42 protein-coding genes (2 of these 42 only partly in view) are annotated in these 57,671 nt (G+C 61.4%); 17 read left to right on the plus strand and 25 right to left on the minus strand.

What is annotated here, in order from left to right:
• Positions 1-2,105, minus strand: the 5' portion of a protein-coding gene (locus tag CRX69_RS13715; RefSeq protein ID WP_076385708.1) for a hybrid sensor histidine kinase/response regulator. Its footprint begins 217 nt before the window's first position; 2,105 of the gene's 2,322 nt are visible here — the first part of the coding sequence; the start codon lies at positions 2,103-2,105; the stop codon falls past the left edge of the window.
• A 163-nt stretch (positions 2,106-2,268) separates the two neighbouring features.
• On the opposite strand from CRX69_RS13715, the gene CRX69_RS13720 reads away from it, so the two are divergent.
• Together CRX69_RS13720 and CRX69_RS13725 are read left to right on the plus strand one after the other, a co-directional pair.
• Positions 2,269-3,159 (plus strand): ATP-binding protein, encoded by an 891-nt coding sequence (locus tag CRX69_RS13720; protein WP_047226377.1) that lies wholly within the window; start codon positions 2,269-2,271, stop codon positions 3,157-3,159.
• Positions 3,156-3,638, plus strand: coding sequence for a GAF domain-containing protein (locus tag CRX69_RS13725; protein WP_047226378.1), 483 nt, complete (start codon positions 3,156-3,158; stop codon positions 3,636-3,638). The genes CRX69_RS13720 and CRX69_RS13725 overlap by 4 nt, the downstream gene beginning before the upstream one ends.
• A gap of 69 nt (positions 3,639-3,707) precedes the next feature.
• Here CRX69_RS13725 and CRX69_RS13730 read toward each other — a convergent pair whose 3' ends face one another.
• The 7 genes from CRX69_RS13730 to CRX69_RS13760 all read right to left on the minus strand — a co-directional run bounded on the left by CRX69_RS13730 (position 3,708) and on the right by CRX69_RS13760 (position 13,862).
• A complete protein-coding gene (locus tag CRX69_RS13730; RefSeq protein ID WP_107322175.1) occupies positions 3,708-6,656 on the minus strand; it encodes an HD domain-containing phosphohydrolase in 2,949 nt (982 codons plus the stop codon).
• 117 nt (positions 6,657-6,773) lie between these two features.
• Positions 6,774-10,331: a transporter substrate-binding domain-containing protein gene (locus tag CRX69_RS13735; protein ID WP_107322176.1), complete on the minus strand. Its 3,558-nt coding sequence runs from the start codon at positions 10,329-10,331 to the stop codon at positions 6,774-6,776.
• Between the two features lie 74 nt (positions 10,332-10,405).
• Entirely contained in the window at positions 10,406-11,032 is a 627-nt protein-coding gene (locus tag CRX69_RS13740; protein ID WP_047226381.1) for a response regulator transcription factor, read from the minus strand.
• Between the two features lie 378 nt (positions 11,033-11,410).
• Positions 11,411-12,739, minus strand: a complete 1,329-nt coding sequence (locus CRX69_RS13745; protein ID WP_107322177.1) for a deoxyguanosinetriphosphate triphosphohydrolase — start codon at positions 12,737-12,739, stop codon at positions 11,411-11,413.
• 84 nt (positions 12,740-12,823) lie between these two features.
• Positions 12,824-13,159, minus strand: a complete 336-nt coding sequence (locus CRX69_RS13750; protein ID WP_047226383.1) for a hypothetical protein — start codon at positions 13,157-13,159, stop codon at positions 12,824-12,826.
• Positions 13,156-13,545 carry a phage holin family protein gene (locus tag CRX69_RS13755; protein ID WP_047226384.1) on the minus strand — a complete coding sequence of 130 codons (390 nt, stop codon included), beginning with the start codon at positions 13,543-13,545 and terminating at the stop codon, positions 13,156-13,158. The genes CRX69_RS13750 and CRX69_RS13755 overlap by 4 nt, the downstream gene beginning before the upstream one ends.
• Positions 13,546-13,547: 2 nt before the next feature.
• Positions 13,548-13,862: an ElaB/YgaM/YqjD family protein gene (locus CRX69_RS13760; RefSeq protein WP_047226385.1), complete on the minus strand. Its 315-nt coding sequence runs from the start codon at positions 13,860-13,862 to the stop codon at positions 13,548-13,550.
• A gap of 338 nt (positions 13,863-14,200) precedes the next feature.
• Between CRX69_RS13760 and CRX69_RS13765 the strand changes: the two genes are divergently transcribed.
• Positions 14,201-15,409 carry an ammonium transporter gene (locus CRX69_RS13765; protein WP_047226386.1) on the plus strand — a complete coding sequence of 403 codons (1,209 nt, stop codon included), beginning with the start codon at positions 14,201-14,203 and terminating at the stop codon, positions 15,407-15,409.
• Between the two features lie 2 nt (positions 15,410-15,411).
• Here the strand turns inward: CRX69_RS13765 and CRX69_RS13770 are convergent, their stop codons facing one another.
• Positions 15,412-17,124, minus strand: a complete 1,713-nt coding sequence (locus CRX69_RS13770) for a cation:proton antiporter (RefSeq protein WP_047226387.1) — start codon at positions 17,122-17,124, stop codon at positions 15,412-15,414.
• 191 nt (positions 17,125-17,315) lie between these two features.
• On the opposite strand from CRX69_RS13770, the gene CRX69_RS13775 reads away from it, so the two are divergent.
• The 3 genes from CRX69_RS13775 (at position 17,316) to CRX69_RS13785 (ending at position 18,929) form a co-directional block, all read left to right on the plus strand.
• The gene (locus CRX69_RS13775; protein WP_047226388.1) at positions 17,316-17,555 is read left to right on the plus strand and encodes a glutaredoxin family protein; all 240 of its coding nucleotides are present in this window, start codon (positions 17,316-17,318) and stop codon (positions 17,553-17,555) included.
• 92 nt (positions 17,556-17,647) lie between these two features.
• On the plus strand, positions 17,648-17,968 hold the full coding sequence (locus tag CRX69_RS13780; RefSeq protein ID WP_047226389.1) for a transcriptional regulator: 321 nt from the start codon (positions 17,648-17,650) through the stop codon (positions 17,966-17,968).
• A gap of 70 nt (positions 17,969-18,038) precedes the next feature.
• The gene (locus tag CRX69_RS13785) at positions 18,039-18,929 is read left to right on the plus strand and encodes a pseudouridine synthase (RefSeq protein WP_047226390.1); all 891 of its coding nucleotides are present in this window, start codon (positions 18,039-18,041) and stop codon (positions 18,927-18,929) included.
• Positions 18,930-19,007: 78 nt separating this feature from the next.
• On the opposite strand, the gene CRX69_RS13790 is transcribed toward CRX69_RS13785, so the two are convergent.
• Both CRX69_RS13790 and mobA read right to left on the minus strand, forming a co-directional pair.
• Entirely contained in the window at positions 19,008-19,229 is a 222-nt protein-coding gene (locus tag CRX69_RS13790; protein ID WP_047226391.1) for a YgdI/YgdR family lipoprotein, read from the minus strand.
• Between the two features lie 76 nt (positions 19,230-19,305).
• Complete coding sequence (gene mobA / locus CRX69_RS13795; protein ID WP_107322178.1) at positions 19,306-19,908, minus strand: molybdenum cofactor guanylyltransferase MobA; 603 nt, start codon at positions 19,906-19,908, stop codon at positions 19,306-19,308.
• A 78-nt stretch (positions 19,909-19,986) separates the two neighbouring features.
• On the opposite strand from mobA, the gene moaB reads away from it, so the two are divergent.
• Complete coding sequence (gene moaB / locus CRX69_RS13800) at positions 19,987-20,526, plus strand: molybdenum cofactor biosynthesis protein B (protein WP_047226393.1); 540 nt, start codon at positions 19,987-19,989, stop codon at positions 20,524-20,526.
• Positions 20,527-20,548: 22 nt separating this feature from the next.
• Positions 20,549-21,736, plus strand: a complete 1,188-nt coding sequence (locus tag CRX69_RS13805; RefSeq protein WP_177513941.1) for a molybdopterin molybdotransferase MoeA — start codon at positions 20,549-20,551, stop codon at positions 21,734-21,736.
• A gap of 61 nt (positions 21,737-21,797) precedes the next feature.
• Here the strand turns inward: CRX69_RS13805 and CRX69_RS27880 are convergent, their stop codons facing one another.
• A complete protein-coding gene (locus CRX69_RS27880) occupies positions 21,798-22,106 on the minus strand; it encodes a hypothetical protein (RefSeq protein WP_225248412.1) in 309 nt (102 codons plus the stop codon).
• A 343-nt stretch (positions 22,107-22,449) separates the two neighbouring features.
• On the opposite strand from CRX69_RS27880, the gene yegS reads away from it, so the two are divergent.
• Positions 22,450-23,367, plus strand: coding sequence for a lipid kinase YegS (yegS, locus tag CRX69_RS13815; protein ID WP_047226396.1), 918 nt, complete (start codon positions 22,450-22,452; stop codon positions 23,365-23,367).
• Here the strand turns inward: yegS and CRX69_RS13820 are convergent.
• From CRX69_RS13820 to CRX69_RS13830, 3 genes are all read right to left on the minus strand, one after another.
• Entirely contained in the window at positions 23,351-24,010 is a 660-nt protein-coding gene (locus CRX69_RS13820; RefSeq protein WP_047226397.1) for a response regulator, read from the minus strand. The genes yegS and CRX69_RS13820 overlap by 17 nt on opposite strands.
• Positions 24,007-24,900: a sensor histidine kinase gene (locus CRX69_RS13825; RefSeq protein WP_107322180.1), complete on the minus strand. Its 894-nt coding sequence runs from the start codon at positions 24,898-24,900 to the stop codon at positions 24,007-24,009. Before CRX69_RS13825 ends, CRX69_RS13820 begins: the two co-directional genes overlap by 4 nt.
• 233 nt (positions 24,901-25,133) lie before the next feature.
• Complete coding sequence (locus CRX69_RS13830) at positions 25,134-25,604, minus strand: hypothetical protein (protein WP_047226399.1); 471 nt, start codon at positions 25,602-25,604, stop codon at positions 25,134-25,136.
• Positions 25,605-26,084: 480 nt separating this feature from the next.
• Here CRX69_RS13830 and CRX69_RS13835 point away from each other — a divergent pair, with 480 nt between their 5' ends.
• Positions 26,085-27,008, plus strand: coding sequence for a chemotaxis protein CheV (locus tag CRX69_RS13835; protein ID WP_076385689.1), 924 nt, complete (start codon positions 26,085-26,087; stop codon positions 27,006-27,008).
• 71 nt (positions 27,009-27,079) lie between these two features.
• Positions 27,080-27,889 carry an MOSC domain-containing protein gene (locus CRX69_RS13840; protein WP_076385687.1) on the plus strand — a complete coding sequence of 270 codons (810 nt, stop codon included), beginning with the start codon at positions 27,080-27,082 and terminating at the stop codon, positions 27,887-27,889.
• Positions 27,890-28,015: 126 nt separating this feature from the next.
• On the opposite strand, the gene ppnP is transcribed toward CRX69_RS13840, so the two are convergent.
• The 6 genes from ppnP to CRX69_RS13870 form a co-directional block, all read right to left on the minus strand.
• The gene (ppnP, locus tag CRX69_RS13845; RefSeq protein WP_047226402.1) at positions 28,016-28,300 is read right to left on the minus strand and encodes a pyrimidine/purine nucleoside phosphorylase; all 285 of its coding nucleotides are present in this window, start codon (positions 28,298-28,300) and stop codon (positions 28,016-28,018) included.
• Between the two features lie 95 nt (positions 28,301-28,395).
• Positions 28,396-28,938, minus strand: coding sequence for a 3'-5' exonuclease (locus CRX69_RS13850; RefSeq protein ID WP_047226403.1), 543 nt, complete (start codon positions 28,936-28,938; stop codon positions 28,396-28,398).
• A 62-nt stretch (positions 28,939-29,000) separates the two neighbouring features.
• The gene (locus CRX69_RS13855) at positions 29,001-30,971 is read right to left on the minus strand and encodes an acetyl/propionyl/methylcrotonyl-CoA carboxylase subunit alpha (RefSeq protein ID WP_107322181.1); all 1,971 of its coding nucleotides are present in this window, start codon (positions 30,969-30,971) and stop codon (positions 29,001-29,003) included.
• Positions 30,972-31,052: 81 nt separating this feature from the next.
• A complete protein-coding gene (atuD, locus tag CRX69_RS13860; protein WP_107322182.1) occupies positions 31,053-32,210 on the minus strand; it encodes a citronellyl-CoA dehydrogenase in 1,158 nt (385 codons plus the stop codon).
• 44 nt (positions 32,211-32,254) lie between these two features.
• Positions 32,255-33,871 (minus strand): geranyl-CoA carboxylase subunit beta, encoded by a 1,617-nt coding sequence (gene atuC / locus CRX69_RS13865; RefSeq protein ID WP_076385681.1) that lies wholly within the window; start codon positions 33,869-33,871, stop codon positions 32,255-32,257.
• A 43-nt stretch (positions 33,872-33,914) separates the two neighbouring features.
• Positions 33,915-35,705, minus strand: a complete 1,791-nt coding sequence (locus tag CRX69_RS13870) for an acyclic terpene utilization AtuA family protein (RefSeq protein WP_107322183.1) — start codon at positions 35,703-35,705, stop codon at positions 33,915-33,917.
• A gap of 181 nt (positions 35,706-35,886) precedes the next feature.
• On the opposite strand from CRX69_RS13870, the gene CRX69_RS13875 reads away from it, so the two are divergent.
• The 3 genes from CRX69_RS13875 to CRX69_RS13885 all read left to right on the plus strand — a co-directional run bounded on the left by CRX69_RS13875 (position 35,887) and on the right by CRX69_RS13885 (position 38,500).
• Positions 35,887-36,510, plus strand: a complete 624-nt coding sequence (locus tag CRX69_RS13875) for a TetR/AcrR family transcriptional regulator (RefSeq protein ID WP_047226408.1) — start codon at positions 35,887-35,889, stop codon at positions 36,508-36,510.
• 123 nt (positions 36,511-36,633) lie between these two features.
• Positions 36,634-37,416 carry a substrate-binding periplasmic protein gene (locus CRX69_RS13880; RefSeq protein ID WP_171061399.1) on the plus strand — a complete coding sequence of 261 codons (783 nt, stop codon included), beginning with the start codon at positions 36,634-36,636 and terminating at the stop codon, positions 37,414-37,416.
• Between the two features lie 70 nt (positions 37,417-37,486).
• A complete protein-coding gene (locus CRX69_RS13885) occupies positions 37,487-38,500 on the plus strand; it encodes a GNAT family N-acetyltransferase (protein WP_107322185.1) in 1,014 nt (337 codons plus the stop codon).
• 136 nt (positions 38,501-38,636) lie between these two features.
• Here the strand turns inward: CRX69_RS13885 and CRX69_RS13890 are convergent, their stop codons facing one another.
• The gene (locus CRX69_RS13890) at positions 38,637-39,185 is read right to left on the minus strand and encodes an RNA polymerase factor sigma-70 (protein WP_025212663.1); all 549 of its coding nucleotides are present in this window, start codon (positions 39,183-39,185) and stop codon (positions 38,637-38,639) included.
• A 325-nt stretch (positions 39,186-39,510) separates the two neighbouring features.
• Here CRX69_RS13890 and CRX69_RS13895 point away from each other — a divergent pair, with 325 nt between their 5' ends.
• Both CRX69_RS13895 and CRX69_RS13900 read left to right on the plus strand, forming a co-directional pair.
• Positions 39,511-52,497: a non-ribosomal peptide synthetase gene (locus CRX69_RS13895; protein ID WP_107322186.1), complete on the plus strand. Its 12,987-nt coding sequence runs from the start codon at positions 39,511-39,513 to the stop codon at positions 52,495-52,497.
• 199 nt (positions 52,498-52,696) lie between these two features.
• On the plus strand, positions 52,697-53,503 hold the full coding sequence (locus tag CRX69_RS13900; protein ID WP_076385671.1) for an alpha/beta fold hydrolase: 807 nt from the start codon (positions 52,697-52,699) through the stop codon (positions 53,501-53,503).
• Between the two features lie 122 nt (positions 53,504-53,625).
• Here the strand turns inward: CRX69_RS13900 and dsbG are convergent, their stop codons facing one another.
• From dsbG to dsbD, 3 genes are read right to left on the minus strand one after another with little or no spacing between them, the layout of a single operon-like run.
• On the minus strand, positions 53,626-54,393 hold the full coding sequence (gene dsbG / locus CRX69_RS13905) for a thiol:disulfide interchange protein DsbG (RefSeq protein WP_076385669.1): 768 nt from the start codon (positions 54,391-54,393) through the stop codon (positions 53,626-53,628).
• A complete protein-coding gene (locus tag CRX69_RS13910; RefSeq protein WP_107322187.1) occupies positions 54,369-55,238 on the minus strand; it encodes a TlpA disulfide reductase family protein in 870 nt (289 codons plus the stop codon). Before CRX69_RS13910 ends, dsbG begins: the two co-directional genes overlap by 25 nt.
• Positions 55,238-56,965, minus strand: a complete 1,728-nt coding sequence (gene dsbD, locus CRX69_RS13915) for a protein-disulfide reductase DsbD (RefSeq protein ID WP_107322188.1) — start codon at positions 56,963-56,965, stop codon at positions 55,238-55,240. The genes CRX69_RS13910 and dsbD overlap by 1 nt, the downstream gene beginning before the upstream one ends.
• A gap of 175 nt (positions 56,966-57,140) precedes the next feature.
• Here dsbD and CRX69_RS13920 point away from each other — a divergent pair, with 175 nt between their 5' ends.
• Positions 57,141-57,671, plus strand: partial view of a response regulator gene (locus CRX69_RS13920; RefSeq protein WP_047227135.1) — the 5' portion only. 150 nt of this gene lie beyond the right edge of the window; the window shows 531 of its 681 coding nt (coding positions 1-531); its start codon is at positions 57,141-57,143; its stop codon lies off the right edge, out of view.

The raw sequence follows: 57,671 nt of genomic DNA on the forward strand, positions 1-57,671 counted from the left end.
TTGCAATCCATCAGGACCAAATTGAAATCCCTCTGTTCGAGCAGGTCCAGGGCTTCGGCGCCATGGGCCGCGACGATGACTTCGCAACCGAGCTTCACCAGCATGCCCTTGGCCACCAGTTGGTTGACCGGATTGTCTTCCACCAGCAACACCCGCCCGCGTTTGGACGGCGCCAGGGTTTCGATCTGAGCGTCATTGATGGTGGTGGCGTCGCTTTGCAAGGCGCGACGCAGGATCTGATAGAGGGCATGGCGCGCCAGGGGCCGGGCCTGCTGTAACAAGGGGGCGAGGGCGGCGGCTTCTTCGCTGGGCAGAAAACTGCCATATGCGGTGACCAGCAGGATGGGCGCGTCGAAGGTGGGACGCATAGTGAACAGGCATTCCGGGCAGTCGGTAATCAGGACATCAGGCTTGAGGCCCAGCAATCCGTCATCCACCGAACGTCTTTCATAGTCCAGCCCCCAGCCGGGCAATAGCATGTTGAGCAATTCGGCCAGGCCGCTGCTGCGGTCGGTGATGGCCACAATATTGCCGCGCAAGGGCTCGACGGGCGTCGCCGGGGTATGGCAGGGCAGGGGCAGGTCAGCGCAGAACTGGCTGCCGAAACCGGCCTCGGAGGTGATCGTCAACTGGCCTTGCATGGCTTCACAGAGGTTGTAGGTCAGCGCCAGGCCCAGCCCGGTGCCACCGAATTGGCGGGTAATGCCAACACCGGCCTGGGTGAACGGCTGGAGAATTCGTGCTTGGGCTTCCTGGGGGATGCCGATGCCGGTATCACAGATCTCGATTCGCACGCCGTCTTCATGTGGACTCAAACGTACGTCGACCCGGCCGAAGCGAGTGAATTTCAGCGCATTGGACAGCAGGTTGCTGACGATCTGGCGCACCCGGGTAGGGTCACCCAGGACCTGTGCTGGAAGCGCCGGGTCGATCAGGCAGGCCAGCTCGACGCTGGGAGCGGCGTTCTGGGAAAGCAGGTTGGCGGTGTCTTCGACCAGCGAGCCAAGGTCGAACGGGATGCGTTCGAGTTCCAGTTGACCGGCGTCGAATTTCGACAGATCAAGGATATCGTTGAGCAGTTCAACCAGCACCTTGCCCGAGTCATGGGCGATCGATAGCTGTTGCTGTTGTTCGGCCGTCAGGGGGCCATCCAGTGACAGCGCGATCATTCCCAACAGACCGTTGAGCGGCGTGCGGATCTCATGGCTCATGTTGGCCAGAAAGACGGAGCGGGCTTCGGCCATATCCAGGGCGGTGCGCCGGGCCACTTCCAACTCCTCGTTGGACTGGCTGAGGCGGGCATTGATGGCTTTGAGTTCGGCGGTACGGGCCGAGACAATGTTTTCCAACTGCGCCAGGTAATCGGTGAGGCGATTTTCGGCCGTGCGCCGTTGCTGAATCTCGGTGGCGATATTTTCGAACTGCTGGTTGGCCACCGAGACCAGTACACCGATCTCGTCCTGCTGGTGGCCGGAGGGGCATTCCAGACGACTCTGCTCGCCGCTACTGGGATCGCGGCTGCTCAGTTCGCGGATCACCCGAACCAGCGGCTTGGTCAGCATCACATAAAACAACGCCAGCAGCAGACCGGTCAGGATCAGGCTGCGGGCGAAACCATTGAGCAGCGTCACTTCGGCCCGGCGCAGGAACCGGCTGCCGAAAGCATAGGTGTCGACCTCCAGCCGCAGCACGCCCAGGGACTCGGCCGGCAGGTGGTCCAGATAGAGGCGGTCTTCGAACTGGCGCTGGGCACCGAAGAGAAAGTCGCTGATGAACCGGTAACTGCTCTGCAGTTCGGGGCGTTTGACGCTGGCCAGCACGGTGTTGTTGTTATCGATCAGTTGGGCACCGATGATGGCCGGTGAGCGCAACAGGCCCAAGGACAGCTCCTGGGCGAGTTCGGCATCGATGTTATAGGCGATACGCGATGCCGGGTTGTGGCTGATTTCCAGCAGCGACAGGATTTCACGGTTGATCGACGCGTCTTCGCTGGCATAATCGATGCCGATCTGCATCAGGCTGAGCAAAGTACCCAGCACGAAACCCACCAGAACGGTCAGCCGGGCCTGCTTGTAGGACAGCCGTTGGGTGAATCTGATGTCCATGGAATGATGAACCACTTACGTTTCCCTTCGCCGCTCAAGCATAGCTGATCATCTCTGAATACCGATGCAGCCGGTTTATGTTGTGTGGGATAGACCCGCCATTGGGTACGGCGTTTCGTCGCTGTAGCGCCATCATCACTGTGAACCTGTCCGAGGAGAAGACATGGACTCTCGATTGAATGCTTTTCTTGAGCGTGCCGATGCGGTGCTGGCTCGCATAGAGCCCTTGTTGCCTGCTCCACGGCCGGCTATCGATTGGACCCGAACGCTGGCGGCCCGTTGGCAGCGCGACGGGCGCAGTGGTTACCTGCTGCCGCTTGAAGTCAGCCTCGACATGCGCCTGTCGGACCTGATTGGCGTGGATCGTCAGGTTGAACAGCTGGGTCGCAACACCCGCCAGTTCATCGATGGCATGCCGGCCAACCATGCGTTGCTGTGGGGCTCGCGTGGCACTGGCAAGTCGTCTCTGGTGCGCGCGTTGCTGGCCGAACATGCCCAGCATGGCTTGCGGTTGATCGAGATCGAGCGCGATCACCTGGCCGATCTGCCGCGGGTGGTCGAACAAATCGCAAAGCTGCCGCAGCGCTTTGTGCTGTTCTGCGATGACCTGTCGTTCGAATCCGGGGAGGGCGATTACCGCGTTCTTAAAAGCGTGTTGGACGGGTCTCTGGAACAGGCGCCGGACAACGTGCTGTTGTACGCCACCTCCAACCGCCGTCACCTGGTGCCGGAAAAGGAAAGCGACAACGAGAACTGGAAGCGGGTCGATGGCGAGCTTCACCCCAGCGAGGCCGTGGAGGACAAGATCGCCCTGTCTGACCGTTTCGGGTTGTGGCTGTCGTTTTATCCGTTTACCCAGGAGCATTTCCTCAACGTGGTGGAGCACTGGATCGGCGAGCTGGCGGCCAAGGCCGGGCTGGCCTGGCAGCGTGATGAAGCGCTGGATGTGCAGGCAGTGCGTTGGGCCACCGGGCGCGGCAACCGCAACGGACGTTGCGCTTATCAGTTTGCCCGATATTGGGTGGGCCTCAAACTTCTGGAGAATAAGGCATGATCGATTTGAAAGGCACCGGCGAAGGTCTCGACGGCTATGGCTTGTTAGCGGCACAGCTTGAGTCCTTGCTGGCCGATGAGCGTGATTTCATCGCCAATGCCGCGCAGTTTTCGGCCTTTCTGTTCAGTCAGCTGGACGACTTGAACTGGGCCGGCTTTTACCTCAATCGCAACGAAGAACTGGTGCTGGGCCCATTCCAGGGGCAGATCGCCTGCGTGCGAATTCCCTTTGGCCGTGGTGTGTGCGGGACAGCGGCGGCGACCCGCCAGACTCAGCGTGTTGAAGACGTCCATGCCTTTGCCGGGCATATCGCCTGCGACAGCGCGTCGAACAGCGAACTGGTGGTGCCGCTGGTCAAGGGCGGGCGCCTGATCGGCGTGCTCGACCTGGACAGTCCGAAACTGGCACGTTTTACCGAGCATGACCGGGCCGGTATCGAGCAACTGGCCGATATCTTCCTGCGCCTGACAGACTGCTGACCCGCTTGCCGTAGCAGTTGGCCATAGCTCGGACCGCGTTCGGCTCGGCAGCGCCTACAACGGCGGCTTTCATGCCTTCAGTCCGGCCTTGTCCAACAGGCTGTCCGGGTCGACCTCATCGATCTGGCGCGGATCGAGAAACTGGTTGGCGTAGCTCAGGTAGATCTTTTCATCGATGAACAGCCCGAACAGCTCTGGATCGATGTGGGCGTCACGGCACATGGTGGCCATGATGCCCAGGGCTTCACTCAGTTTCTTGGCCTTCTTGTAAGGACGATCGGCAGCCGTCAGTGCTTCGAAAATGTCCGCAATCGCCATCATGCGTGCCGGCAGGCTCATCTCCTCGCGTTTGAGCCGCTTGGGATATCCCGTGCCGTCCATCTTCTCGTGATGCCCGCCAGCGATCTCCGCCACGTTGCCCAAATGGCTAGGAAAGGGTAACTGGCTGAGCATCAGGATTGTTTGCACCATGTGATGGTTGATGACGTAACGCTCTTCACGCGTCAGCGTGCCTCGTTTGATGCTGAGGTTATAAAGCTCGCCGCGGTTGTACTTCCAGGGCGGCACGTCGAGCTGGAACCCCCACGGGTTGTCTGTCGGGATCAGCTCGGCTTCGTGCCGCTCCAGCAGGTGCTCGGGCTTGTCCGCCAACAACCGTTCAGTGACTGGAAGCGCAGGCTTGGGCGTGCGTGCCTGGCGCCGGTTCTCTTCCCAGGAAACCCCCAGGCGGTCATCCAGGGTCCGGGTCCAGGGGCGTTGGGCGATATCTTGCAAACGTTGCAGGTCGGCGTCGGCCATGGCCTCGGAGCCGAGGTTGCAGCGGGCGACGAAGGCAAAGTCGTCATCGAGGCTGGCCAGTGTGGCGTCGCGTCGCTGGGCCAGGGATGACGGCTCGCCACCCGTTGCCAGGGCCTGCCAATAATCGACCCAGGCGTCGCGCTTGAGCACCTCGAAGCGCGTGCGAATCTCGTGGATCCGGTCGTTCAGGGTTTCCAGTTTGGTGGCTTTGTCGACCACGTATTCGGGTGTGGTGACCTTGCCGCAATCGTGCAGCCAGGCGGCGATGTGCAGCGCTTCCCACTCATCTTCCGTGGGACGGTAGGCCTGGAATGCCGACGCCTGGCTGGCAGCGGCGGCCTGGGCGAGCATCAGCGTCAGGGCTGGCACCCGCTGGCAATGACCGCCGGTGTAAGGACTCTTGGCATCGATCGCCCCAGCCAGCAGTTGAATGAACGAATCGAGCAGTTGTTTTTGCCGGGCTTGCAGGCGCTGGCCTTCAATGCTCACGGTGGCGGCGCCGGACACGGCCTGCAGGAAGGCAATGCGGTCTGGCTGCAGTTTTTCCAGGTCGGCTTCGGTGCCGCTGTCGGTTATCAGCAACACCAGAACCCCGACGGTTTCCTGGTGACGATTGCGCAGGCGGATGCCGATCAGGTGAACCCGTGGCGCATCCAGTGCCAGCAGGACACTCTTGAGGTCGCCGACCTGCTCGAAGCCCAACGAGGTGACGAGGTTGTCCGAGGCGTCCAGTTGCTGCAGCCATGGCGGGCTGTCCTGTGCCTTGAGCGCATGACCTTGCAAGCCGAAGGCAGCAAGGTCCCGAGGCCTTCCATCGATGACCAACCCATAGGGCCTGACCTGATCGTCATCGTTCTCGCGCAGGTAAATCAGGCCGGCCTGGGCCTGGCCGATTTTCACTGTTTCGAACAGCACCCGCTCCAGCAACGGGGCAAAGCGGGTTTCGGCGCGCAGACTGGCGGTGATTTCGAAGAAGCTTGCCAGGGTCTCTTTCATTCGCGCCATTGAGACGCCCAACTGATCGACCTCCAGCACGGGGGAGCGGCGGGACACCGGGTAGTTGAAATCGAAGCTGCGGATGGCGTCCGCCTCCTGCACCAGTGCGCGCAGGGGCTTGACCAGAATCCTGGAGGTCAACCAGCCCAGGGGCAGGCACAGGAGCAGAGTGGCGAGGGTAATCAGCGCGCCTTGCCAGCGCATGCGATAGGCATCGGCCAGCAACTCATCCTCAGGGACCAGCAACGCCAGTTCCAGGCCCTGCGGCCCGCCTTCCTGCATGTGGCTGCGCGAAACGATCCATTGGCGTCCACCAGCCTCCAGGCGTGGGGTGTCGGTGTTGTCGTCGAGTGCGGCGGCGATGGCCGGGCTGAGGTCGCGTGCCTTGATCAGGCGTGCCGACTGGATGTCGGTGATCAGCCGATGACTGTCGGGGTAGGCGACTGTATTGCCCTGGGGGTCGAGCAGCACAATTTCGGTGCCGGCGGTCACCCTGTGCTTGGCCAGGGTCTGGGACAGGGACGCCAGGGTCAGGTCGGCAGCGATGACCGCCTGTTCGCCACTGCGCCGGGCGAGGGTGGTGCCCAGGTTTTGGGTGGAGAAGAATACGTAGGGTTCGGTGGTGATTTGCTCGGCGCTTCCCAGCGCGCTGCGAAACCAGCCTCGGTTGCGTGGATCGTAGGATTCGTCGGCAATGTCCTGACGGCTGACGAGCGTCAGGCTCTGGTCGTAGAACAGCGACTGGGCACGAACCTGGCCGGGGGTAGCTGTCCTATCCACGGTCCAGACCTGGTAGGCCGCGTTGGCCGGTGCTTTCAGCGCGGTCTTCAGGGCTTCGGTACGCAAGGGACGGACCATCAGGAAGTCGCCATTGCTGTCGCCCAGGTACAGCGACGCCAGGTTCGGGTTGTCCCGCAGCGCCTGGCTGAAGGGGGCGAGCAGGGCCAGGCGCTGAGCGATCCTGGGTTCACGTGTCGCCGGGTAATCGGCTAGCAGGCCCAACAGGTGGCGGATGGGTTCATAGGTGTCATACAAATCCAGGCGTACGTCCTGCTCGATGCGGTTGAACAGTTTTTCACTGCTGGACAGGATGATTTGTGTGGTTTGGTGATAGTTGAAAATGCCTAGCACCACACCGGTCAGCAGCAGGAGCAACGTAAACATCACGCTGATGTGTACGTGCAAGGGGAACCGGCGTTGTTGCGGACGCGGTGCGCTGGGCATTGCAGTCACTCCAAGTGTTGATGGGCGTTCCCAACTCATTCCCTGCCGCGCCGGGGGAAACCAATCGAGAACGCCCCTGGTGCGCACTGCTGAGCGATCAGCATAGTAAACGCTGGATTATTTTGCCTTGGCGATCTCTGTTTCCAGGGCGCGCTCCAGTTCGGTCATGGCCTGGTCGAGCGCCTCGGTACATTCGCCAATGGGTTGCGCACCCTGTGCCTGGTGGCAGGCGTGTTCCAGCGCCTCACATCTTTGTATCAACGAGGTCGCCTGCACGATTCGGGCGACGCCTTTTATTTTGTGCGCGGCCTCGGTCAGTGCCTGTCGGTCCCCACTGCGGGCAATATCGAGCAACTCCCGGCGGTCCGAGCGATTGCTGCTGAGCAGTTCTTCCAACAGGCGCCGGATGGACAAGGGGTTGCCACCGGTCAAGGTCTGCAGGCTTTGCACATTGAAAGCCTTGGGCCGGCTGGTGGATCTGACTGTTTTCATCCATTGGCTCAGGGCGCTCAGGCTGATCGGTTTGAACAGGCAGTCGTCCATTCCGGCGTCCCGGCAGCGTTGTTTTTCCTCCGGTTGTGCGTTGGCGGTAAACCCCAGGATGGTGCAGCGCGGCAGTTCGCGTTCGCACTCATGGCGACGAATCGAACTGGCCAGTTCGTAGCCACTCATGATGGGCATGTTGCAATCGGCGATGACCAGGTCGAAATCCCCTTCATGCCAGGCTTTGAGTCCTTGTGCGCCATCATGGGCGACCTGATGGTGATGACCCAGGTACTCCAGTTGTTGCGACATCAACAAGCGATTGGCCGGATGGTCATCCACGACCAGAACGCTCAAGGCGGCCGTGGCCGTTTCAACGACAGGTTCCGGGGGCACGCAAACCGTGGTGGTCGGCAGGGTAGTCAGTTGCAGTGAAATCTGGACCCGGGTGCCGATGCCCGGCTCACTGCTCATGTGCAGACTGCCGCCCATCATCTGACACAGGTTGCGACTGATCACCAGGCCAAGTCCTGCGCCCGTTCGCGCCATCCGGCCGGTGTTGTCGACCTGGGAAAACGGCTCGAACAGACGTTGCAGGTCTGCCGCACTGATGCCGATGCCGCTGTCGCTGACCTCCAGTTGCATGTGCAGGGTGTCATCCGGGGCGGCCGGAGACAGTTGGACCTTGATTTGAACTTGACCCTGTTCGATAAATTTGAGGGCATTGCTGATCAGGTTCGAGAGCACCTGTTTGAATCGCAAGGGATCTATCAGGACGTCCGGGTTGCCTTCGGCCGGGTCGAACAGCAGCGACAATGCCAGGTTCTTCTGTCGAGCAACGCCTTCGAAAACCCGTATGACCGATTGCAGCAAGGCCCTGAGATTGACCCGCTCGGGCGCCAGGCTCAGGTGACCTGACTCGATCCGTGCAATGTCCAGGATGTCGCCGATCAGCTCGAGCATGCCGGAAGCCGATTCGTACGCCACTTCTATGGTCGAACGGTCCAGATGGCCCTTGTCGGCATGTTTCAAAGCCAGCTCCAGCATGCCGATCACCGCGTTCATGGGGGTGCGGATCTCATGGCTCATGGTCGCCAGGAACGTGCTTTTGGCGCGGTTCGCATTGTCGGCCCGCTCCTTGGCGGCGCGCAGTTCGTCGAACAACTGGCGTCGTTCGCTGATGTCGATCCAGCCGCCAATGATGCCCTGTACTTCGGCGTTTGAGTTGCGATAGGGGAGAATCCAATGGTAGATGGTCAGCTTGTCAGCCCCGATATGTAACGGGCGATCCAGGACCAGCGGAGTGCCTTCGGCCATGACCCGCTGATAGTCCGCCTGGTACTCCTGCGCTTCGAAAGCATTGCTCATGGACCCAGGCATGACGTTCTTGCCGATGACTTCTTCGCGTTTCACGTTGAACGTCTGCAAGTAACTGTCATTGCAACTTTGCAGGAAACCGTTGCGATCTCTGACGTAGATCGGGTGAGGGGTGCCGTTGAGCAGTGAGTGCATGAACTCAAGCTGGTCATTGAGGGCCAGCTCCGCCCGTTGACGTTGCCTGATCTGGCGCTGCATGTAGGCATTCCATGCCAGCGACAGCAGCAACAAGAGGCCGACGCCGGCGACGATCTGAAAAAACAGGCGGTTATAGGTGCGCCACACGTGTTCCGATGCCGACACGTAACCTCGCCAACGATTATTGATCACGCCCAGTTCGTCCGGGTCGATGCTGGTGAGGGCTTTGTCGAGAATGGAGTTCAGCTCCACGGCGTCTTTGGCAGTGGCCAACGAGAACATGGCCTGGCGGGTTCCTACGGTGCTGCTGATTTGCAAGGTGTCTCGCAACGAGTGCGACGAGATGAAGTAGTTGGCCATGACCAGAGAGTTCACGCTGCCATCGATCTGGCCCTTGGCGAGCATTTCAACGGCATGGAGAGGGTCGTCGGTTTCGATGATCTTGATGTCCGGATACTGGCTGCGTAGCCATTCAATGACCGGATTGCCTTGAGTGATGGCCAGGCTTCGGTCGCCGAACTGGTCGAGGGTGGCCGGGGTGTCGGCTTGCTTGCGGGTTAGCAGGACGAATGAGCTGTCGACGTAGGGGCGGCTGAACTTCAACTGTTGCTGCCGCGCGCTGCTCGGCAAAAGCGCTGCAATCATGTCGGCCTGACCGTTCAGGACCGCGGCAATCATTTCGCTGTCATTCTGAGTGCGTTGGATCTCCAGGCGGATGCCGGTGCGCAACCGGATCAGCTCCAGCAGGTCGGCACTGATGCCGCGAAAGTCACCATCGGAGTCGAAAAAAGTGAAGGGCGCCGCGGTTTCGTTGACCACGACTCGCACCACCGGGTGCCGTGCCAGCCAGCGTTGCTCCCGGGCGGTCAGTTGTATCTTGTGTTCCGTGAGATACAAGTCGCTGCCAGCGCTCCAGCGTTTGGAAATGGCCGCTTGCTCGGTGATGGAAATCTGGTTCAGCGTGGCATTGATGGCCTCCAGCAGCCGGGTATCGTGACTTCGAACCGCGAAACCGAATCCATAGGACTCATGCTTGCCGAAGCTGGCCATGCGGATGTTGCTCAGGTAACCCTTGCTGATCATGTAGTGGGTGGAAATGGTATCGCCGAGAAAGACATCCGCCTGGCCGAAAGCGACGGCGTTTATGGCGTTCTGGTAGGAGGGGTAGGTGCTGATGATTGCCTTGGGGTAAAGCTTTTCGATTTCCCGCAGCGGCAGGTAGTGATAAACCATGCTCAGCCGCAATCCCTGGAGATCTTCGGTCAGGGAACGGCTTTCATTCGTCCGGGTGACGAGAACGGGCTGGTCCACTGCATAAGGGGTCGATAGCACAATGCCGGGGGTGCGAGCTTCGAAACCATTGGCGGTGCCGAGCAGGTCGATTTTTCCATTCTTGAGGGCAGCAATGGCCTCGTCCCGGGAAGCGAAACGCAAAACCCGCATTGGCAGACCGATCGCCCTGGCGATGACGCCGGCGTAGTCGGCAGTCATGCCCTCGTAGTCTTGCCCGCTGGTGGACAGATCGAAGGGCGGATAATCAGGGGCAGACGTTCCCAGTACCAATTCCTGCCGGTCCTGTAACAGGCTACGGTGAGCGTCATCCAGCAGGACCTCGACATGAGCCGCCGTCGAACGACCCAAAAGCGTGTAGTGCTCGGGCGTGCCCGGCGTCGCCATGAGGACGTGCGCATATAACCCCGCGCTTAATAGCAGGAGGCATCTACTTATGCATTTGAGCATCCGGTCTTTTCTCACACCAGCGCGTTGCGCTTCGCCATTTCAATCAGTTCTACCAGGGACTTGACCTTGAGTTTTTGCATCAATCTTTTTTTGTAAGTGCTGACGGTCTTATTGCTGAGAAACATACCTTTGGCTATTTCCTTATTGGTACGGCCCTGAGCAAAAAGTTGCAGCACCATCAACTCTCGGTCATTGACACTTTTGAACAGATCCAGCTCTATGCTGCGAGGATCATCCTGGCGGACCGGGTTCAGTGCCTGGCTGGGGAAATAGTTATAACCGGACAAAACGGCCTTGATTGCGCTGACCAGTTCGCTGAGGTCTTCCTGTTTACAAACGTATCCCGAGGCACCGGATTGCATGCACCGGATACCGAAAAGCGTTGGGGACTGAGCGGTGAGCACCAATGTTTTAAGGGGCGTGGTCATGGCGTTGAACCGTGAGAGAATTTCCAGCCCGTCAAGCCTGGGGATGCTGATGTCCAGAATGACCAGGTCCGGCATGCATTCGCGCACCATTTGCATCGCATCCACACCGTTGTCAGTTTCCCCTACGACTTTATAGCCCTCATGCTCCAGGAGCATGCGAACGGCGAGGCGGATGACCGGGTGGTCGTCGACAATGAAAACGGAGTTCATGAATAAAGTCCCTACGAGCTTAATAAAGCGCGCACCTTAGCCCAGTTAATGCCGGGGTCGTATGAGGAGACAGGCATACATATTCAATTTCAGAAGTTTCCTACAAAAAAAGAGGCGGGGTACTACGATGTGATTGGGTTTTTAGTAGGTGAATGAACTAGGAAGGGGAATTATTGCCCGTTTTGAAGGGGAGATTTCTTTCAAGATGTTGTTTATACAAACAAATAGAGGAAGGGTTTTATTCAGTATTAAATGGCAGGCCATCGACTTTTCAGAAACGAGTACGACGCTTCATTGCCGTTTACCCCGCCCCGAGGGGCGGGCCTGCCAAACCTCCATGACTGTGCCTTCGCATCCAGGCTTGCCGCCGACGCCCTCTCATTGGCGAGTACGGCCCGTCATCTCCTGAGCCATTTCGCTGGCGTAGCTGTCAGTCATCCCGGCGATAAAATCGATCATCCGCAAGAATGCACCATGCAACGAACCGTTCGGATCGGGCGCGTTGTTACCCAGCAGGTCGAGAATTCGCCGATTCTTGAACGAAGGCGTGCGACCGCCATGTTGCTCCAGGGCGGCGCCGCAAAATCCGTTGAGCAGGATTTCCAGCGTGGTGTAGGCGCCGATCTCATGCAGGGTCTTGCGCTTGTCCTGGAAGATCTTCTTGCGCGCCATGTCCTTGGCATTCAATACGCAACGTTTGGCTGGGCCATGCATGTGTTCCACCAGGTCCCCTGGCAGCGTACCGGCCAGCAACGCTTGCTGCTGCTCGACGAAAGCCCTGGCTGCGGCGTTGGTCAGATGTTCGATGGCCTTGCCCCGCAGGATCGCCAGTTTGCGTCTTCGCGAGTCCAGTGGTCCAAGTTGACGGTAAGTGTCCGGGAGATCGTCGCCCACCAGGTCCAGAAGCAGCGACTCCACTTGCGGGTATTCCAGCAGCTCCATTTCCACGCCGTCTTCCAGGTCGATCAGCGCGTAGCAGATGTCATCGGCGGCTTCCATCAGGTAAACGAGCGGATGCCGTGCCCAGCGCTGGTCTTCGAGCTGAGGCAGGCCGAGCTTGTGGGCGATCTGTTCCAGCAACGGCAGTTCGCTCTGGTAGCAACCGAACTTGTGCTTCTTGTAGCCCAGGGAATCCGCGTGACGGGCGGTCCAGGGGTATTTGAGGTAAGTACCGAGGGTGGCATAGGTCAACCGCGTACCACCGTCGAACTGGTGATATTCAAGCTGGGTGAGCACCCGGAACCCCTGGGCGTTGCCTTCGAAATTGAGAAAGTCGTTGCGCTCGGCCTCGGTCATGGCGTCGAGCCAACCGCGGCCTGCGGCCTGCTGAAACCAACAGCGGATGGCGTCTTCACCGGAATGACCGAATGGCGGGTTGCCGATGTCATGGGCCAGGCAGGCCGATTGCACCACCATGCCCAGGTCACTTGGCTCGCACCACTCAGGCAGGGCGCTGCGGATGGTTTCTCCCACGCGCATGCCCAGGGAGCGTCCGACGCAACTGACTTCCAGCGAATGGGTCAGGCGTGTGTGGATGTGGTCGTTGCTGGAGACCGGATGCACCTGGGTCTTGCGTCCCAGGCGCCGGAACGCGCCGGAAAAAATGATGCGGTCATGGTCTTTGTGGAACGGGCTGCGGCCCAACTCTTCCGGGCTATGCAGCGTTTTTCCGAGGCGCTCGCGAGTCAGCAGGGTGTGCCAATCCAAGGCTGGTTGCTCCGTTTGATAAGGTCGATGTCCTAGCTTCGCGGTTCGCGGGGCACCTCGCAAGGCCTATAGGCTATTGCTGCGTCAGGGTTTGCGCACACTTTTGGCCAGCTTGATGAGCGGCAGCAGGGTCGTTGCCAGCCGGATCAGTCCCGTCAGGCTGCTGGTGCGGCCGCTACGGGTCCGTTTGCCGGTGAGAAAACCGAGCAAGGACACCGCCGCCACGCCCCAGAGCGGGGCGTGCTTGATGCCGAAGCCCTCGTGCCAACTCTGCGTGAAACCGCGCACCCGCTGCAGAGGTTGCAACAGTTGACGGGTTTCCTGGCGGATTTCCTGTCGGTGCATTTCCATGCGCAGACGTACCAGCGCCTTGCGCATTTCCTGGCGTGTCCGGGCTTGAGGAATATCAGGCAGGCTCATGGCAACAGGCGCTCCCGGTCGTTGGCCAATTCTTCCAAAGTGGCATGGAAAGGGGAGGACTCGTCATAGATCGCTGCCTTGAGTCGCAGGCCGCAGAACAGGGCGGCCAGCAGATAAAACAGGCACAAGCCAATAATCCCCGCCAGACGATAGGTATCCCATACCAGGATCAGTACCAGCGCCGACAGCCCCACCAGTAGCAACAACGCAAATACCAGCGCCAGCCCGGCGAACAACAACAGGCTGACTGTGCGTGCTTTCTGTTCCTGCAATTCGATGCCGAACAATTCGACATGACTGTGCAGCAAGCCAAGGAACGCGGCGCCCAGGCGGCGTGCTGTAGGTTGTGTGCCCGCTTCGGACGAGCCGGATTCGTCAATGCCCATCATTAGCGCCGTGTCGCCAGCAGGCCGATCAGAAAGCCCACGCCCGCGGCGATGCCGACGGATTGCCAAGGATTGGCCTGAACGTATTCCTCGGTGGCGATCACCGCCGCCTGGCCGCGCTCACGCACCGAGTCTTCGGTCAACTTCAGGGTCTCGCGGGCGCGCAGAAGGGTTTCATGGATCTGACTGCGCAGCTCATCGGCCTGGTCGCCAGCCAGTGTCGCGGTGTGATCCAACAGCCGTTCGGTGTCGCTGACCAGCGTCTGAAAATCTTCCATCAGGATTTCTTGAGCAGTCTTTGCCTGGGTTCTGGCCATGGGGGGAATCTCCGTAAGTGACGTCTGAAGCGTTCGAGTATGAGCCATACCGGAAGGTTCAGTGAAACTGACTGGTACAACTTTTGCTCAGGGTTTTGCCATGTACTGGTGCGTCCCCCTGCGCCTGTGCGCTGAAGCTGGGCGTCAGCCCGCAAAACCTTAACCCAGAAAAACAAAATCCGCGAAGCACTCCAAGCGCAACACCGCATTGTCGATTTTTTGTGCACTCATTCGGTTCATCGGTTTTTCGGTAGTCAGATGAGATGTCTCGACTTGGTGCGTCGTCTGGGCGGGCGAACCGGTTTGGTGCTTTTTTCAACTTTTCAGGTCTGCCAACCATGGAAAATATGCAAAGCGCTGTGGACACTCTGGTCCACAGCTCCAACACGCTGTTCATTTTGCTCGGTGCGGTCATGGTTCTGGCGATGCACGCCGGTTTCGCGTTCCTTGAAGTGGGAACTGTCCGACAGAAGAACCAGGTCAATGCACTGTCGAAAATTCTCAGTGATTTCGCCGTCTCCACCCTGGCCTATTTCTTCGTGGGCTACTGGGTTTCCTACGGCGTGACCTTCCTGCAACCTGCTGCGGCGCTCAACGTCGATCATGGTTACAGCCTGGTGAAGTTCTTCTTCCTGTTGACGTTCGCCGCCGCGATCCCGGCGATCATTTCCGGCGGTATTGCCGAGCGTGCCCGATTTGCCCCTCAGTTGTGTGCCACGGTGTTGATCGTCGCGTTTGTGTATCCATTCTTCGAAGGCGTGGTCTGGAATGGCAATTTCGGCCTGCAGGCCTGGTTGCAAGCCCAGTTCGGCGCTGGCTTCCATGATTTTGCCGGTTCGGTGGTCGTGCATGCCATGGGCGGATGGCTGGCGCTGGCGGCCGTGCTCTTGCTGGGGCCGCGTAACGGCCGTTACCGCGACGGTCGTCTGGTGGCGTTCGCGCCATCGAGTATTCCTTTCCTGGCCTTGGGTTCGTGGATCCTGATTGTCGGCTGGTTCGGCTTCAACGTGATGAGCGCCCAGACGCTGCCGGCGGTGAGCGGGTTGGTGGCGATCAATTCATTGATGGCCATGGTCGGCGGGACCGTGGCGGCGTTGGTCGTCGGACGCAATGACCCCGGCTTTCTGCACAACGGTCCGTTGGCCGGGCTGGTAGCGGTCTGTGCCGGTTCGGACCTGATGCACCCGATCGGCGCACTCGTGACCGGAGCTATCGCCGGTGCCTTGTTTGTCTGGTTTTTCACCGCGGCCCAGGGCAAGTGGAAGATCGATGATGTGCTCGGTGTCTGGCCGCTCCACGGGTTGTGTGGTGTCTGGGGCGGCATTGCTTGCGGGATCTTCGGCCAGAGCGCTCTGGGCGGCCTGGGCGGGGTCAGTTTGATCAGCCAACTGATCGGCACCACGCTGGGCGTTGTCGTTGCCCTGTGCGGCGGGTTCGCGGTCTATGGTGCGATCAAGGCTGTGGTGGGACTGCGGCTGACTCAGGAGCAGGAGTATTACGGCGCCGACCTTTCGATCCACAAGATCGGCGCGGTCAGTCAGGACTGATCCTAAGGCTCTTTGTCCTGATTCCCAGGATAAAAACCGTGTAGCAAGCGATAGCGGTCGTGGCGGACCTGATCCACATGCTGCTGGACCTGCTGGTTCGGCAGCCCGAGCATGATCAGGGCGTGGGAGGCCAGCATCAGGCTTGACTCCAGCAGCTCCGGGACCACTTCGCTGGCCCCGGCAGCCTGCAACTCCGCCAATTGGCTGTCATCGCGGGTACGCACCAGAATCGGCACCTGGGGATTGAGCCGGCGGGCTTCCTTGAGCACGCTGATGGCGATGTCGGTTTTGTCCACGGCGATCACCAGCAGCTTGGCGCGACTCAGTCCGACGGCGGCCAGCAGGTCGCCTCGGCGTGAATCCCCATAGTGCACGCAGCTTTCCCCGACGCTGGCTTCCTGAATGATGACTGGATCGTCGTCCAGGGCCACGAACGCCTGGTGTTCCCTGCGTAGAAACCTGCCGATTGACTGGCCGACGCGACCATACCCGCAAATGACTACATGACCCGACAAATCGGCGTTGAGTGCGCTTATCTGGTCCAGCTGTGCCTCTTCGTTGGGTTTGCGGTGCAGGCGGGCAGCAATGCGCGGCGCGGCACGCAACAGCAGTGGCGTCAGCAGCATCGAGCAGAAGGTCGCTGCCAGCAGCAGGCCGCTGATGTCGGCGGGCATGAGGCGGTTCTGCTGCATCAGTGCCATCAGGGCAAAACAGAATTCGCCGCCCTGGGCCAGGGCCAGGCCACTGCGCCAGGAGGTTTCGCCGTCGTCCCCTTGCCATTTCACCAGCACTGCGACCACGCAGCCTTTGATAAGCATCAATCCCAGGGTCAAGCCGAGGATCAGCAAGCCGTCCTCCACAAACAACTGCAGATCGATCAGCATGCCGATGCTGACGAAAAACAGCCCCAGCAGAATGTCGCGGAACGGCCGTATGTCTGCCTCGATCTGATGTCGGTAATGGCTTTCCCCCAACAACATGCCTGCCAGAAACGCCCCAAGCGCCGGTGACAGACCCAGCAGATGGGTCAGCCAAGCCGTCAGCAATACGATCACCAGGGCCAGCAGCACGAACAGCTCAGCGGACCGGGATTCGGCCACTTCATGGAACAGCCGCGGCAGCAGTAGACGACTGGCCAGCAGTAAACCGCCGAACAGCACCAGGGTCTTGCCCAGGGTCAGGGGCAACGCCCAGTACCATGGTTGCTCGCTGCTGCCGGCGAACACGGGGACGAGGGTCAACAGCAACACCGCGACGACATCCTGAAACAGCAGCACACCGATTGCGTTCTGGCCATGGCTGCTGAATATTTCCCCCAGGCTGGTCAGCTCCTTGCTGACAATAGCGGTGGAGGACAAGGCCAGCCCGGCGCCGAGCAGCATGGCCGCGACAGGCGGGGCGCCGAAGAGCAGCAGCAGACTGCCCAGCAGTATCCCTGAGCACAGCACCTGCAGGCTGCCAAGGCCGAACACGACCCTGCGCAGTTCGATCATCTTCGCCAGGGAGAACTCCAGCCCCAGCGAGAACAACAGGAAAACCACCCCGAGCTCGGCCAGGTCTGGCAGTTCCTCGCTGTCGTTCACCCAGTCCAGGGCGGTGGGGCCGACCGCCAGACCGACACACAGATAACCCAGTACCGGCGGCAGGCGCAGTCGCCTGAACAGGGCGATGACCACCAGGGACGAGGCAAGAATGATCAGCAGATTGGCAAACAAGGGGTACTCCGTTTCAAGGTTTGCGCCACACAGCGTAGAAGGAAAATAAGCGCCGGGCATTGCCGGAAAAGTATTGGCGCTCAATGATTTGCACAGCGTTTTACCGAAGCACTGTCAGATTTTCTACCCGGCTCGACGGTTTTGCAGGGTGGGCCTAGAATGACCGTCTCTCTTTAGTGGGTCTACCTGCCATGCCTCCTGAATGCCAGTTGTTCGGCACCCTGGGTTGTCATCTTTGTGAAGTTGCCGAAGGTGTATTGATGTCTTTCGTCGAGCATGGATTGTTGGTGGAGCTGGTGGATATCGCCGAGAGCGAGGTTTTGTCCGAACGTTATGGGCTGCGAATCCCGGTCCTGCGCCGGATCGATACGGGCGCGGAACTGGATTGGCCTTTTGACGATGCTGATCAGGTGGCTGCTTTCCTGAGTTGAAGCCTGCCATACGTCGCGTCCGGGCACTGCCATTGGCGAAAATCCCCTTCTTCGGTTACTGTATGCCCATACAGTTATCTGGAGTGCGTCCCTTGGTCAATGTCGAACAACTGAAAAACAGCGTGAACAGGATGTCCGTGGACGTTGTGCGCGAGGCGGTCCAGGAGTTGCGCCTGGACGGGCTGGTAACCGAAGGCAAGACGCCCTTCAACAAACTGCATTTCAACACCTGCTTCGCCGAGATCGAAGCACTGTTCCAGCGTGCCGGCTACCACAAGCAACTGGATGTGGTGGGTTACCAGGGCCTGTTGTATGCGTTGTACGATCCGGGTCGCTGGGAGGCGGTGGAAGTGCTGCGCTGGTTGAAGGAGTTCACTGAAGCGGCAGCAAAGACGACGTCGATCCCGGCGTGAAGCAATCATTGCTGGGCTGACATGGGCGGCTGGCGGATAATGCCGCCCTGCCAAAAGATTAGAGTTTTCAATGTCCCGGTCATCATTTTGCGCCGCTCACCATCAGGCCAGTACCTTGTATCTTCCGCCCGGCTCCTGGCAGACGGTGCTGGAGTGCCTGTGCGAGCATTTCAGCACCATCAGTCGCGAGCAGTGGCTGGACCGCATCACCCGGGGGCGGGTATTGGACGGCGAGGGCAGGGCCATTGCTGCCGACCTGCCGTACCGGGAAGGCCTGCGCATCCACTACTTTCGTGAGGTGCCTGACGAGAAGCCGATCCCGGTCGTGGAATCGATTCTGTATGCCGACGAACATCTGGTGGTAGCAGACAAGCCGCATTTTCTGCCTGTCACTCCAGCGGGCGAGTATGTCGAGCAGACCCTGTTGCGACGTCTGATCCGACGTCTGGACAATCCCCATCTGGTGCCCTTGCACCGTATCGACCGGCATACGGCGGGGCTGGTACTGTTTTCAGCCAACCCGCAGACCCGTTCGGCTTATCAGTCGCTGTTTCCAACGCGCAAAATCGAGAAACGCTACCAGGCCATAGCCCCTGCGTTACCTCAGATGACCTTTCCTCGGGTGCATAAGAGCCGAATGATCGATGGCGAGCCGTTCTTCCGGATGCAGGAAGGGCCGGGCGAGCCCAATACCGAAACGGCCATCGAAGTCCTGGAAAAGAACGGCGAGTTGTGGCGCTACGGTCTGTCTCCGGTCACGGGCAAGAAGCACCAGTTGCGAGTGCATATGAATGCCCTCGGGGCGGCTATCTGTAACGATCCGTTCTACCCGGACGTGCTGCGGGACGTGGAGGACGATTACGCCAACCCGCTCAAGCTGCTGGCCCAGGGGTTGAGTTTTATCGATCCTGTCACCGGCCAGGAACGTGTTTTTCAAAGCGATATCAGCTTGCAGTGGTAATCGGGCTGACTTTCGAACAGGCATCAAAAAGCCCGCAAGTATCGCGGGCTTTTCTGTAGCTGGCTGTGGCGTTGAGGGTTACAGGTCTTTAACGGTACGAACCTGATCCTTGTTCACGCGAGTCTCTTTACCGTCCAGTTGCTCGAATTCGTAGAAGCCGGTGTCTTCGTCGTACTCGGGGGTGTCGACGGCCTGGATTTCGCGACCGTCATTCAAGGTAATCACTGTTGGCGATGCGCACCCGGCGAGAGTGGCGAGGCCCAGTGCGAGCATGAAAGTGGCGAGGGTCCGTTGAGTCATGGTGTTTCTCCGAAATAGGATTCTTCAAGTTACTGACCTTCAGACGTATACAGCGCGCGCAAGTTCCTGGCTAGTGTCAATCTGACACACCTTTGTGGCCGCTGAGCAGTTCCGGCGTGTTCAGATTTGCCAGGCGAATATCGTTGGCAGGGCATTGCAGTGCAGTCGCATGCAACGCCCGCATGATGCGGCCCGGGCTGCGTTCGCCTTCGCTCCAGGCCTGTTCGAAAGCCGGGGCCAGCGCCACAGGAATGACGCACAGCAACGGTTCCCAATGTTCACCATGACGTACCATCAGTGGCTTGTCGGGATGCTGGCTCGCCTCGCTGAGCATGCTGTCGAGCAGGCTGGAGTCGATCTGCGGTACATCACACGGCAGCACCAGCAGAGAAGGGTATCGTGCCACCTTGAGGCCCGCCCGGATGCCTGCCAACGGGCCGGGGAAGCCCCCTTCATCGTCATGCACCAATTGATCGGCATACAGCGCATAGCGTTCCGGATTGCGGTTGCAGGAGATAATCAGGTCGTCGCTCAGTGCGCGTGTCCGTCGATGCAGATGGGCGATCAACGGTTCGCCCTGCCACTGCAACAGGCCTTTGTCCTGCCCGCCCATGCGTTGTCCGCGCCCCCCCGCCAGCAGCAGGATGGAGCATGATGGCGGGGAAGTATTCGAGGTCATGGTGTGTCTCCGCACGGGCGAAAAAATGAAGCGCTGTGATATAACACCGGGCTGTTTCCTCTACAACTGGACGAGCCTATGAAAGCCAAGGCTGATGTACCTTTCGTGCCGCTCAATATCGCGGTGCTGACAGTCAGTGATACCCGCACCCTTGAAACCGATACGTCGGGGCAGGTCTTTGTCGATCGGCTCACGGCGGCCGGTCACAACCTGGCGGCGCGGGTTCTGCTCAAAGATGATTTGTACAAGATCCGCGCGCAAGTCGCGAACTGGATCGCCGAGGACGTCGTGCAAGTGGTGCTGATTACTGGCGGCACCGGTTTCACGGGACGCGACAGCACTCCGGAAGCCGTCGCGTGCCTGCTGGACAAACAGGTCGACGGCTTCGGTGAACTGTTTCGCCAAATATCGGTGGCGGACATCGGCACTTCCACCGTCCAGTCTCGGGCGCTGGCAGGTCTGGCCAATGGCACGCTGGTTTGTTGCCTGCCTGGCTCAACCAACGCGGTGCGTACTGGCTGGGACGGGATACTGGCCGAGCAACTGGATGCGCGGCATCGTCCGTGTAACTTCGTGGCCCATCTGAAACAGGCAGCGCCTTGTGAATCCCGTGGGTAAACCGGGCAAGGCCGGTGCCTTGATGGCCGTGGAGGTGGCGTTGGAGCGTTTGCTCGAGATGGCGGCGGCTACGCCGATTGTCCAGCGTGAACGTTTGCCTTTGGCCGCGGCGCAAGGCCGGGTGCTTGCAGAAGATCTGGTATCGACCCTTGATTTGCCGCCATGGCCCAACAGCGCCATGGACGGCTACGCGTTGCGGCTGGCTGACTGCACAGGTGAGCCCCTGGTGGTCAGTCAGCGAATTTTCGCCGGCCAGGCCCCGGAGCCGCTGGCTGCAGGAACCTGTGCACGGATCTTCACCGGAGCGCCTGTCCCTGCCGGCGCTGACTGCGTCGAGATGCAGGAAAACGCCGTGGTTGAAGATGACCTGCGCGTACGCTTTACCGAGCCCATGGTGAGCGGGCAAAACATCCGCCCGCAGGGGCAGGAGACAACTGTCGGAGAAACGGTTCTTTCCTGCGGTACTCGCCTGGGGCCGATTGAACTGGGGCTGGCGGCGTCTCTTGGCTGCGCGTCGCTGGAGGTGGTGCGCAAGGTGCGTGTTGCAGTGCTCTCCACCGGTGACGAACTGGTAGAGCCAGGTCAGGCGCTGGGCCCTGGCCAGATCTATAACAGCAATCGCGTACTGCTCTGTGGCTGGTTGCAGCAGCTGGGTTGTGAGGTGGTCGACGCAGGTATTCTGCCCGACGACTTGCCCGCCACCCGCCAGCGTCTGGGGCAGTTGTCGGATGTCGATCTGATCCTGTCCACTGGCGGCGTATCGGTGGGGGAGGCTGACTTCCTGGGGACCGCCTTGCGCGAGGAGGGTGAACTCGCGCTCTGGAAGCTTGCCATCAAGCCTGGGAAACCGCTGACGTTCGGGCATTTTCGTGGTGTGCCTGTGATCGGCCTGCCCGGAAACCCTGCCTCGACCTTGGTGACGTTCGCATTGTTAGCCCGGCCTTACTTGTTACGCCGCCAGGGTGTTCAGGCGGTAACGCCGCTCAAGTTCAAGGTACCGGCTGGCTTCGACTGGCCGAAGGCAGGCGGTCGACGAGAATACTTGCGAGGTCGCCTCGAGAACGGTCGGGCGATCATCTACCGCAATCAAAGCTCCGGTGTGCTGCGCAGCGCGGCCTGGGCTGAAGGACTGGTTGAGGTGCTTGAGGGGCGAACCCTGGTCGAAGGCGACGAAGTGGGTTTTATTCCCTTGAGCGAGGTCCTGGGCTAGCGCTGCGGCACTGGGGTATCCGGCCCGAGTCGAGTGCTCGGGCTTTTCATGCCCATCGGCTTTATCGCGAGAGCAGCATGACCAGTTGATCGAATCGACTGTTCGCAATCCAGCCCAGCAGGCCAAAGACCACCGCTGCTGCGCCTGCTGAATAGGCGAGCCTGTGGCGGATGACCTTCACATCGGTTCGGATTTCATCCATGTCTTTACGGATGTATTTAAGGTGAGTTTCCAGTTCAACGACGCGCGGTTCCAAATCAATTCCTCCTGCGGGATTACTGCAACTTTTGCATTCGTTTTGAACGTTGGCCTGTTCGCTTCCAAATGATGCGAGCTGCCGGGGCGACAGCTTGTATTTATGGCTATGCATGGGGCGCTTCATCCCCTTGGCCATAACTGTTCGAACCACTGTTCCGGCCCCTGCGGGCCGTGATGTATCCATCCATGGGTTAAGACATCCTTGTGTAATGAGCATTTAAACGATCCAGCACAACAGAGCACCAAAGTGTCTCAATACCGTTGACGGGTCAATTGAGCTGATTCGCCAGTTCTTGTAAGAAAATTCTTCGAGTCGAGAAGTGGGCGGCGGGGGCTGTCCGCCGGTTTTCCCCATGGGCGCGCGGCGCAGTCTTTTATTTAATTTGAATCGGTCCGGGCTTTTTCGGCCGTGTGAGTGGTCCCATTCTCTGAACCTTCCCATGACGGAGATAACAATGAGCAAAGGCAAGGCGCTGTTGATTTTGCATGGCAAGCAAGCGCTCAACGATGAGGTTCGCGCCGCAGTGATGCTCAAGCGCAAGCAGGGCTGGGACCTTGCGGTCCGAGTGACGTGGGAGGCCGGCGATGCCCGACGCTGTGTCGATGAGGCGCTGGATGCCGGTTACACGACGCTGATCGCCGGCGGTGGGGACGGGACCTTGCGTGATATCGCCGAGGCGATCGTGCGTAAATCGAGTGAGGTCAGCCTGGTATTGCTGCCGCTGGGTACGGCCAATGACTTTGCCCGTGCCGCCGGTATCCCGCTGGAGCCGGAGCAGGCCCTGGATCTGCTGGATGTGACGCCCCAGGCCATCGATTTGGGCGAAGTGGGCGGTCAGATCTTCCTGAATATGGCCACGGGCGGTTTTGGCAGCCAAGTGACGGCGAACACCTCCGAGGACTTGAAAAAGGTCTTGGGTGGCGCCGCCTATTTGTTCACCGGTTTATCACGTTTCAGTGAGCTGAGTGCGGCCTACGGTGAGCTGCAGGGCCCGGATTTCCACTGGCAGGGCGATTTGCTGGCGCTGGGCATCGGCAATGGCCGGCAGGCCGGAGGGGGGCATGTACTGTGCCCTGAGGCGCTGGTCGATGATGGATTGCTGGACATCAGTGTCCTGCCGGCGCCTCAGGAAGTGGTCAGCACCCTGAAGGATTTGCTGGCCGGTGGCCTGGGGATCGACAACATGTTCGTGCGCGCACGCCTGCCATGGGTGGAAATCAAGGTCGCTCAAGGCCTGGATATCAATCTTGATGGCGAACCGTTGCAGGTCGACAGTTTGCGTTTCACTGTGCAGGCCAAAGCGCTGCGTGTTCACCTGCCCGCCGATTCGCCTTTGCTGAGTACCTCGGTGGCGCTTAATCGTCCAGGCTGATGATCTGCTCGCGCACGGCGAACAGCACCAGTCCGGCCACATCATGGATCTGCAGACGTTTCATGATTTGCGCCCGGTGGGTTTCTATGGTCTTGATGCTCAAGCTCAGGCCGTTGGCGATTTCCCGGGTGGACTTGCCACGCACGATCAGCCGCAGGATCTCCAACTGGCGGGCGGTCAGATTATGAGCTTGGCCAGGATCGGGTTGCGGTTTCTGGGTACGGGTCAGTGCCTGGTTGATCACGGTGTGGGCAATGGCAGGGCTCAGGTAGCGTTCGTTGTTGCGCAGCGCTTCCAGCGCGTGTTCCAGCTCGGTGGCGGTGGTGTCCTTGAGCAGATAGCCATGGGCTCCGGATTCCAGCGCCTGCATGATTAACGCCGGATCGGTGTGCATCGACAGAATCAGCACTTTGCTCTGGGGACGCACGCGCTTGAGCTGTTGCAGCGCGTCCAGGCCGCAGGTGTCTTTCATGGAGATATCCAGCAAGACGATATCTGGAACCAGCCGTTCAACCAGTTCCAGCAATTGCGTCCCGTCACTGGCTTCGCCGATCACGGCATATCCGGGCAGATCCATGACCAGGGCGCGCACACCGGCCCTGATCAGCGAGTGGTCATCTATCAGAAGCAAATTACAAATCAATGGAGAACCTTATTCTTGCTGGCCCGTTCCAGGGCGCGAGGTGTCCAGGGAAAGCTTGCCTCAATATGGGTGCCTTTGCCGGCCTCGCTGATGACCTTCAAGGTGCCGCCCAGTTGTTCAACCCGCTCCGACATGCCGGCCATGCCGCGTTGTCCTTCATGAGCGGGGTGGGAGGCCGGGACGAATCCCTTGCCATCGTCACTGATCAACAGGGTCAGGCCTTCGGGCAAGCGTTGCAGGCGCACCAGCAGGTTTTTCGCCTGGGCATGGCGCAAAATATTGGTCACGGCTTCCTGGGTGATTCGAAACGCGGCGACCGTCATTTCCTCAGGGATGCCGGTCATGCGTTGTTGGCAGTCCAGGCTCCATTTCAGCGGCGTATTAGCCAGCGTCTTGAGCAGGTGCGCGCGCAGGCTGGCTTCAAGTCCCAGGCTGGTCAGTTGTCTTGGGTTGAGAATGGCTGATACGTCGCGAACCTTGTTGAGCGTTTCGTCCAGCGTCTCGCAGAGGATCGTGCACTGGCCGTGCAGTTCTTCCGGAATACGGCGCTTGAGCCATTCGCTTTGCAGTTTGGCCGCGGTCAGCAACTGGCCGATATCGTCGTGCAATTCACGGCTGAGCCGGTGACGCTCGTTTTCCTGGACCTCAAGCAACCGATCGGCCAATTCCTGGGGCTGGAACTTGATGGATTTGTGTGACAGGCGATGCTGGATCCAGACACAGGTCATGGCTGCGCTATTGAGCGCCAGCAAACTCAACGGGACGGTCGAGGCGAACAGATAGGCCAGCAGGCTGCCAAGGGTCGAGCAGACGCACAACAACAACGTGAAACGGCGGGCATTTTCTCGGGAGGGTGGCCAGGTGATGATTGACTTGAGGCTGGCGTACATGACGGATGGAGCCAATGAATGTTCGCTGCGGGCAGGCTGGTCAGCGTATCTGACAGGCCGGGACGGATAAACGTTTCAGGTCGAAGATGGCCTCAGTTGGCGGCTTAATGCCACTATCTTGAAGCCTCTGACGCGGGAGATAGTACCACTTCATATTTCGTTGGTCGCGTTCAGCATGGTGGCGTGAAAGTGCCAAGTGTCAGCCGCATCGGGTCGAACCGCACTCATCGGCCTCAGGCCTGCTTTTGTGAGTAGGGCACCAAACCCAGGGGGCGCGAAGCAGGCAATGTCTGGCCAGGACTCTGGCCTACCTGGAAGGCAAAGGCTTCGATCAACGAGGTCTGTTCGCTGCTGTCCAGGCTGAGCTGGCCGGTGGTGTGATCGACCAGTTCCAGTTGCCAGGCCATCAGGGTGAAGCAATCCTTCAGCGCGCCCAGCGCCTGCTCATGCAATTCAACGTGACTCTGCGCGTTGCTGAGCAAGCCATGGATATGCAGCGAAAATTCTGAAATGGCTTCCAGCGCCAGGGCGTCGGCCTTGTTTGCCAGCTTCAGCAAGGTGCTGAGCATGCAATCAATGGCGTCCCTGTCGTCGTTGATCAGCTGCAGATGGGTCAGGCATTCCTCTGACTTGGCCAAAAGCGTTTCGGCCTCGATCAGAAATTCGGGAAGGCGCTGATTCCAGTTTTTACGATCGTTCGGCATGCTTATCTCCACAACATCATGTCAGACGCAAGAAAATCGCGTGTGGCGAACGGCTGGACTTCTCGGCCGGCAACTAACGAAGACCCGCAGGCACTCTTTCGCCCGTAGACAAAGGCATGCGCGCAAACGATTGCACTGGCGGGATCGGCCAAATGGCTGGAAGTCCGGTGTCCTGCGGTCGCGCACAAAGGCCTGACTCCGTTCAGCAATGAGAATGGCGTCACATTAATGGCTATTGGATAGCGGGAATATCAGGTTGGACCTGATTGTCCCTAGGGGAAACCCCTAGGCGGGGGAACTTTGTGCGCAAACTGAGGTCGCGCAGCGGCAGAGCTGGGGGATGAAATCCGTGAAGCAAGTAAAGCATGATGCTAATGTGACATCAATGCCCTGCGCGAGATTTTATACAGGGGTCAAGATCCCGTCTGCACGGCCGATATCTCCTTCATGGATTCATCCGAACAAGCCCAGGAGTCATAGATGGCCGGCATTCTCGACACAGTAGATCAACGAACCCAACTGGTGGGTGAGAATCGCCTGGAAATTCTCATGTTTCGCCTGGCAGGGCGGCAGTTGTTCGCCATTAACGTGTTCAAGGTCCAGGAAGTACTGCAGTTGCCGAAGCTGACGTTGATGCCGCAGCGCCATCCGTTTGTGTGCGGTGTAGTCAATCTGAGGGGCCAGACATTGCCGGTGATCGACCTGTCCCAGGCCATCGGTATGCGTCCGCTGGTGCCGGGAGCTAACAGCACCATTATCGTCACTGAATACAACCGTTCGGTTCAGGCGTTCCTGGTGGGCGGCGTGGACCGCATCGTCAATATGAACTGGGAAGCCATCTTGCCGCCCCCGACCAGCGCCGGGCGTGAGCACTACCTGACGGCGATCAGCAAGGTTGACGACCAGTTGGTGGAAATCATCGACGTGGAAAAGGTCCTGGCCGAAATCGTGCCTTACAACGCCAAGGTTTCCCGGGACAAACTCGAGGATCCGGTACTGGAGCGCGCCCGTGGGCGCGAAGTGCTGCTGGTGGACGACTCCAATGTCGCGCTCTCTCAACTGCGCGATACGCTGGGTCAGTTGGGTGTGAAGATGCACGTTGCCAGCGACGGTTTGAAAGCCCTGAACATGCTCAAGGCCTGGGCCGATACTGGCGAAGTGATGACCGACAAATTACTGATGATTTTCACCGACGCGGAAATGCCGGAAATGGACGGCTATCGCCTGACTACCGAGATCCGCAACGACCCACGTTTGCGCGGGCTCTACGTGGTGCTGCACACCTCGCTGTCCGGCAGCTTCAACGATTCGATGGTCAAGAAGGTCGGCTGCGACAACTTCCTCTCCAAGTTCCAGCCGGACAAGCTGGTTGATGTGGTGCGCCAGCGACTGATGCTCGACTGAGGCTGATCATGGTTTGCTTCAATGGCCGGCTCGTATAAGGTGGCGTTTTTTCGTCACCGGGGAAGTCGACCATGTTGCGGCTGAGCGCGCTGTATCGTTATCCGTTGAAGTCCGGCAAGGGCCAGCTCCTGCAAGGCATAGGCCTGGACAAGCTGGGCCTGGACGGTGACCGGCGCTGGATGCTGGTGGACGAGGGCACCGGGCGCTTCCTGACCCAGCGGGCGGTGACCCAGATGAGCCAGCTCTCGGCATTGTGGAATGAGGCCGGCGGTCTGACGCTCAGTGCGCCAGGTTTTGCCACCCTGGATGTGCCCCTGCCACCTGTTGACGAAGAGCAACGGCGCGGAGTGATCATCTGGCGCGACACCTTGCGCGTACCGGATGCCGGTGACGAGGCGGCGGCCTGGGTCAGCGAGTTCATCGGCAAGCCCACCCGGCTGGTTCACGTTCCGGTGGAACTGGCGCGCACCACCGCCGCCGGTTACGGCAAGGATGACGACAAGGTGGCGTTCGCGGACGGTTTCCCCTTGCTGCTGATCGGCCAGGCCTCTTTGCAGGACGTGTCCGATCGGGTCGGCCGCCCTTTGGAGATGCTGCGCTTTCGTCCCAACCTGGTTATCGAGGGCAGTGAGGCATTTGCCGAGGATGGCTGGAAGCGCATTCGTATCGGCGATGTGGAGTTCCGGCTGGTCAAGCCCTGCTCACGCTGCATCATGACCACGGTCGACCCGCAAACCGGCGAACGCGACCCTGACCGCGAACCCTTCGCCACGCTGCAGCAGTATCGTTCGACACCGGACGGTGCGATGTTCGGCCAGAACCTGGTCAATGACAGCAATGGTTGGCTTGAAGTGGGTATGCCGGTTGAAGTGCTCGAATAAACACCGCTTTTGAAAAAACAATGCCCGTGTCCACTGGACACGGGCATTTTTCATTATCCGATGCCACGCCGGGGCTTTTGTGGCGAGGGGATTTAGCGAAACGTCGCACCGCCCCTCGCCACAGGCTTAGCCGCGGTATTCACACAGGTAGGCGGTGTCGACGGCGACCTTGAGCTGGAACTTGCTATTGGCCGGTACATTGAACTGGCTGCCGGCCTCGAAGGTTTCCCAGTCGGTGCTGTCGGGCAGTTTCACGGTCAGGGCGCCGGAGACGACGTGCATGATTTCCCGCTGGGCCGTGCCGAATTCGTATTCGCCCGCAGCCATGACGCCGATGGTCGCAGGGCCTTCGGCTGTGCCGAAAGCGATCGACTTGACGGTGCCGTCGAAGTACTCGTTGACTTTAAACATGGGCGATTCCTCGAAAAAAGGGGCTGGAAAAGGCCGGCCAGTATGCACAAGGCTTCAACGTTCGTCATCTGCCGCGCCGCAGTCGTGGCTCGCGTTCAGCCTGGGAGTACCAGGGGTAGTAACCGCGCCGTATTGCGCGCATCTTCCAGGGCCCGGTGTTGTTGACCGCAGAATTGCAGGCCGGCCAGTTGCAGCGCCCCGTTGAGCCCCAGTGGTCGCTCCAGCCGGCGGGCTTTGGCGAAGCGCTGCTTGAGGTTCATGTGCGGCACTTGGCCGAGAAAGCTGTGCAACCGCTGATGCTGCCATTCCTGAAGCAATTGCTTGCGGTCGTAATCGCCCCAACTGACCCAGCTCTCCAGGTTCGCGTGGTACTGCGCCAGCCAGCGTTCGAACGCCGGCCAGACCTCGGTCAAAGGCGCGGCGCTGTCGATATTGGCCTGGGTGATATGGGTCAGCTCGCGACAGAAAGGTGTGAGCAACGGGCGCCTCAACGGCTTTACGAACCGCTGGAAGTGGTCCAGCTCGCGGCCATCCCGATTCACCAGCGTGGCGCCGATTTCGATAATTTCCATTTCGGTTACCGGCCAGCCACCTTCATCGGTGGTGGCCTCCAAATCAATCACCAGCCAGTGAGGCATCGCAAGGTTCCCGGTATCGGCGTGCTGATGGGTTTGAGCGTAGTCAAACCCTGCGCATCCGCCTAGTGCGCTGTTTCAACCTGCAATAATAACTGGCGGTTTTTCACCTGATCGCCTGGCTTGACGTGTAAGGTCCTGACCACTCCATCAATACCTGCCTTGAGTGGGTGCTCCATTTTCATCGCTTCGAGCACCATCAGTAGCTGTCCCTGGCGTACTGCCGTCCCTTCGCTGACCAGTACTTCGACGATAGCGCCGTCCATTGGCGCGTTGAGGGAGCCATCGCTGACGCTGGCCCTGGCGGCGACGGGGGCCTGGGTCCGATCCTGTAAATGCAGGCCGCCTGGGCGAGTGAACAGCCACAGGTCATTACCATCGAGGTGCCAGGCCTGGCGTTGGCGAATGCCGTCGATCATCAGCGTCGCGCCGCACTGATCAGCTTCGAGCAACTTCAACTCGATCACACGCTCGGCTATCCGGATATGCAGCGTGCCGCCGGTTGCGGCGGTCAGGGTCAGGGGCCAGTCGCGCTCGCCCAGGCCAATGCGATAGCGCCGCACCGCGCCGCTATTGTTGCTCCATCCTCCCAGGCCGGGCGCATGACGTGCATGCATGGCCTGATAGAACAAGGCTGCGGCGATGGCGAGCTGCTCAGCCGAGGGGGCGGGGGCCTGCAAGGCAGGATGATCGGCGAAGTGTTGGTGGATGAAATCGGTGCCGAAATCTCCATCAATGAATTGTGGATGAGCCAGCAACCCCGCCAGCAAGCGTTGATTGGCCTGTACACCCAGGAGCACGCAGTCCTCCACGGCTCGCAGCAATTTGCGTCGGGCCTCTTCACGGGTAGCGCCGTGGGCGATGACTTTGCCCAGCATCGGGTCGTAGAACGGGCTGATGGTCTGGCCTTCAAGCAAACCATGGTCGATTCGTACACCGTCGCGGATAGGGGGTTCCCAACTGAGTAAATGGCCGGTTTGCGGCAGAAAGTTCGCAGCCGGGTCTTCGGCATACAACCGCACCTCCATGGCGTGACCACTGAACTGGACCTGGTCCTGGCGCAGGGGCAGTGGCAGGCCGGCGGCCACATCCAGTTGCCAGGCCACCAGGTCCAGTCCGGTGATCAGCTCGGTGACCGGATGTTCGACCTGCAAGCGCGTGTTCATCTCCAGAAAGTAAAAACCGCCGTCCGGGGCGAGCAAAAACTCCACGGTCCCGGCACCCACATAATTGACCGCGCGGCCAGCCTTGAGCGCGGCGTCACCCATGGCCTGGCGCAGATCGGCGGTCATGACCGGGCAGGGCGCTTCTTCAATGATTTTCTGGTGGCGTCGCTGGATCGAGCAGTCCCTTTCGCCCAAATGGAGCAGATTGCCGTGATGGTCCCCGAAAATCTGGATTTCCACATGCCGTGGATTGATCAGAGCCTGTTCGAGGATCAACTCATCGTTGCCAAAACCATGCAACGCCTCGGAGCGCGCGGTGCGTAACTGTTCCAAAAGGTCTTCAGCCCGCCAAACCAGGCGCATGCCTCGGCCACCACCGCCGGCGCTGGCCTTGATCATCAACGGATAGCCGATGCGTTCGGCTTCACGGCACAAGGTGTCGTCGTCCTGATCGGTGCCTTCGTAACCGGCGATGCACGGTACGCCGGCGGCGATCATGGCGATTTTCGAGCGACGTTTGCTGCCCATCAGGTCGATGGCGTCGGGGCTGGGGCCAATGAACACGATACCGGCCTCTGCGCAGGCCTTGGCGAATCCGGCGTTTTCCGAGAGAAAACCGTAGCCAGGGTGGATGGCGTCGGCGCCAGTACGCCGGGCCGCATCGAGAATGGCCGGCTGATTGAGGTAGGACTGCGGCACCGGTGCTGCACCGATGAGTACCGCTTCATCGGCCATGCGCACGTGCAGCGCGTCGGCGTCGGCCTCGCTGAACACCGCCACGGTGCGATAGCCCAGGGCCTGGGCGGTACGCTGGATCCGGCAGGCGATTTCACCGCGGTTGGCGATGAGGATCTTGCTGAAGGCGGGCATGGTGGTCATTCCTGGGTTTTTCGGTGGCAGTCAGGGCCTCATCGCGAGCAGGCTCGCTCCCACAATGGAGAGTGAACACAGTCATTTTTTCTTGCCCGGTAAAATGCCCATGAGTTTGCAGATGATGCCCAGCATGATCTCGTCCGCACCGGCGCCGATGGACACCAGTCGCACGTCGCGATACGCCCGCGCCACCGGGTTGTCCCACATGAAACCCATGCCGCCCCAGTATTGCAGGCAACTGTCGGTGACTTCCCGGGCCAGGCGCCCGGCCTTGAGCTTGGCCATGGACGCCAGCCGCGTCACATCCTGGCCGTTGATGTACTGCTCGGTGGCCTGGTAGACCAGCGCCCGCAGGCATTCGATCTCGCTGGCCAGTTCCGCCAGGCGAAAGTGGATCACCTGGTTGTCGATCAGGGCGGTGCCGAAGGTCTTGCGCTCCTTGCAGTACTCGATGGTGCTGTCGATGCAGTGCTCCAGCCCCTTGAGCATGTTCGCCGCGCCGAACAGGCGTTCCTCCTGGAACTGCAACATCTGCATCATGAACCCGGCGCCCTCCTGGCCAACGCGATTGCGTTGCGGCACCCGTACGTCGTCAAAGAACACCTGGGCGGTTTCCGAACTGCGCATGCCGAGTTTGTCCAGGTGCCCGCCGAGGCTGATACCCGGGCTGTTCATCGGCACCATGATCAGTGATTTGTTGATGTGGGGCTTGTCGTCCGAAGTGTTGGCCAGCAGGCACATGAAATCGGCACTCGGTGAATTGGTGATCCACATCTTGCTGCCGTTGATGACGTAGTCATCGCCATCCTTGCGGGCCGTGGTCTTGAGCCCGGCGACATCAGAGCCGGCGCCGACTTCCGAGACGCCGATGCAACCGACCTGCTCACCGCTGATGGCCGGGCGCAAGAATGCTTCACGCAGCTCATCGGAGCCGAAACGCGCCAGGGCCGGGGTGCACATGTCGGTCTGCACGCCGATGGACATCGGCACGCCGCCACAATGAATGGTGCCGAACTCCTCGGCGGCGACGATCGAATAGCTGTAGTCCAGGCCCATGCCGCCGAACTGCTCCGGCTTGGATATACCCAGCAACCCCAGTTCACCGGCCTTGCGGAAAACCTCGTGGATGGGAAACCGTCCAGCCTTCTCCCATTCGTCGACATAGGGGTTTATCTGCTGGTCGACAAACTGGCGAACGGTGCGCCGCAGAGCTGCGTGTTCCTGGGTGAAGATCATTTTATTGTTCTCCTGTGAGCAGCGATCAAAAGTCCTTCACACGTTCAGAAACGGGCCACACCGAAACTGTTGGGTTGCAGCGGGCGAAGCTCAGCCGCGTGGCAGATGTCCAGCAGGTAGCCTAGCAACGTGCGGGTGTCGCGCGGGTCGATGAGCCCGTCATCCCACAGGTTGGCGCTGCCGTATAGCGCAGTGGACTGGCTGTCGAGTGTCTGCGCGGTGGTGTGTTCGAGCAGGTCCAGCATCTTCGGGTCGGGGGTGAGGCCATTCTTGATCTGCGTCGCCTGCGTGACGATGCGCAAAACCTTGCCGGCCTGGGCTCCACCCATCACCGCCGTGTGGCTGTTGGGCCAGGCGAAGATGAAGCGTGGGTCCAGCCCTCGGCCGCACATGGCGTAGTTGCCGGCGCCGTAGGAGCCGCCCACCACAACCGTCAGCTTCGGCACTCGGGCGTTGGCCACGGCCTGGATCATCTTCGCCCCATGCTTGATCACCCCTTGTTGTTCCGACTCGGTGCCGACCATGAAGCCGGTGGTGTTGTGCAGGAACAGCAGCGGTATGCGGCTCTGGTCGCACAGCTGGATGAACTGCGCGGCCTTGCTCGCGCCCTTGGGCGTGATCGGGCCGTTGTTGCCGATCAGGCCACAGGCATGACCACGAATGCGCAGGTGGCCACAAATCGTCTGTTGATCGAACTCGCTTTTGAATTCCAGGAAGTCCGAACCATCGGCGATGCGGGCGACGATTTCCCGCACGTCATAGGGCTTTTTCGGGTCGTCGGGGATCAACCCCAGCAACTCATCGGCCGGGTAGAGTGGCTCTTTCCAGGTGCGTTCAGGCGGTGTCGGCCGTTGCTCGTTCCAGGGCAACAGGCTGACGATCTCCCGGGCCAGGCGTATGCCATCGGCGTCATTCTCGGCCAGGTATTCAGCGGTGCCGGCCACCTGCGCATGCATTTGCGCACCGCCCAGTTCTTCTTCCGTGGCGACTTCGCCAGTGGCGGCCTTGAGCAACGGAGGGCCGGCCAGAAACAGCCGTGCTTTGTCGCGCACCACTACTACGTAATCCGAGAGCCCCGGCTGGTAGGCCCCGCCCGCCGTGGCCGAACCATGCACCACAGTAATCTGCGGCAAGCCCATGGCGGACATCCGCGCCTGATTGGCGAAGCTGCGTGCTCCTTCGACAAAAATCTGCGCGGCATAATTGAGGTTGGCGCCGCCGCTTTCGGCCAGGGTGATGACCGGCAGTTTGTTCTCCATGGCGATCTGTTGCAGACGCAGGGTCTTGTTCAAGCCGCTGGGGGAGATGGTCCCGCCCTTGATCGCGCTGTTGTTCGCCACCACCAAGACCTGAACGCCGGAGACGTAGCCGATCCCCGCGATCAAACCACCACCGGCCTGGCTGCCGTCCTTGTCGTCATGGAGTTTGTAGCCGGCCAGGCTCGCCAGTTCCAGGAACGGCGCGCCGGGGTCCAGCAGCAGGTTCAGACGCTCGCGTGGCAGCAGTTGGCCGCGTTGCTCGAACCTGGCCTGGGCCTGGGCGGCTTTCTCCAGCACCGCCTGTTCGATCTGACGCAGGTGTGCGACGCCAGCCAACATGGCCGCGTGGTTGCGGGCGAAGTCGGCGCTGTGTGGGTCAAGGTGCGATTCGATGACTGGCATGGGTGTTCCTTGTGCTCGAACCGAACGCCATGGCGATCGTCCTTTAATTGACCTGATCGGCGATGCTCTGTGGCACCGGTATCTGGATCTCCAGCAACTGCTGAGCGAACGCCTTGCCCTGCGGGTCGATGCGCAGGCTGGCGACACCACCGCCGCCAAGGGCATTTTCCAGCACGAAGTTCAGGCTGTGGGTGCCCGGCAGATACCAGCGCTCGACGCGCCCCAGCAGTGGGTCGAGCACGTGGCTCATCCAGTCAACCAACACTTGGGGCGTCAGCGCCTCGGCGATCCACGGCAAGTATTCGGGGGCGCGGGCGAGCACACCGATGTTGCTGTGGTTGCCCTTGTCGCCGGAGCGCGCCACCGCCAGTTTGACCAACGGCACGCTGGCATCAGCCCGGCCCTGGGGTTTGGGCAGGTCGGGAGCGACCGGCAAGTCGCGGGTTTGCAGCGCTTCAACGGCGGGCAGCAGGCAAGGATGACTCTGCCCGTCGAGTTCAATGTCGAGCCGGCAAGCGGATTTGTCGATCAGGAACGAGAACAGGCGAATCAACGGATACACCGTCGGGCGACCGCCCATCAGGCCGGTCAGCCCCGGCACCATGCCGGTGGCGGCCTGGGCGATTTCCCTGGAAAACAGCACCAGCGGCTGTTTGTCGGGGTGGCGCACCGCCAGTTTGATCACCACTTCACGGCTGTCCTGGCGCCTGCCGTGCTGGCCGTAAGTGGCTTCGCTGCCCAGAAGCTCGATGTTCACCTCGCTGTAGGGCGCCCAGCCGCGCGAACTGAACAGCTGCGAAGTCCTGGCGATGATCGCCTGGCTGACCCGTTCGGCCTTGGCCACCGCATCGATGCCGGCGATCAGGCACAGGGCGGTGCAGCGAAAACCGTCGGCCCAGGTGGCGCAGACCTTGTATTGATCGGTGGGCGGCAAGCCCTTGGCGCCTTGGACGCGCACCGCGTGTTTGCCTTGCTGGATCAACCTGACCTGACTGAAGTCGCAGATCACGTCCGGCAAGAGATAGCCTTGGGGATCGCCGATTTCATAGAGCAGTTGTTCCCCGACAGTCAGCGGCGTGACCAGCCCGCCGGTGCCTTCGGCCTTGGTGACGATGAATTGGCCGTCGGCGCTGACTTCAACGATGGGAAAACCGATGTGCTCGTAATCCGGTACCTCCCGCCAGTCGGTGAAATTACCGCCCGTGCATTGGGCCCCGCACTCAATGAGGTGCCCGGCCAATGCGGCCTGGGCCAGTTTGTCGTAGTCGTGCCAGGCCCAGCCAAACTCATGCACCAGGGCCGCGCTGACCACGGCGCTGTCCACCACTCGGCCAGTGATCACGATGTCGGCTCCCAGACGCAAGGCCTCGACAATGCCGGGGGCACCCAGGTAAGCGTTGGTGGACACGCACACCGCCGGCAGGGGCGCGCCGCTGAACATCTCGACAATGCCCTGGCTGGCGAGCTGTTCGAATCGTGGTTGCAGGTCGTCTCCCAGCAGCACCGCGATCTTCAAGGGCACGCCGGCCTTGTCGCAGGCCGCTTGCAGAGCGGCGGCGCAGGCCTGGGGGTTGACCCCGCCGGCATTGCTGATGACGCGGATCTTGCGTTCATGCAAACGAGCAAGCAGCGGTGAGAGCACTTCGATGAAGTCCGTGGCATAGCCGCCCCGAGGGTCTTTCATGCGCGCCCCGGCCATGATCGACATCGTGACCTCGGCCAGGTAATCGAACACCAGGTAGTCCAGTTCGGCGCCTTCGACCAGTTGCGCCGCAGCGGTACAGGTGTCGCCCCAGAAGGCGCTGGCACAACCGATACGTATCGTTTTTGGCATGGTGCTCCCTCCGGCCGACGTCGCCCGAGACTACCAAGCAAGCGCTTGGTTTGTAAACGACCGCCGGTTCTTCGATCCAAGCGCTTGCTTGGGTGCCCCGGCCAGCTTAAATTGCCCGCGCCACCTCGTCGGTTCCGCAAGCGTGGCCCGACGTTGATCGATCGACTGTAGGAGAGAATGGGTGGATGAGCAAAAAGCCCTGAACGTGATGCGTGAGCTGGTCGATAACGGGCAACTGACCGATCCTGACAGCGCTCGCGGCAAACTGCTCCAGACCGCCGCCCATCTGTTTCGCAACAAAGGGTTCGAGCGCACCACGGTGCGCGACCTGGCGAGCGCGGTGGGCATCCAGTCGGGCAGCATCTTTCATCACTTCAAAAGCAAGGACGAGATCCTGCGGGCGGTGATGGAAGAGACCATTCGCTACAACACGGCGTTGATGCGCGCGGCCCTGGCCGAGGCCGATAGCGTGCGCGAGCGGGTCCTGGCGCTGATTCGCTGCGAGTTGCAATCGATCATGGGCGGCAGCGGCGAGGCGATGGCGGTCCTGGTCTACGAATGGCGTTCGTTGTCTGAGCAAGGTCAAAGACAGGTGCTGGCTTTGCGTGATATTTATGAGGCCCTGTGGCTTGAGGTTCTTGGGCAGGCCAAGGACGCGGGGTATATTCGGGGCGACGTGTTCATCACCCGTCGTTTCCTGACCGGCGCCCTGTCCTGGACCACCACCTGGTTTCGCGCCGAGGGCAGCCTGAGTCTTGATGAGTTGGCCGAGCAAGCCTTGATTCTGGTGCTTGAAGAAAAATAAAAAGAGGCAGCAATGCCGCTGAGTGGTCGCCTTGCGTGCCCTGCGTAATGTGCATTGAGATGCTTGGTTGGATTCACTGATGATTAATTTTCTGGGGAGTGAGCTGTCTTGACGTTTTCAACGATGGGGATAGCCTCGCGCGTCTTGCTGGCTGCGTTTATTGCAGTGTTCGCGTTGCCGGCCACGGCTGCGCAACTGGTCCGGATTGGCGCAGCGCATTTTCCGCCCTACACGATACGCCCCGAAACTGGCGCGGATACCGGTTTGCTGCCGCAGTTGGTAGAAGCCTTGAACAAGGCCCAAAGCGACTATCAATTCGTGCTGGTTCCGACGTCGATTCCGCGCCGCTTCAATGATTTCAAGCAGGGCCGGGTCGACATGGCCATTTTCGAGAACCCGGACTGGGGCTGGAAGGATGTGCCTCATACTGCGGTAGACATGGGCCTGGAAGATGCGGAAATCTTCGTTGCCCAGCGTCAACCGGATCGTCAGCAAGACTATTTCTCTGATCTGAGGGGCAAGCGCCTGGCGCTCTTCAGCGGCTACCACTACGCCTTTGCCGAATTCAACGCCGACCCCAAGTTCCTGACCGGCCAATACAACGCCACGCTGACGTATTCCCATGACAGCAACCTGCTGATGGTCTTGCGCGGGCGTGCGGACATTGCGCTGGTCACCCGTTCGTACCTCATCGACTACGTGCTGCGCAATCCTGACGTCGACCCTCAATTGCTGATATCCGAACGTATCGATCAGATTTACCACCATTACGCGCTGATCCGCCCCCAGGCGCCGATCTCTGGCGAAGCGTTCGAGCGACTGCTGCAAAAGCTGCGGGACGACGGGCAGATGCTGGCGATTTTCAAGCCCTACCAGATACAGCTGGTGCCAGCGCACGATCATTGAACGGGGCACTAAATTTCCCTGCCTGGCTCACGTCACACGTTGACTACCGACGACTACGTGAGCCCCGCCCATGTCCAATCTCAAGCACCCGACGACGTTGCCTTTACCCGGCGGTCGCCGTCTCGGCGCCGATGAAACCGAACGCCACCTGAGCCTGATGCTTGAGGGCGCGCCGCTGATCCGGCTGCGCCTGGAGCGTGGTACCGAGCTGCATGTGCATTTGCAGGAAATCAACGATCGGCCCGTAGGCCCGGCGCTTTGGGCGGCCTGCTATTGGCTGTTCGCCCGCGATCCTGAATGCCGGCGCCTGACTTGGCATCTGCCCGAGCGCCCCGGTGAAGCCTTGCTCAGCGGACTGCTGACGCCCGGCGAGTGTGCCGACGAATACATCTGCGAGCGCACGATGTTCTGGCAACTGCCGCAACCCTGGCTGGGGGAGTCGTTCAACGGCAGCTATCCGCAACAGATGATCATCACCGATGGCAAGCGTCATCCGCGCCGGCCCATGAAGCCGCGAGGTGAGGTGTATCGGCGCTTCGATGCGCGCCTGGGAGCCTGGGTGTCCTTGCGCACCCTGGAAATCGAACAGGACCTGACGCGCTTCAACCGCTGGCAGAACAGTCCTCGGGTGGCGAGTTTCTGGCAGGAGGAGGGCAGCCTGGAACAACATCGCGAGTATCTGAGCACACTGCAGCGCGATCCCCGGGTGCTGACCTTGATCGGTTGTTTCGACGACCAGCCTTTCGCCTACTTCGAAGCCTATTGGGCCAAGGAGGATCGGATCGCGCCGTTCTATGACGTGCACAATTATGATCGCGGCATTCACATGTTGGTGGGCGAGGAGCAACACCGCGGCCCGCACAAGGTGGCGAGCTGGCTGTCGGCGCTGGTGCATTACCTGTTTCTCGACGACCCGCGCACCGAGCGGGTGGTGGCCGAACCTCGAGCCGACAACGCCCGGATGATCGGTCATCTGCACAACCAGTGTTTCCACTGTGAAAAGGAATTCGATTTCCCCCACAAGCGCGCGGCGCTGATGATTCTGGGGCGTGAGCGGTTTTTTGATCGGTGTGGGTTGATGTGAGGTTGTAAGCCCCTAGAGCCCCATCGCGAGCAGGCTCGCTCCCACAGGGATTGCGCACAGCACAGACTTTGTGAGTGCGCAGATCCATTGTGGGAGCGAGCCTGCTCGCGATAAGGCCCGGAAAATCAGTGCAAAATCACCGCCGGGCAAAGGTATCCCCACGCACTCCCGACACCTTGCGGCAATGCACCAGGGCGTCGCGGATCATGAAGTTCACCAGGGTCGGCGAGACCCCCAGCTCCTTGGCGATATCCTTCTGTGGCACACCGTGCAGGCGGTACATCTCGAAGGCATAGCGGGTGCGGCTGGGCAGTTCGGTGAGCGCGTCGGCGATGTGCTCCAGCGTCGAGAAATTGATGTGTGACGTTTCTGGCGAAGCCCCCTGGATCACCACATTCAACCCTTCCTCTTCCGGCCCCGAGTATTTCTGTTCCAGCGCCTGCTTGCGGTAATGGTCGATCGCCAGGTTGCGCACGATCTGAAACAGGTAACTGAGCTGAGCCTTGAAGGACGAGGTGATCTGGGGCGCCGATTGCAGCCGGAAAAACGCATCCTGCACCACGTCTTCTGCCCGGGACCGGCAACCGGTGATTCGGGCTGCGATCTTGACCAGGATCATCCGGTTATCCACGAATGCCTGAAGTAACGGTGAGTCGCACCTGCTTGTGGATACTTGTTCCGTCATGGAATTCACCTTGTTGCAAAAAGTTAGCAGGACGAGGGATCTGTCCGACTCGTCCTGCATATCGAGCGACAAATTAGGCTGAATGATAATGATTGTCAATTGAGAAGAAGAATTATTGATGCTGAGAAGTCCAGCGTGAGAACTGCGACCCGTTGCCGCGGTGTTCTGCTTTCCGGCGGGTCTGGATCAAGAGGCTGCTGACTAATTATTTGCCGACGGTATCCGTTCTCAGGGATGAAGGTTTCGGGCGGCAGTCCCGATGCCGAACCGCATTCCGCAGGCCACCAGATACCACTCGCAAGCCGAATTTCAGGCAGGAAACCTCATGACCGACGCGTTCGAACTCCCCAGCACCCTGGCTCATGCCCTTCAGCGCCGCGCCGCGTTGTCGCCGGACCGTGTGGCCTTGCGCTTCCTTGCCGACGTTCCGGAGCAAAGTGTTGTACTGAGTTATCGCGACCTGGACCTGCGTGCCCGGACCATCGCCGCCGCCTTGCAGGCCGAGGCGGCGTTTGGTGACCGTGCGGTTTTGCTGTTTCCCAGTGGCCCGGACTACGTCGCGGCGTTTTTTGGCTGTCTGTACGCGGGTGTGATCGCGGTGCCGGCCTATCCGCCGGAGTCCGCCCGTCGCCACCACCAGGAACGCCTGCTGTCGATCATTGCCGATGCCGAGCCGCGCCTGTTGCTCACCCGCAGCGATCTGCGCGAGCCGCTGCAAGCCATCGAGTCGGCACCGCCGGTGCTGTGCGTCGATAACCTTGATCCGGCCCGCGCCGGGCAATGGCTGCAACCGAATCTGCAGGACCATGACATCGCTTTCCTGCAATACACCTCCGGCTCCACCGCATTGCCCAAGGGGGTGCAGGTCAGCCATGGCAACCTGGTGGCCAACGAATTATTGATCCGCCACGGCTTCGGCATTGATCTGAACCCTGACGACGTGATCGTCAGTTGGCTACCGCTGTACCACGACATGGGCCTGATCGGCGGCCTGTTGCAGCCGGTTTTCAGCGGTGTGCCCTGCGTATTGATGTCGCCCGCATACTTTCTGGCCCGGCCATTGCGCTGGTTGGAGGCGATCAGCGAATACGGCGGCACCATCAGCGGCGGCCCGGACTTCGCCTATCGGCTATGCAGCGAGCGGGTCAGTGAGTCGGCGCTCAAGCGCCTCGACCTGAGCGGCTGGCGCGTGGCTTATTCAGGCTCCGAGCCGATCCGTCTCGACAGCCTGGAACGCTTTGCCGAGAAATTCGCGCCGTGCGGCTTCACGCCGGACAGTTTCATGGCGTCCTATGGCCTGGCTGAAGCGACCTTGTTCGTCGCGGGCACACCGCGCAGTCAAGGCATCCCGTCGTTGCAAATGGACGACACGGCACTGGCGCACCACCGTGCCGAGCCAGGGCAGGGCTGTACGGTGATGAGTTGCGGCGTGAGCCAGCCCGGGCATGCGGTGCTGATCGTCGAGCCCAACACCTTGCAGCCGCTGACCGACAACCGGGTCGGCGAAGTCTGGGCCTGCGGGCCGAGCATTGCGCATGGTTACTGGCGAAATCCTGAGGCCAGCGCCAAGACATTCGTCCAGTACGATGGCCGCACCTGGCTGCGCACCGGCGACTTGGGTTTCCTGCGTGAGGGTGAGCTGTTCATTACCGGCCGCCTGAAGGACCTGATGATCGTGCGCGGTCATAACCTCTATCCCCAGGACATCGAGCAAACCATCGAGCGGGAAGTGGAAGTCGTGCGCAAGGGTCGGGTGGCGGCGTTCGCGGTCGACGATGGCGGCGAAGAAGGCATCGGCATCGCGGCGGAAATCAGCCGCAGCGTGCAGAAGATCCTGCCACCCGAAGCGTTAATCAAAGCCATTCGCCAAGCGGTGGCCGAAGCCTGTCAGCAAGCGCCGAGTGTGGTGGTGTTGCTCAATCCGGGCGCGTTGCCCAAGACCTCCAGCGGCAAGTTGCAACGCTCGGCGTGCCGGACCCGATGGGCCGACGGCAGTCTCGACAGCTATGCGCAGTTCCCTTCAGTCGAGGTTGAAGCAAGCCCTGACGCCCGCTCGTCATCGCCGTTGCAGACATTGATCGGCCAAGTCTGGTGCGAGCAGTTGCAGATTGAACACGTCCATGGCGACGATCATTTCTTCCTGTTGGGCGGTAACTCCATCGCCGCCACTCAAGTGGTCGCGCGGCTGCAAGAAAGGCTGGGGCTGGCGCTGAATCTGCGCTTGTTGTTCGAAGCGCCGACCCTCGCAGCGTTCACGGCAGCGGTGGCGAATCAGCAACTGGAAGGGGGCGAGGCCCAAGGCGTGATCAGCCCGTTACCGCGCCACGAAGCGTTGCCGCAATCCCTTGCCCAGAATCGGTTGTGGATCACCTGGCAACTGGATCCGGCGAGCAGCGCCTACACCATCCCCGGCGGCTTGCACCTGCGCGGTGAGTTGGACGAAGACGCACTACGGGCCAGTTTCCAGCAACTGCTCGAACGCCACGAAGCCCTGCGCACACGATTTCTGGAGCGCGAGGGTGTCGCCCTGCAACAGGTCGATCCGGCCGGTGAGTTCAAGCTGCGCGTGATCGACCTCAGCGACCTGCCCGCCGACCAGCGCGAAGTCCAGGCGCGGCAGATGCGTGACGATGAAGCGGCGCTGCTGTTCGATTTGCAGAAGGGCCCACTGTGGCGGGTCACCTTGTTGCGTCTTGATGAGGGGGACCACCAATTGTTGGTCACGCTACACCACATCATCGCCGACGGCTGGTCGATGAGCGTACTGATCGATGAGTTTTCCCGGTTGTACGCTGCTGCATGCCAGGGGCAGGTCGCCGCGTTGGCGCCGTTGCCGTTGCAGTACGCGGACTACGGCAGTTGGCAGCGCCAGTGGTTGGCTCAAGGGGAGGCCGAGCGGCAACTGACATACTGGAAACAGCAACTGGGCGATGAACATCCGACCCTGACCCTGAGCACGGACCATCCCCGCAGCGCACAACGCCAGCGCAGCGCCGCCCGCCATAGCCTGCGCCTGGACAAAGGCCTCGGCGATGCCTTGCGCCAAGTGGCCCAGGCCCACGATGCAACCCCGTTCATACTGTTGCTGGCGGCCTTCCAGGCGCTGTTGCAGCGTTACACCGGCCAGTCCGACATCCGCATCGGCGTGCCCAACGCCAACCGTCCACGCCTGGAGACCCAGGGGCTGATCGGCTTTTTCATCAATACCCAGGTGCTGCGCGGGCAGGTCGATTCGCGCCAGCCGTTCGCCGCACTGTTGGCCCAGGCCCGGGAAGCTACGCTCGGTGCCCAGGCCCATCAGGACCTGCCGTTCGAGCAACTGCTCGAAGCGTTCCCCCAGGCGCGCGAGCAAGGTCTGTTCCAGGTGATGTTCAACCATCAACAGCGAGACCTGAGCGCCTTGCGTCGTTTGCCGGGGCTGTTGGCCGAGGAGTTGCCGTGGCACAGCCGCGAAGCCAAGTTCGACCTGCAACTGCACAGCGAAGAGGATCGCAACGGCCGGCTGACGCTGTCGTTCGACTACGCCGACGAGCTGTTCGAGGCTCCGACCATCGCGCGGTTGGCGATGCATTACTGCAACCTGTTGCACGCGGTCTGTGCCGATCCGCAGCAGGCCATCGGCGATGTGCCGTTATTGAGCGCCGATGAATACACCCAACAGCAGCAGTGGGGCGCGGCCCCGTGCGCGCCGGCCGGCCAATGGCTACCGGAGCTGTTGAACGAGCAGGCCCGGCGCACGCCGCAACGCACTGCGCTGCTGTGGGACGATGGCTGCCTGGATTACGCCGAGCTGCACACCCAGGCCAATCGCCTGGCCCATTACCTGCGCGACAAAGGCGTCGGTCCGGACGTGTGCGTGGCGATTGCCGCCGAGCGTTCGCCGCAGTTGCTCATCGGTGTCCTGGCGATCCTCAAGGCCGGCGGCGCCTACGTGCCGCTGGATGCCGATTACCCGGCCGAGCGTTTGGCCTACATGCTCAAGGACAGCGGCGTCGATCTGCTGCTGACGCAAACTGCATTGCTTGAACGCTTGCCCCTCTGCGAGGGCGTCAGCGTCATCGCCATGGATGCCTTGCACCTGGAGCAATGGCCGAGCAACCCGCCGGGCTTGCACCTGGATGGCGATCACCTGGCCTACGTGATTTACACGTCCGGCTCCACCGGCCAACCCAAAGGCGTCGGCAACACCCATGGCGCCCTGGCCGAGCGACTGCAATGGATGCAGGACACTTACGGGCTGGACGAAACCGATGTGTTGATGCAAAAGGCGCCGATCAGTTTCGACGTGTCGGTGTGGGAGTGTTTCTGGCCGCTGATCACCGGTTGCCAACTGGTGCTGGCCGGCCCTGGCGAACACCGTGACCCGCACCGCATCGCGCAGTTGGTCCAACAATTTGGCGTGACCACGCTGCACTTCGTGCCGCCGCTGCTCAGCCTGTTTATCGACGAGCCCCTGAGCGCCCGCTGCACCAGCCTGCGCCGGGTCTTCTGTGGCGGTGAGGCCTTGCCGGCCGAACTGCGCAACCGCGTGCTGGCGCAGCTGCCGTCGGCGCAATTGCACAACCGTTATGGCCCGACCGAAACCGCCATCAACGTCACCCACTGGCATTGTAGCGTCGCCGACGGCGAGCGCTCGCCCATCGGCCGGCCGCTGGGCAATGTGGTGTGCCGCGTGCTCGACAGTGAACTCAACCCCGTGCCCGCCGGTGTGCCGGGTGAATTGTGTATCGGCGGCCTGGGGCTGGCTCGGGGTTACCTCGGGCGTCCGGGTTTGAGCGCCGAGCGCTTTATCGCCGACCCGCTGGGCGTGGCGGGCACGCGGTTGTATCGCAGCGGTGACCGGGTGCGCTGGAGCGCCGATGGCGTGATCGAATACCTTGGCCGTCTCGACCAACAGGTCAAGCTGCGCGGCTTCAGGGTCGAACCACAGGAAATCGAAGCGCGGCTGCTGGCCCAGGACGGCGTGGCCCAAGTGGCGGTGCTGGTACGCGAGACCTCGGCCGGCCCGCAACTGATCGGCTATTACACCGCTTGCGATGTCGGGCAAGATCAGGACCTCCAAAACGCCCGACTCAACGCCGCCCTGGCCGCCGAACTGCCGGACTACATGGTGCCCGCGCAATTGCTGCGCCTGGACGCCATGCCCCTGAGCCCCAGCGGCAAACTCGACCGTCGTGCCTTGCCCGAACCGCACTGGCAAGTACGTGAACACGTCGAGCCGGTCAGTGCCCTCGAGCAGCAGGTCGCTGGCATTTGGCGCGACGTGCTGGGGCTCGACCGCATCGGTCTGCGGGACGACTTTTTTGCACTGGGCGGTCATTCGCTGCTGGCGACCCAGATCATTTCCCGCACCCGCCAGGCCTGCGATATCGAGCTGCCGTTGCGCACCTTGTTCGAGGCCAGCGAGTTGGGTGCGTTCGCCGAACAGGTGCGCTTGATAAAGGCCAGCGGCCAGACCAACCGGCAACCGCCGATCGAGAAGGTCGATCGCAGCCAACCGGTGCCGTTGTCTTATTCCCAGCAGCGCATGTGGTTCCTCTGGCAAATGGAGCCCGACAGCCCGGCCTACAACGTCGGCGGCATGGCGCGGTTGCGCGGGGTGCTGGATGTCGGGCGTTTCGAGGCGGCGTTGCAGGCGTTGGTCCTGCGCCATGAAACCCTGCGCACCACTTTCCCCAGCGTCGATGGCGTGCCCCGGCAACAGGTGCACGCCAACACCGGCCTGCGCATGGACTGGCAAGATTTCTCGACGTTGGCCGTCGATATTCGCCAACAGCGGGTGCAGCAACTGGCCGACAGCGAAGCCCACAAACCCTTCGACCTGGAAACCGGGCCATTGCTGCGGGTCTGTCTGGTCAAGACCGCCGAGCAGGAACATTACCTGGTGCTGACCCTGCACCACATCGTCACCGAAGGCTGGGCAATGGATATTTTTGCCCGGGAACTGAGTGCGCTGTACGAAGCCTTTATCGACGACCGTGAATCGCCACTGGAACCCTTGCCGGTGCAGTACCTGGACTACAGCGTCTGGCAGCGCCAGTGGCTGGAGTCTGGCGAGCGTCAACGGCAACTGGACTACTGGACCACACAACTGGGTCGCGAACACCCGTTGCTCGAATTGCCGGGCGACCGTCCGCGTCCGCTGGTGCAAAGCCATCGCGGTGAATTGTTCAGATTCGACCTCAGTGATGATCTCGCCTCCCGAGTCCGCGCCTTCAACGCGCAACAGGGCTTAACCCTGTTCATGACCATGACCGCCGCCCTGGCCGTGCTGCTTTATCGCTACAGCGGCCAGACCGACCTGCGCATCGGCGCGCCGGTGGCCAACCGCATCCGTCCGGAAAGCGAAGGGCTGATCGGTGCGTTCCTCAATACCCAGGTACTGCGCTGCCAGCTCGATGGGCAAATGTCGGTGGCTGAGTTGTTCGAGCAAGTGCGTCAGACGGTGATCGAAGGCCAGTCCCATCAGGATTTGCCGTTCGATCATCTGGTCGAAGCCCTGCAACCACCGCGCAGTGCCGCGTACAACCCGCTGTTCCAGGTGATGTGCAACGTGCAGCGCTGGGAGTTTCAGCAGAGCCGCACGCTGGCCGGGATGAGCGTCGAATACCTGGCCAACGACGCCCGGGCCACCAAGTTCGACCTGAATCTGGAAGTCACCGACCTGGACCATCGCCTGGGTTGTTGCCTGACCTACAGCACCGACCTGTTCGACGAACCGCGCATCGCCCGCATGGCCGGACACTGGCGCAATCTGCTGGAGGCACTGCTGGCCGGTCCGACCCAGCGGCTAAGCGAATTGCCGTTGCTCGATGCCCGCGAGCAGCAACAGATGCTCGACAGCCTCGGCGTCGAACCCGGCGAACACCGCCTGGATCAATGCATCCATCAACTGTTCAGCGAACAGGCCCTGGCGCGCCCCGACGCACCGGCCCTGACCTTTGCCGGGCAGACCCTGACTTACGCCGAACTCGAACGCCGTGCCAACCGCCTGGCCTGGATGCTGCGCGAGCGCGGCGTCGGGCCGCAGGTGCGGGTGGGCCTGGCCCTGGAACGGTCGCTGGAGATGGTCGTTGGCCTGTTGGCGATCCTCAAGGCCGGCGGCGCCTACGTGCCGCTGGACCCGGAATACCCGCTGGACCGTTTGCATTACATGATCCAAGACAGTGGTCTCGGTCTGCTGCTCAGCGACCGGGCGATGTTCCAGGCCCTGGGCCCATTGCCGGCCGGTGTAGAGGGCTGGTGCCTGGAGGACGATAGCCCGGCCCTGGCCGGCTACCCGGACCAGGCACCGCCGCTGATCAACCTGCCGCAGCATCAGGCCTACCTGATCTACACCTCAGGTTCCACTGGCAAGCCCAAGGGCGTGGTGGTGTCCCACGGTGAAATCGCCATGCACTGCCAGGCGGTGATCCAGCGTTTCGGCATGCGCCCGGACGATTGCGAGCTGCATTTCTATTCCATCAACTTCGACGCCGCCACCGAGCGCCTGCTGGTGCCGCTGCTCAGCGGTGCCCAGGTGGTGCTGCGCGCACAAGGGCAGTGGGACGCCGAACAGATCTGCGGGCTGATTCGCGAACAGCGCATCAACATCCTCGGCTTCACCCCCAGCTACGGCAGCCAGTTGGCGCAATGGCTGGCGACCCAGGGACAAACCCTGCCGGTGCGCATGTGCATCACCGGTGGCGAAGCCCTGACCGGCGAGCATTTGCAACGCATCCGGGCGGCGTTCAAGCCGCGCCTGTTCTTCAACGCCTATGGCCCGACCGAAACCGTGGTCATGCCACTGGCGAGTCTGGCCCCTGAGCAACTGGAAGAGGGCGCGGCGAGTGTGCCGATTGGCAGCGTGGTCGGCGCGCGGGTGGCCTATATCCTCGATGCCGACCTGGCCCTGGTGCCCCAAGGCGCTACCGGGGAGTTGTACGTCGGCGGCGCGGGATTGGCCCAGGGCTATCACCAGCGTCCGGGCATGACCGCCGAACGCTTCGTCGCCGATCCGTTTGCCGTCGATGGCGGACGGCTGTACCGCACCGGTGACCTGGTGCGCCAGCGCGTCGATGGTCAGGTGGAGTATTTGGGGCGGATCGACCATCAGGTGAAGATTCGCGGTTTCCGCATCGAACTGGGGGAAATCGAAAGCCGCCTGCTGGAACATGACGCCGTGCGCGAGGCGGTGGTACTGGCGCTCGATCTGCCAGGCGGCAAGCAACTGGCCGGCTACCTAGTGACCGACGTCGTTGAACAGGACACCGAGCAACAAGCGGCCCTGCGCGAAGCGCTGAAAAATCACCTCAAGGCTCAACTGCCGGACTACATGGTGCCCACCCACCTGATCCTGCTGGCGAGCATGCCGCTGACCGCCAATGGCAAGCTCGACCGGCGTGCCTTGCCAATGCCGGATCCTGAGCTCAATCGCCAACATTACCTGGCACCTAGCAGTGCCCTGGAGCAGGCCCTGGCGGCGATCTGGTGCGACGTACTGAACGTGAAGCAGGTCGGCCTGAACGACAACTTCTTCGAACTGGGCGGCGACTCGATCCTGTCCATCCAGGTCGTCAGCCGTGCCCGGCAACAGGGCATTCACTTCACGCCCCGTGACCTGTTCCAGCACCAGACCGTGCAGGCCCTGGCCTGTGTTGCCAGCCACAGTCAGTCAGTGAGCGCCGAGCAGGGGCTGCTCGCCGGTGAGTCGGCGCTGACGCCGATCCAGCATTGGTTCTTCGATAGCAGGATTGCCAACCGTCACCACTGGAACCAGGCGTTGTTGCTGGAGCCGGCCATTACCCTGCAACCCTCCGTGCTGGAACAGGCACTGCGCAGCATTTTCCAACAGCACGATGCGTTGCGCCTGGGCTTTGCCGAAATGGCCGGGCATTGGCGCGCCGAGCACCGACCATTGTCCGAAGCGGCGCTGTTGCGGCAGGTGGACGTGGAGAGTGAGCAGGCCTGTGAAACGGTGTTTGCCCAGACGCAGCGCAGCCTGAATCTGTCGAGCGGGCCTTTGCTGCGCGCGGTGCTGGCGCAGTTGCCCGATGGCCGCCAACGTCTGCTGATCGTCATCCATCACCTGGTCGTTGATGGTGTGTCGTGGCGGGTGTTGATGGATGACTTGCAAACGCTCTACCGCCAGATCAGCGCCGGGCAAACCGCAGACCTGCCGGCCAAGACCAGCCCGTTCCGGGATTGGGCCGCACGCTTGCAGGCCTACGCCGGCAGCGAGTCGCTGCGCGAGGAACTGGGTTGGTGGCAAGCGCGGTTGAGCGGCCCGGATGTGGCGCTGCCCTGCGCCCATCCTGACGGCGGGCTTGAGGAACGTCACGCCGAAACCGTCAGCGTGCGCCTGGACGCCGAGCGCACCGGGCAATTGTTGCAACAGGCACCGCGGGCCTACCGCACCCAGGTCAACGACCTGCTGCTCACCGCCCTGGCCCGGGTGCTGTGTCGCTGGAGCGGCCACGCATCGGCGCTGATCCAGCTCGAAGGGCACGGCCGTGAGGCGCTGTTCGATGACATCGACCTGACCCGTACGGTGGGTTGGTTCACCAGCGTTTATCCGTTGCGCCTGAGCCCGGCGGGTGACGATTTCGGCACCTCGATCAAGGCCATCAAGGAACAACTGCGCGCGGTGCCTCACAAGGGCCTCGGTTACGGCGTGCTGCGCTACCTGGCTGACGCCGCGACGCGCCAGGCGATGGCCGGCCTGCCGCACGCGGCGATCACCTTCAACTACCTGGGGCAGCTCGATCAGACCCTGGGCCACGACGCGCTGTTCCAGCCGCTGGACGCTGCGTTGGGGGCGATCCACGACCCCGATGCGCCGCTGCCCAACGAGCTGAGTGTCGACAGTCAGGTCAGCGGCGGCGAGCTGGTGCTGCGCTGGACGTTCAGCGCTGAGCGGCACGACCGCCAGGCCATCGCTGCGCTGGCCGATGCCTACCTCGATGAGCTGCAGGGCCTGATCGAACATTGCCTGACGGACGCGGCGGGCGGCCTGACGCCCTCGGACTTCCCCCTGGCGAAACTGACCCAGGCCCAACTCGACAGCCTGCCGGTGCCGGCCGCGCAGATCGAAGATGTCTACCCGCTGACGCCGATGCAGGAGGGCATGCTGCTGCACACATTGCTGGAGCCAGGCACGGGCCTGTACTACATGCAGGACCGCTACCGCATCAACAGCGAACTGGATCGGCAACGTTTCGCTCAAGCCTGGCAAGCCGTGATCGCTCGTCATGAAGCCTTGCGCGCGTCGTTCTGCTGGAATGTCGGCGAAGAAATGCTGCAAATCATCCACAAGCCTGGCAGCACGCCAGTGGATTATCTGGACTGGTGTGAAGTGCCCGAGGATCAGCAGGACGCCAAACTCCAGGCGTTGCTCAAGCACGAGCGCGAGGCCGGTTTCGATCTGTTGAACCAGGCCCCGTTCCACTTGCGCCTGATCCGGGTTGGCGCGGCGCGTTACTGGTTCATGATGAGCAACCACCACATCCTGATCGATGCCTGGTGCCGTTCGTTGCTGATGGAGGATTTCTTCGAGATCTACACCGCCCTTGGCGAACACCGCGAACCGCGACTGGCCGAGCCGCCGCGTTATCGCGATTACATCGGCTGGTTACAACACCAGAGTCTGGCCGAGGCGCGGCAATGGTGGACGCGCAACCTGCAAGGTTTCGAACGGACCACGCCGATCCCCACCGACCGGCCGTTGCTGCGTGAACACGCCGGTGACAGCGGCGGCATGATTGTCGGCGACTGCTACACCCGCCTCGATGTCCACGACGGTGCCCGGTTGCGCGAACTGGCCCAGGCTCATCAACTGACGGTCAACACCTTCGCTCAGGCCGCGTGGGCGCTGGTGCTGCAGCGGGTGAGCGGCGATCGGGACGTGCTGTTCGGCGTCACCGTGGCCGGACGCCCGGTGGAACTGCCGCAAATGCAACGCACCGTCGGCCTGTTCATCAACAGCATCGCCTTGCGCGTGCGGATGCCCGACGATCATCAGCGTTGCAGTGTGCGCCAATGGCTCAGTGAGTTGCTCGACAGCAACATGCAACTGCGCGAGTACGAATACCTGCCATTGGTGAGCATCCAGGAAGTCAGCGAACTGCCCAAGGGCCAACCGTTGTTTGACAGTCTGTTCGTGTTTGAGAACGCGCCGGTGGAAGTTTCGGTGCTGGATCGCGCCCAAAGCCTCAACGCCACCTCTGACTCGGGCCGCACCCACACCAACTTCCCGCTCACGGCGGTCTGCTACCCGGGGGATGACTTGGGGTTGCATCTGTCCTACGACCAGCGTTACTTCGATGAATCCACTGTCCAGGGCTTGCTGGGTGAGTTCAAGCGCTTGCTGCTGGTACTGATGGAAGGTTTTCACGGTGACATGGCCGAGCTGCCGCTGATTGGCGCCCAGGAGCAGGACTTCCTGATCGAAGGCTGCAACCAGAGCGAGCGTGCCTATGCGTTGGAGCAAAGTTACGTCGAGCTGTTCGAGGCCCGGGTCGCGGCCCATCCGCAACGGGTGGCCGCCACCTGCCTGGACAGGACGTACAGCTACGCCGAGTTGAATGCACGGAGCAACCGCCTCGGCCATGCCTTGATCGCGTCGGGCGTGGGCCTCGATCAACCGGTGGCGTTGCTGGCCGAGCGCGACCTGGACCTGCTCGGCATGATCATCGGCAGCTTCAAGGCCGGTGCCGGTTACCTGCCGCTGGACCCAGGCCTGCCGAGTCAGCGTCTGAGCCGCATCATTGAGCTGAGCCGCACGCCGCTGCTGGTCTGCACCCAGGCCTGTCATGCCCAGGCGCTGGCGCTGCTGGACGAGTTCGCCTGTTCCGGGCGACCGAAGTTGCTGGTGTGGGAAAGTATCCAGGCCAGCGATGTTTCGCAGCAAAACCCTGGCATCTACAGCGGCCCGGACAACCTGGCGTACGTGATCTACACCTCGGGCTCCACCGGGTTGCCCAAAGGCGTCATGGTGGAACAACGCGGCATGCTCAACAACCAGCTCAGCAAGGTGCCGTACCTGGCCTTGAGCGAGACTGACGTGATCGCCCAGACCGCCTCCCAGAGTTTCGACATTTCCGTCTGGCAGTTCCTCGCCGCGCCGTTGTTCGGCGCCCGGGTGGACATCGTGCCCAACGTTATCGCCCACGACCCGCAAGGGCTGCTCGAGCATGTGCAACGCCAGGCCATCACGGTGCTGGAAAGCGTGCCGTCACTGATCCAGGGCATGCTCGCCCAGGAACGCATCGGCCTGGACGGCCTGCGCTGGATGCTGCCCACTGGTGAAGCGATGCCGCCGGAGCTGGCCCATCAATGGTTGTTGCGTTACCCGGACATTGGCCTGGTTAACGCCTATGGCCCGGCGGAATGCTCCGATGACGTGGCGTTCTTCCGGGTCGACATGGCCTCGACCCGTGGCAGCTACCTGCCGATTGGTACGCCCACCGACAACAACCGTTTGTACTTGCTCGATGGTGCGCTGGACCTGGTGCCGCTGGGTGCGGTGGGCGAGTTGTGCGTGGCAGGCACCGGGGTAGGGCGCGGTTACGTCAGTGACCCATTGCGCACTGCCCCAGTGTTTGTGCCCAACCCGTTTGGTGCGCCAGGGGAGCGCTTGTACCGCACTGGCGACCTGGCGCGGCGGCGTCGCGACGGCGTGCTGGAGTACGTTGGACGCATCGATCATCAGGTGAAGATTCGTGGTTACCGCATCGAACTGGGGGAAATCGAAGCGCGCCTGCATGAACAGCCCGAGGTCCGCGATGGCGCGGTGGGGGTACAGGAAGGCGCCAACGGCAAGCATCTGGTGGGCTATCTGGTCGCCGCCGATTCGGCATTGAAGCCGACCGAACGCCTGGAACGCATCAAGCAGCGTCTGCGCGCCGAACTGCCGGAATACATGGTACCGCTGCACTGGCTGTGGCTTGAGCGCTTGCCCCTCAACGCCAACGGCAAACTCGACCGCAACGCCTTGCCGGCCTTGGAAATCGGCCAGTTGCACCGCCAGGATTACCAGGCGCCAGGCAATGAGCTGGAGCAGACCCTGGCGGACATCTGGGCCCAGGTGCTCAAGGTCGAGCGGGTGGGGGTGCGAGACAATTTCTTCGAACTGGGCGGCCACTCGTTACTGGCGACGCAAATCGCTTCGCGGGTGCAAAAGGCCCTGCAACGCAATGTGCCGCTGCGGGCGATGTTCGAGTGCAGCACGGTGCAGGAACTGGCCGAATACATCGATGGGCTGGCGGCGAGTGAAATCACCGAGGAGAAGGTGGATCGGTTGAATGATTTGATGGCGCAATTGGAAGGATTGTAGTTCTGCGGCGTCTATAAGAGGCCTCATCGCGAGCAGGCTCGCTCCCACAATGGATTTGTGATCGACGCAAATCCCCGGTGGGAGCGAGCCTGCTCGCGATGGCGTCATTACTAACACCGCAAAGCCCAAGGTTGACGCCTCGCCCTGTACGGCTCAGTCTCCCAAGGCTTTTTCTCCATTCAACACAAGGAGGTCATCAATGCCTTTTGCAACCCTTGATGGGCAATCACTTCACTACCTGGACCAAGGCCAGGGCCCGGTGGTGCTGCTGGGCAGCAGCTACCTGTGGGATCACACCATGTGGGCGCCGCAGATCGAGGCACTGTCCCGGCATTACCGGGTGATCGCCCTGGACCTTTGGGGCCACGGCCAGTCCGGGCGTTTGCCTGAGGGCATGAAATCCCTGGACGATCTGGCCCGCCAGGCACTGGCGTTGATGGATCATCTGGAGGTCGATTGCTTCAGTCTGGTGGGGCTTTCGGTGGGCGGGATGTGGGGCGCACGGCTGGCGCTGATGGCGCCCAAGCGGCTTGAGGCGTTGGTGTTGATGGACACTTACGTGGGGGTCGAACCTGAACCGACTCGCCAGTATTACTTTTCGTTGTTCGACAAGATCGAAGCCAGCGGCAGCATCCCCGAGCCGTTGCTGGACATTGTCGTGCCGATCTTTTTCCGGTCGGGCATCGATCCGCAGTCAGCGCTCTACCAGCAGTTCCGCGCCACGCTGGCTGCACTGCCGGCCGACCGCCTGCGCGACAGTATCGTGCCGTTGGGACGGATCATTTTTGGTCGGGACGACATCCTGCCGCGCCTGCCTGAGCTCGACGCCGGGCGCACGCTGGTGATGTGCGGCGACCAGGACAAACCGCGACCACCGTCCGAGGCGCTGGAAATGGCTGAGCTGATTGGCTGCCCGCATGTGCTGATTCCAGAGGCTGGGCATATCTCCAACCTGGAAAACCCGGAATTCGTCACCCGAGCCTTGCTGGAGTTTCTGCGCAGCTGACCTGACGCCATCGCGAGCAGGCTCGCTCCCACATTTTGATCTGTGCCTGACGCTGAATTTGTCGTCGCCACATATCCCCTGTGGGAGCGAGCCTGCTCGCGATGAGGCCCTCTAGGTCGATCTCACTTCGGCCCGAGAATCTTCACCAGCTTGTCCGGCGACGGTGCGCCTTGCTGCTGTTGCAGTTCGCCCTTGTCATCCAGGTAGAAAATCGCCGGGGTGGCGGACAGTTCCAGTTCTTCCATCAACTGCAGGTTGGCGTCCAGTTTTGCCTGGATGGCCGGCGGTATGTTTTTGAGGGGTTTGAGCGCGCTGCCCTTGCCGGCCTTCTCGTGGGTTTCCAAGGCCTGCTCAGGGTCCTTGGCCGCCAGCAATGCGGCGGATTTTCCTGGGCTGTCTTCACGGATGATGCCCACCATGATGTGGCGTAACTGCACCTTGCCGGCTTTGACCCATGGCCGTGCCTGTTCCCAGAACATGTTGCAGTACGGGCAGTTCGGGTCACTGAACAGATAGACGGTGCGCGGCGCGTCCTTGCTGCCGTCGGCGATCCAGTTGCTCGCTTCCATCTTCCCCCAGATGGCCTTGGCCATTGGGGCATAGACCAGCTTTTGCAGCGGCTCGGCGCTCAGGTCCTTGCCGTCGGCGTCGTACAGGTTGCCCAGCAAGACATGCTGGCCATCGGGTGTCAGGTACAGCGCCATCCCACGGTTCTGGTATTGCGCCGCGTAACCGCGCAATCCGTCCGGCGCCTCGAACGTGCCGACGATTTTCGCGCCCTTGGCTTCGATTTTCTTGATGGCCGCGGGCAGTTCTTCGGCGTGCAGCAGCGGTGCCTGCGACAGCGTGGCGGCGACGGCCAGGGTCAGCAAGTGGCGGAGGCGGGGCATGAGGGTTTCCTTGTGGCGGAGTGGGGAGCCGAGGTTGAATCCGGCGTTTCGAAGTTCTCCAGGGCGCGGGCCAGGCTCGCTTCTGACAATTCGCCCAAGTGACTGTCCAGCAGGCGGCCGTCGGCGCTGTAGAACAAGGTGGTTGGCAGTGCCATGGAACCGACGGCTTGACCGAGGCGACCGCTGCCATCAAACAGCACGTTGTCCAGGCTCAAGCCCTGGGTGGCCAGATAAGTGCTGACGCTTTGCATGCTTTCGGCCTGGTTGACGAACAGGAACGTCAGGTCCGGGCGCTGCTGCTGGGCCTCTTCCAGCACGGGCATTTCGCGCCGGCAGGGTGGGCACCAGGTGGCCCAGAGGTTGATCACCAGGGGCCCGCCCTGATAATCGGTGAGTTTCACCGTCTCGCCGTTGGCGTTACGCAGATTGATTTCCGGCAGTCGGGTGCCTTGTTCATAGATCGTCAACGACATCGTCGCCACCAGCCAGAACAACAGGCCGCTGCCCACGCCGAAACCCAACGGCCGGCGCAAGGCCGGTCGGTGCCGGCTCCACAGCAACGCGCCAATCACCAGCGCGACAATCCCCGGCCAGGCCAGGAAACCGCCGTCGCGCAGGTCGACGATCTGCCACAGGTCATCCTGGTAGTGGTTCCAGTAGGCGCCGACGAAGCCGATCCGTGCGGCCAGAAGCCCCAGCAAAAACAGCACGAACAGCACCGATTCCGGGTTTTCGCCACCGCGCTTGGCTACTCGCCAGCCCACCAGGGTCGCCAGTGCCAACGCGCTGATCAGCAATAGATGGTTAAGCGCAATGGCAAAGGTGCCGAGGGTAAACGTCAGCATCAGCGCGCGTTCCGAGTCATGTTCCAGTGCTCCAGGAATTCCTTGGCATTGACTTCCCCGGTGATCCGCTGGCTGCGCCGCTCTTGACCGTCGGCGCCAATCCACAGCAGGCTCGGTGGCCCCGGCACTTGATAGCGGCCCAGCAGTTCGCGACTGGCGGCATTGTCGGCGGTGACGTCCAGACGCACCAGACGTACGTCTTTCAAGGCGTCCAGCACATCGGCGCGACCGAACACCTGTTTTTCCATGATCTTGCAGGACACGCACCAGTCGGCGTAGTAGTCCAGCAGGACCCATTGGCCCTGAGCCTTGGCCGCATCCAGTTCCCGTTGCAGGGCGGCAGGCTCGCTGACCGTGATAAAGGCATCATGGGCGCTGACGGCCGAGCTTTCCGAGGTGCCGGCATAGACCTCCAGGGGCTGGAAGAAATCATCGCCGCCACCTGCCGCGCCGATCACCAGCAGGCTGCCCCACAGACCGAACAGCAGCGACGCGCTGCCGCATACATAGGCTGTGCGACCGAAACCTTCGGTCTGCCGCCAGGCGCTATAGGCGGCAATCAACAACAGCGTGCCCCACAGGCCGATCCACAGCGAGCCGTCGATGACCGGGCGAATCATGAGGATCGCGGTGCCCAGGAACAGGAAACCGAACACGCCCTTGAGCACATTCATCCAGGCGCCGGGTTTGGGCAGGAAACGATTGCCCACGGTCACCAATAGCAACAGCGGCAGGCCAATGCCCACGCCCATGGCGAACAGGATCAGCCCGCCGTGCAACGCATTGCCGCTTTGGGCGATGTACAGCAGCGCACCGGCCAGCGGGGCAGTCATGCACGGGCCCACCAACAGGCCGGACAAGGCTCCGAGAATACCGGCGCCCACCAGGCTGCCGCCGCGGCGCTGGCGTCCGGCACTTTCCAGGCGGTCGCGCAGGGCGGCCGGTAACTGCAATTCGAAAAAACCGAACATCGGTAGCGCCAGCACCACGAAGATCGCCGCGAAAGTGCCCAGCAGCCACGGTTGTTGCAGCAGTGCCTGAAGGTTGGCCCCCAGCAGCGCGGCGATTACGCCCATGGCGGCATACACCAGGGCCATGCTGATCACGTAGCTGATGGCCAATGCCAATCCACGCCGAGGGCTGGCACCGCTGCCCACCACCACCCCGGCCAGGATCGGCAGCATGGGCAGCGAGCACGGCGTAAACGCCAGCAACAGGCCCAGGCCAAAGAACACCAGCAGGCTCCAGCCCAAGGCCCGTTGCTGCAGGCCGCTGGCCAGGGCCTGGTCCGGCGCCTCGCCATTGGCAACCGCTGGTGCAGTGCCACCCAGGTCCACCACTTGGGTCTGGGGTGGATAGCACAAGCCCGCGTCGGCGCAGCCCTGGAAGCCGACCTTGATCTTGCCGGTGGCGCCGGCGGGAATCTTCAGTTCCAGCGCCTGACGATAAACCTGTTGATCGCCAAAAAACTCGTCGCTATGGGCTTCACCCTCCGGCAACTTCGGCTTTTGCGCCTCGGCAAGACCGTCGAATTTGAGTCGCTGCTGATACAGGTAGTAGCCGTCGGCAATCTGCCAGAACAACTGGGTTTCACCGGAGTCCAGGCGTTCGGAGGTGAACACGAAGGCTTTTTCCACCGGCAGGAAATCGGTTTTGGTCTCGAAGGGATTGGCGGCCTGGGCCAGGCCCGAGATCAGGAGCAGCCACAGCAAAAACAATCGACGCATGGATAAAGCCTTAGAACGGAGCAAGTGGAATGCACGATGGCGACTGGCGATTAACCGTCGATTAACCCGGCGACGATCGGCAGGTAGCAATGATCGCCCATGTTTGCCGTACTCGTCGCATAATGTCGGCTTAATCGGCCGGCGGCCTAATGTACCTTTTTCCACGGGGCTTACCATGCACGTACTGGTCTGCGAAGACGATGAGTTGATCGCCAGCGGGATCGTCGCCGGGCTCACGGCCCAGGGCCTGACCGTCGAACACGTCGCCACGGCGTCGGCGGCGCGGGCGATGGTTGGCGTGGCCCGGTTCGACGTCATGGTGCTGGACCTGGGGCTGCCCGACGAGGACGGCCTTAAATTGTTGCGCCAATTGCGCCAGCAAGGTCTGGAAATACCGGTGCTGATCCTCACCGCCCGGGACTCGGTGACCGACCGGGTCGACGGCTTGCAGGCCGGTGCCGATGATTATCTGCTCAAACCCTTTGATCTGCGTGAACTCGCGGCGCGCCTGCACACCTTGCTACGGCGCGTGGCGGGGCGCAGCGTCAATCTGATCGAGCACGGCCGCCTGACCTACGACCCCAGCAGCCGGGAAACCACCCTCGGCGGACAGCCGGTGGACCTTTCCCGGCGTGAGCAGTCATTGCTGCAGGCGCTGTTGCACAGTCGCGGTCGGGTCCTGTCCACCGAGCAACTCAAGGACAGT

The sequence above is a fragment of the Pseudomonas rhizophila genome, from assembly GCF_003033885.1.
In the GTDB taxonomy this organism is placed as follows: domain Bacteria; phylum Pseudomonadota; class Gammaproteobacteria; order Pseudomonadales; family Pseudomonadaceae; genus Aquipseudomonas; species Aquipseudomonas rhizophila.

Excerpts from the sequence above, each read along its gene's own strand:
- CRX69_RS13720 (WP_047226377.1), top strand. The coding sequence starts at position 2,269 with ATGGACTCTCGATTGAATGCTTTTCTTGAGCGTGCCGATGCGGTGCTG.
- CRX69_RS13725 (WP_047226378.1), top strand. The coding sequence starts at position 3,156 with ATGATCGATTTGAAAGGCACCGGCGAAGGTCTCGACGGCTATGGCTTG.
- CRX69_RS13730 (WP_107322175.1), bottom strand. The coding sequence starts at position 6,656 with ATGCCCAGCGCACCGCGTCCGCAACAACGCCGGTTCCCCTTGCACGTA.
- CRX69_RS13735 (WP_107322176.1), bottom strand. The coding sequence starts at position 10,331 with ATGGCGACGCCGGGCACGCCCGAGCACTACACGCTTTTGGGTCGTTCG.
- CRX69_RS13740 (WP_047226381.1), bottom strand. The coding sequence starts at position 11,032 with ATGAACTCCGTTTTCATTGTCGACGACCACCCGGTCATCCGCCTCGCC.
- CRX69_RS13750 (WP_047226383.1), bottom strand. The coding sequence starts at position 13,159 with ATGAGCCTGCCTGATATTCCTCAAGCCCGGACACGCCAGGAAATGCGC.
- CRX69_RS13755 (WP_047226384.1), bottom strand. The coding sequence starts at position 13,545 with ATGGGCATTGACGAATCCGGCTCGTCCGAAGCGGGCACACAACCTACA.
- CRX69_RS13760 (WP_047226385.1), bottom strand. The coding sequence starts at position 13,862 with ATGGCCAGAACCCAGGCAAAGACTGCTCAAGAAATCCTGATGGAAGAT.
- CRX69_RS13765 (WP_047226386.1), top strand. The coding sequence starts at position 14,201 with ATGGAAAATATGCAAAGCGCTGTGGACACTCTGGTCCACAGCTCCAAC.
- CRX69_RS13775 (WP_047226388.1), top strand. The coding sequence starts at position 17,316 with ATGCCTCCTGAATGCCAGTTGTTCGGCACCCTGGGTTGTCATCTTTGT.
- CRX69_RS13785 (WP_047226390.1), top strand. The coding sequence starts at position 18,039 with ATGTCCCGGTCATCATTTTGCGCCGCTCACCATCAGGCCAGTACCTTG.
- CRX69_RS13790 (WP_047226391.1), bottom strand. The coding sequence starts at position 19,229 with ATGACTCAACGGACCCTCGCCACTTTCATGCTCGCACTGGGCCTCGCC.
- mobA (WP_107322178.1), bottom strand. The coding sequence starts at position 19,908 with ATGACCTCGAATACTTCCCCGCCATCATGCTCCATCCTGCTGCTGGCG.
- moaB (WP_047226393.1), top strand. The coding sequence starts at position 19,987 with ATGAAAGCCAAGGCTGATGTACCTTTCGTGCCGCTCAATATCGCGGTG.
- CRX69_RS13805 (WP_177513941.1), top strand. The coding sequence starts at position 20,549 with ATGGCCGTGGAGGTGGCGTTGGAGCGTTTGCTCGAGATGGCGGCGGCT.
- CRX69_RS27880 (WP_225248412.1), bottom strand. The coding sequence starts at position 22,106 with ATGCATAGCCATAAATACAAGCTGTCGCCCCGGCAGCTCGCATCATTT.
- yegS (WP_047226396.1), top strand. The coding sequence starts at position 22,450 with ATGAGCAAAGGCAAGGCGCTGTTGATTTTGCATGGCAAGCAAGCGCTC.
- CRX69_RS13825 (WP_107322180.1), bottom strand. The coding sequence starts at position 24,900 with ATGTACGCCAGCCTCAAGTCAATCATCACCTGGCCACCCTCCCGAGAA.
- CRX69_RS13830 (WP_047226399.1), bottom strand. The coding sequence starts at position 25,604 with ATGCCGAACGATCGTAAAAACTGGAATCAGCGCCTTCCCGAATTTCTG.
- CRX69_RS13835 (WP_076385689.1), top strand. The coding sequence starts at position 26,085 with ATGGCCGGCATTCTCGACACAGTAGATCAACGAACCCAACTGGTGGGT.
- CRX69_RS13840 (WP_076385687.1), top strand. The coding sequence starts at position 27,080 with ATGTTGCGGCTGAGCGCGCTGTATCGTTATCCGTTGAAGTCCGGCAAG.
- ppnP (WP_047226402.1), bottom strand. The coding sequence starts at position 28,300 with ATGTTTAAAGTCAACGAGTACTTCGACGGCACCGTCAAGTCGATCGCT.
- CRX69_RS13850 (WP_047226403.1), bottom strand. The coding sequence starts at position 28,938 with ATGCCTCACTGGCTGGTGATTGATTTGGAGGCCACCACCGATGAAGGT.
- CRX69_RS13855 (WP_107322181.1), bottom strand. The coding sequence starts at position 30,971 with ATGCCCGCCTTCAGCAAGATCCTCATCGCCAACCGCGGTGAAATCGCC.
- atuD (WP_107322182.1), bottom strand. The coding sequence starts at position 32,210 with ATGATCTTCACCCAGGAACACGCAGCTCTGCGGCGCACCGTTCGCCAG.
- atuC (WP_076385681.1), bottom strand. The coding sequence starts at position 33,871 with ATGCCAGTCATCGAATCGCACCTTGACCCACACAGCGCCGACTTCGCC.
- CRX69_RS13870 (WP_107322183.1), bottom strand. The coding sequence starts at position 35,705 with ATGCCAAAAACGATACGTATCGGTTGTGCCAGCGCCTTCTGGGGCGAC.
- CRX69_RS13880 (WP_171061399.1), top strand. The coding sequence starts at position 36,634 with ATGGGGATAGCCTCGCGCGTCTTGCTGGCTGCGTTTATTGCAGTGTTC.
- CRX69_RS13885 (WP_107322185.1), top strand. The coding sequence starts at position 37,487 with ATGTCCAATCTCAAGCACCCGACGACGTTGCCTTTACCCGGCGGTCGC.
- CRX69_RS13890 (WP_025212663.1), bottom strand. The coding sequence starts at position 39,185 with ATGACGGAACAAGTATCCACAAGCAGGTGCGACTCACCGTTACTTCAG.
- CRX69_RS13895 (WP_107322186.1), top strand. The coding sequence starts at position 39,511 with ATGACCGACGCGTTCGAACTCCCCAGCACCCTGGCTCATGCCCTTCAG.
- CRX69_RS13900 (WP_076385671.1), top strand. The coding sequence starts at position 52,697 with ATGCCTTTTGCAACCCTTGATGGGCAATCACTTCACTACCTGGACCAA.
- dsbG (WP_076385669.1), bottom strand. The coding sequence starts at position 54,393 with ATGCCCCGCCTCCGCCACTTGCTGACCCTGGCCGTCGCCGCCACGCTG.
- CRX69_RS13910 (WP_107322187.1), bottom strand. The coding sequence starts at position 55,238 with ATGCTGACGTTTACCCTCGGCACCTTTGCCATTGCGCTTAACCATCTA.
- dsbD (WP_107322188.1), bottom strand. The coding sequence starts at position 56,965 with ATGCGTCGATTGTTTTTGCTGTGGCTGCTCCTGATCTCGGGCCTGGCC.